This is a genomic window from Raineyella sp. (assembly GCF_034933565.1).
Lineage (GTDB): Bacteria > Actinomycetota > Actinomycetes > Propionibacteriales > Propionibacteriaceae > Raineyella.
The window spans coordinates 112720-169855 of sequence record NZ_JAYFNG010000019.1; the positions used below are offsets into that span (position 1 = coordinate 112720).

The 57136-nt window shown below is 68.4% G+C and carries 56 protein-coding genes, 2 tRNA genes and 1 pseudogene (2 of these 59 running past the window's edge); 42 read left to right on the plus strand and 17 right to left on the minus strand.

Going from position 1 to position 57136, the window contains the following annotated elements; translation table 11 throughout:
* The 3 genes from VB059_RS06595 to VB059_RS06605 form a co-directional block, all read left to right on the plus strand.
* A protein-coding gene (locus VB059_RS06595) for a sensor histidine kinase (RefSeq protein ID WP_323421223.1) crosses the window boundary here: on the plus strand, positions 1–358 show its final stretch. 989 nt of this gene lie to the left of the window's left edge; the window shows 358 of its 1347 coding nt (coding positions 990–1347); its start codon lies beyond the left edge, outside the window; the stop codon is at positions 356–358.
* Complete coding sequence (locus tag VB059_RS06600) at positions 355–975, plus strand: response regulator transcription factor (protein WP_323421224.1); 621 nt, start codon at positions 355–357, stop codon at positions 973–975. The genes VB059_RS06595 and VB059_RS06600 overlap by 4 nt, the downstream gene beginning before the upstream one ends.
* 121 nt (positions 976–1096) lie before the next feature.
* A complete protein-coding gene (locus VB059_RS06605; protein WP_323421225.1) occupies positions 1097–1540 on the plus strand; it encodes a DUF2871 domain-containing protein in 444 nt (147 codons plus the stop codon).
* A 247-nt stretch (positions 1541–1787) separates the two neighbouring features.
* On the opposite strand, the gene VB059_RS06610 is transcribed toward VB059_RS06605, so the two are convergent.
* Positions 1788–2693: a hypothetical protein gene (locus VB059_RS06610; protein WP_323421226.1), complete on the minus strand. Its 906-nt coding sequence runs from the start codon at positions 2691–2693 to the stop codon at positions 1788–1790.
* Positions 2694–2785: 92 nt separating this feature from the next.
* The gene (locus tag VB059_RS06615; protein ID WP_323421227.1) at positions 2786–2968 is read right to left on the minus strand and encodes a hypothetical protein; all 183 of its coding nucleotides are present in this window, start codon (positions 2966–2968) and stop codon (positions 2786–2788) included.
* Between the two features lie 176 nt (positions 2969–3144).
* On the opposite strand from VB059_RS06615, the gene VB059_RS06620 reads away from it, so the two are divergent.
* Both VB059_RS06620 and VB059_RS06625 read left to right on the plus strand, forming a co-directional pair.
* Positions 3145–3705 carry a hypothetical protein gene (locus VB059_RS06620; protein ID WP_323421228.1) on the plus strand — a complete coding sequence of 187 codons (561 nt, stop codon included), beginning with the start codon at positions 3145–3147 and terminating at the stop codon, positions 3703–3705.
* 145 nt (positions 3706–3850) lie between these two features.
* A complete protein-coding gene (locus VB059_RS06625; protein ID WP_323421229.1) occupies positions 3851–4876 on the plus strand; it encodes a hypothetical protein in 1026 nt (341 codons plus the stop codon).
* Between the two features lie 3 nt (positions 4877–4879).
* On the opposite strand, the gene VB059_RS06630 is transcribed toward VB059_RS06625, so the two are convergent.
* The 4 genes from VB059_RS06630 to mobF form a co-directional block, all read right to left on the minus strand.
* Positions 4880–6625 carry an ABC-three component system protein gene (locus VB059_RS06630; RefSeq protein WP_323421230.1) on the minus strand — a complete coding sequence of 582 codons (1746 nt, stop codon included), beginning with the start codon at positions 6623–6625 and terminating at the stop codon, positions 4880–4882.
* The gene (locus tag VB059_RS06635) at positions 6615–6866 is read right to left on the minus strand and encodes an ABC-three component system middle component 6 (RefSeq protein WP_323421231.1); all 252 of its coding nucleotides are present in this window, start codon (positions 6864–6866) and stop codon (positions 6615–6617) included. The genes VB059_RS06630 and VB059_RS06635 overlap by 11 nt, the downstream gene beginning before the upstream one ends.
* A complete protein-coding gene (locus VB059_RS06640) occupies positions 6850–7734 on the minus strand; it encodes an ABC-three component system protein (protein ID WP_323421232.1) in 885 nt (294 codons plus the stop codon). The genes VB059_RS06635 and VB059_RS06640 overlap by 17 nt, the downstream gene beginning before the upstream one ends.
* 296 nt (positions 7735–8030) lie before the next feature.
* A complete protein-coding gene (gene mobF, locus VB059_RS06645; RefSeq protein ID WP_323421292.1) occupies positions 8031–11594 on the minus strand; it encodes a MobF family relaxase in 3564 nt (1187 codons plus the stop codon).
* A 444-nt stretch (positions 11595–12038) separates the two neighbouring features.
* Here mobF and VB059_RS06650 point away from each other — a divergent pair, with 444 nt between their 5' ends.
* The 25 genes and pseudogenes from VB059_RS06650 to VB059_RS14540 form a co-directional block, all read left to right on the plus strand.
* Positions 12039–13694, plus strand: a complete 1656-nt coding sequence (locus tag VB059_RS06650; RefSeq protein WP_323421233.1) for an ABC-F family ATP-binding cassette domain-containing protein — start codon at positions 12039–12041, stop codon at positions 13692–13694.
* Positions 13691–14959, plus strand: coding sequence for an MFS transporter (locus VB059_RS06655; protein ID WP_323421234.1), 1269 nt, complete (start codon positions 13691–13693; stop codon positions 14957–14959). The genes VB059_RS06650 and VB059_RS06655 overlap by 4 nt, the downstream gene beginning before the upstream one ends.
* A gap of 164 nt (positions 14960–15123) precedes the next feature.
* The gene (locus VB059_RS06660) at positions 15124–15948 is read left to right on the plus strand and encodes an AraC family transcriptional regulator (protein WP_323421235.1); all 825 of its coding nucleotides are present in this window, start codon (positions 15124–15126) and stop codon (positions 15946–15948) included.
* 232 nt (positions 15949–16180) lie between these two features.
* The gene (locus tag VB059_RS06665) at positions 16181–17146 is read left to right on the plus strand and encodes a bifunctional DNA primase/polymerase (RefSeq protein ID WP_323421236.1); all 966 of its coding nucleotides are present in this window, start codon (positions 16181–16183) and stop codon (positions 17144–17146) included.
* A 35-nt stretch (positions 17147–17181) separates the two neighbouring features.
* Positions 17182–17811, plus strand: coding sequence for a DUF2637 domain-containing protein (locus VB059_RS06670; protein WP_323421237.1), 630 nt, complete (start codon positions 17182–17184; stop codon positions 17809–17811).
* Positions 17808–18269, plus strand: coding sequence for a hypothetical protein (locus VB059_RS06675; protein WP_323421238.1), 462 nt, complete (start codon positions 17808–17810; stop codon positions 18267–18269). Before VB059_RS06670 ends, VB059_RS06675 begins: the two co-directional genes overlap by 4 nt.
* A gap of 91 nt (positions 18270–18360) precedes the next feature.
* Positions 18361–19209 (plus strand): hypothetical protein, encoded by an 849-nt coding sequence (locus VB059_RS06680; RefSeq protein ID WP_323421239.1) that lies wholly within the window; start codon positions 18361–18363, stop codon positions 19207–19209.
* A complete protein-coding gene (locus VB059_RS06685; RefSeq protein ID WP_323421240.1) occupies positions 19206–20186 on the plus strand; it encodes a ParB/RepB/Spo0J family partition protein in 981 nt (326 codons plus the stop codon). Before VB059_RS06680 ends, VB059_RS06685 begins: the two co-directional genes overlap by 4 nt.
* Before the next feature lie 35 nt (positions 20187–20221).
* A complete protein-coding gene (locus tag VB059_RS06690) occupies positions 20222–20947 on the plus strand; it encodes a hypothetical protein (RefSeq protein ID WP_323421241.1) in 726 nt (241 codons plus the stop codon).
* A 17-nt stretch (positions 20948–20964) separates the two neighbouring features.
* The gene (locus tag VB059_RS14535) at positions 20965–22602 is read left to right on the plus strand and encodes a M23 family metallopeptidase (protein WP_416339512.1); all 1638 of its coding nucleotides are present in this window, start codon (positions 20965–20967) and stop codon (positions 22600–22602) included.
* Positions 22603–22613: 11 nt separating this feature from the next.
* The gene (locus VB059_RS06700) at positions 22614–22880 is read left to right on the plus strand and encodes a DUF6112 family protein (protein WP_323421242.1); all 267 of its coding nucleotides are present in this window, start codon (positions 22614–22616) and stop codon (positions 22878–22880) included.
* 114 nt (positions 22881–22994) lie between these two features.
* Positions 22995–23264: a DUF6112 family protein gene (locus tag VB059_RS06705; RefSeq protein ID WP_017883434.1), complete on the plus strand. Its 270-nt coding sequence runs from the start codon at positions 22995–22997 to the stop codon at positions 23262–23264.
* Positions 23265–23300: 36 nt separating this feature from the next.
* On the plus strand, positions 23301–24644 hold the full coding sequence (locus VB059_RS06710) for a conjugal transfer protein TrbL (RefSeq protein WP_323421243.1): 1344 nt from the start codon (positions 23301–23303) through the stop codon (positions 24642–24644).
* A 6-nt stretch (positions 24645–24650) separates the two neighbouring features.
* Entirely contained in the window at positions 24651–26120 is a 1470-nt protein-coding gene (locus tag VB059_RS06715) for an SCO6880 family protein (protein WP_323421244.1), read from the plus strand.
* Between the two features lie 52 nt (positions 26121–26172).
* A complete protein-coding gene (locus tag VB059_RS06720; RefSeq protein ID WP_323421245.1) occupies positions 26173–26973 on the plus strand; it encodes a hypothetical protein in 801 nt (266 codons plus the stop codon).
* On the plus strand, positions 26970–28472 hold the full coding sequence (locus VB059_RS06725; RefSeq protein WP_323421246.1) for an ATP-binding protein: 1503 nt from the start codon (positions 26970–26972) through the stop codon (positions 28470–28472). The genes VB059_RS06720 and VB059_RS06725 overlap by 4 nt, the downstream gene beginning before the upstream one ends.
* A 100-nt stretch (positions 28473–28572) precedes the next feature.
* Positions 28573–28746: a hypothetical protein gene (locus tag VB059_RS06730; RefSeq protein WP_323421247.1), complete on the plus strand. Its 174-nt coding sequence runs from the start codon at positions 28573–28575 to the stop codon at positions 28744–28746.
* A gap of 88 nt (positions 28747–28834) precedes the next feature.
* Positions 28835–29305 (plus strand): hypothetical protein, encoded by a 471-nt coding sequence (locus tag VB059_RS06735; protein WP_323421294.1) that lies wholly within the window; start codon positions 28835–28837, stop codon positions 29303–29305.
* A complete protein-coding gene (locus tag VB059_RS06740) occupies positions 29302–31092 on the plus strand; it encodes a TraM recognition domain-containing protein (protein WP_323421248.1) in 1791 nt (596 codons plus the stop codon). Before VB059_RS06735 ends, VB059_RS06740 begins: the two co-directional genes overlap by 4 nt.
* A gap of 221 nt (positions 31093–31313) precedes the next feature.
* Positions 31314–31862: a hypothetical protein gene (locus VB059_RS06745; protein WP_323421249.1), complete on the plus strand. Its 549-nt coding sequence runs from the start codon at positions 31314–31316 to the stop codon at positions 31860–31862.
* A 50-nt stretch (positions 31863–31912) separates the two neighbouring features.
* Positions 31913–36922, plus strand: coding sequence for a helicase (locus VB059_RS06750; protein WP_323421250.1), 5010 nt, complete (start codon positions 31913–31915; stop codon positions 36920–36922).
* A gap of 86 nt (positions 36923–37008) precedes the next feature.
* The gene (locus VB059_RS06755) at positions 37009–37497 is read left to right on the plus strand and encodes a single-stranded DNA-binding protein (protein ID WP_323421251.1); all 489 of its coding nucleotides are present in this window, start codon (positions 37009–37011) and stop codon (positions 37495–37497) included.
* 15 nt (positions 37498–37512) lie between these two features.
* Entirely contained in the window at positions 37513–38103 is a 591-nt protein-coding gene (locus VB059_RS06760; protein WP_323421252.1) for a hypothetical protein, read from the plus strand.
* Between the two features lie 259 nt (positions 38104–38362).
* Positions 38363–38779, plus strand: a complete 417-nt coding sequence (locus VB059_RS06765; protein ID WP_323421253.1) for a sulfate permease — start codon at positions 38363–38365, stop codon at positions 38777–38779.
* 164 nt (positions 38780–38943) lie between these two features.
* A pseudogene (locus VB059_RS14540) lies at positions 38944–39999 on the plus strand (recombinase family protein); the annotation flags it as partial.
* Between the two features lie 102 nt (positions 40000–40101).
* Here VB059_RS14540 and VB059_RS06775 read toward each other — a convergent pair.
* The 7 genes from VB059_RS06775 to glp form a co-directional block, all read right to left on the minus strand.
* A complete protein-coding gene (locus VB059_RS06775) occupies positions 40102–40518 on the minus strand; it encodes a hypothetical protein (protein ID WP_323421255.1) in 417 nt (138 codons plus the stop codon).
* A tRNA-Ala gene (locus tag VB059_RS06780) sits at positions 40511–40583 on the minus strand. The genes VB059_RS06775 and VB059_RS06780 overlap by 8 nt, the downstream gene beginning before the upstream one ends.
* Before the next feature lie 78 nt (positions 40584–40661).
* Positions 40662–41636, minus strand: coding sequence for a hypothetical protein (locus VB059_RS06785; protein ID WP_323421256.1), 975 nt, complete (start codon positions 41634–41636; stop codon positions 40662–40664).
* Between the two features lie 25 nt (positions 41637–41661).
* Positions 41662–42363 (minus strand): GNAT family protein, encoded by a 702-nt coding sequence (locus VB059_RS06790; RefSeq protein ID WP_323421257.1) that lies wholly within the window; start codon positions 42361–42363, stop codon positions 41662–41664.
* Positions 42360–42851: a MogA/MoaB family molybdenum cofactor biosynthesis protein gene (locus VB059_RS06795; protein WP_323421258.1), complete on the minus strand. Its 492-nt coding sequence runs from the start codon at positions 42849–42851 to the stop codon at positions 42360–42362. The genes VB059_RS06790 and VB059_RS06795 overlap by 4 nt, the downstream gene beginning before the upstream one ends.
* Complete coding sequence (gene moaC / locus VB059_RS06800; RefSeq protein ID WP_416339513.1) at positions 42848–43345, minus strand: cyclic pyranopterin monophosphate synthase MoaC; 498 nt, start codon at positions 43343–43345, stop codon at positions 42848–42850. The genes VB059_RS06795 and moaC overlap by 4 nt, the downstream gene beginning before the upstream one ends.
* 104 nt (positions 43346–43449) lie before the next feature.
* On the minus strand, positions 43450–44772 hold the full coding sequence (gene glp, locus VB059_RS06805; RefSeq protein WP_323421259.1) for a gephyrin-like molybdotransferase Glp: 1323 nt from the start codon (positions 44770–44772) through the stop codon (positions 43450–43452).
* Positions 44773–44790: 18 nt separating this feature from the next.
* Between glp and VB059_RS06810 the strand changes: the two genes are divergently transcribed.
* The 9 genes from VB059_RS06810 (at position 44791) to trxA (ending at position 52230) form a co-directional block, all read left to right on the plus strand.
* Positions 44791–45474, plus strand: coding sequence for a 5-formyltetrahydrofolate cyclo-ligase (locus VB059_RS06810; RefSeq protein WP_323421260.1), 684 nt, complete (start codon positions 44791–44793; stop codon positions 45472–45474).
* A gap of 191 nt (positions 45475–45665) precedes the next feature.
* A complete protein-coding gene (locus VB059_RS06815; protein WP_323421261.1) occupies positions 45666–45989 on the plus strand; it encodes an FmdB family zinc ribbon protein in 324 nt (107 codons plus the stop codon).
* A gap of 161 nt (positions 45990–46150) precedes the next feature.
* On the plus strand, positions 46151–47038 hold the full coding sequence (ppk2, locus tag VB059_RS06820) for a polyphosphate kinase 2 (RefSeq protein WP_323421262.1): 888 nt from the start codon (positions 46151–46153) through the stop codon (positions 47036–47038).
* A 121-nt stretch (positions 47039–47159) separates the two neighbouring features.
* On the plus strand, positions 47160–47825 hold the full coding sequence (locus VB059_RS06825; protein WP_323421263.1) for an SAF domain-containing protein: 666 nt from the start codon (positions 47160–47162) through the stop codon (positions 47823–47825).
* Between the two features lie 78 nt (positions 47826–47903).
* Entirely contained in the window at positions 47904–48836 is a 933-nt protein-coding gene (locus VB059_RS06830) for a sugar isomerase (RefSeq protein ID WP_323421264.1), read from the plus strand.
* A 17-nt stretch (positions 48837–48853) separates the two neighbouring features.
* Complete coding sequence (locus VB059_RS06835; protein WP_323421265.1) at positions 48854–49570, plus strand: metal-dependent transcriptional regulator; 717 nt, start codon at positions 48854–48856, stop codon at positions 49568–49570.
* A gap of 7 nt (positions 49571–49577) precedes the next feature.
* Positions 49578–50642 (plus strand): hypothetical protein, encoded by a 1065-nt coding sequence (locus VB059_RS06840; RefSeq protein WP_323421266.1) that lies wholly within the window; start codon positions 49578–49580, stop codon positions 50640–50642.
* Positions 50643–50783: 141 nt separating this feature from the next.
* Positions 50784–51572 carry a class I SAM-dependent methyltransferase gene (locus VB059_RS06845; RefSeq protein WP_323421267.1) on the plus strand — a complete coding sequence of 263 codons (789 nt, stop codon included), beginning with the start codon at positions 50784–50786 and terminating at the stop codon, positions 51570–51572.
* Positions 51573–51870: 298 nt separating this feature from the next.
* A complete protein-coding gene (trxA, locus tag VB059_RS06850; RefSeq protein ID WP_323421268.1) occupies positions 51871–52230 on the plus strand; it encodes a thioredoxin in 360 nt (119 codons plus the stop codon).
* A gap of 298 nt (positions 52231–52528) precedes the next feature.
* On the opposite strand, the gene VB059_RS06855 is transcribed toward trxA, so the two are convergent.
* A tRNA-Arg gene (locus tag VB059_RS06855) sits at positions 52529–52604 on the minus strand.
* Between the two features lie 84 nt (positions 52605–52688).
* Between VB059_RS06855 and VB059_RS06860 the strand changes: the two genes are divergently transcribed.
* Both VB059_RS06860 and VB059_RS06865 read left to right on the plus strand, forming a co-directional pair.
* A complete protein-coding gene (locus VB059_RS06860) occupies positions 52689–54161 on the plus strand; it encodes a UTP--glucose-1-phosphate uridylyltransferase (protein ID WP_323421269.1) in 1473 nt (490 codons plus the stop codon).
* The gene (locus tag VB059_RS06865) at positions 54145–54549 is read left to right on the plus strand and encodes a hypothetical protein (protein WP_323421270.1); all 405 of its coding nucleotides are present in this window, start codon (positions 54145–54147) and stop codon (positions 54547–54549) included. Before VB059_RS06860 ends, VB059_RS06865 begins: the two co-directional genes overlap by 17 nt.
* Positions 54550–54823: 274 nt before the next feature.
* Here the strand turns inward: VB059_RS06865 and VB059_RS06870 are convergent, their stop codons facing one another.
* The gene (locus tag VB059_RS06870) at positions 54824–55192 is read right to left on the minus strand and encodes an MscL family protein (RefSeq protein ID WP_323421271.1); all 369 of its coding nucleotides are present in this window, start codon (positions 55190–55192) and stop codon (positions 54824–54826) included.
* A 232-nt stretch (positions 55193–55424) separates the two neighbouring features.
* Between VB059_RS06870 and serC the strand changes: the two genes are divergently transcribed.
* The gene (serC, locus tag VB059_RS06875; RefSeq protein ID WP_323421272.1) at positions 55425–56537 is read left to right on the plus strand and encodes a phosphoserine transaminase; all 1113 of its coding nucleotides are present in this window, start codon (positions 55425–55427) and stop codon (positions 56535–56537) included.
* Here serC and VB059_RS06880 read toward each other — a convergent pair.
* The gene (locus VB059_RS06880; protein ID WP_323421273.1) at positions 56513–56950 is read right to left on the minus strand and encodes a hypothetical protein; all 438 of its coding nucleotides are present in this window, start codon (positions 56948–56950) and stop codon (positions 56513–56515) included. The genes serC and VB059_RS06880 overlap by 25 nt on opposite strands.
* A gap of 112 nt (positions 56951–57062) precedes the next feature.
* On the minus strand, positions 57063–57136 hold the end of the coding sequence (locus VB059_RS06885; protein ID WP_323421274.1) for a pyruvate carboxylase. It continues 3328 nt past the right edge of the window; 74 of the gene's 3402 nt are visible here — the last part of the coding sequence; the start codon falls outside the window, past its right edge — the gene reads right to left on this strand; its stop codon occupies positions 57063–57065.

Below are 57136 nucleotides of genomic sequence, written 5' to 3' on the forward strand. Positions count from 1 at the left end.
GCTGCCGATCCTGCCGACCGAGGTCGAGGTCGCGCTGCTGCGCACCGCCCAGTCGGCCCTCGCGAACGTACGCCTCCACTCCGGCGCGACCCGCGTCGTCGCCAGCCTGATCGACGCCGACGACTCCGTACGACTCGACATCATCGACAACGGCACCGGCTTCGACCTCACCGCCTGGGAGCAGGACACCGAAACCGCCGGCACGAGCTACGGCCTGCGCTTCATGCGGGCACGCCTGCGTGAGCTCGGCGGCGGTCTCGACATCGAGAGCGCTCCCGGCGAAGGCACCGCGGTGTCTGTCCACCTCCCGATCCACACCGACCCGGCCCAGAGCCGGCCGGCCCAGGAGCAGCCATGACGACCAGCGTGCTACTGGTCGATGACCACCCCGTGGTCCGCAGCGGGCTGCGCGCCGTGCTGGCCACCGCAAGCACGGTGGAGGTCATCGGCGAGGCCGCCACCGGCGAGGAGGCGATCACCCTGGCGGCACATCTGCATCCGGACGTGGTGCTGTGCGACCTGCGCCTCGGCGACGGCATCGACGGCATCCGGGCCACCGCTGCACTCCGCGAGCTCGACCCCGCACCGGCCGTGCTCATCCTGACCACCTTCGACCGCGACGCAGAGATCCTCGGCGCGATCGAAGCGGGCGCCGCCGGTTACCTGCTCAAGGACGTCGACCCGGAAGCCATCATCAACGGCATCCTGCGCGCCGCCGCCGGTGATGTGGTGCTCGCCCCCGACCTCGCCTCGAGGGTGCTCAGAGGCATGCACAGCCCGCTGCCGAAGCTCACCGACCGCGAGATCGAGGTGCTCCGGCTCCTGGCGACGGGCTCGACGAACAAGGAGATCGCCCGCGCCCTCTTCGTCACCGAGGCCACCGTGAAGAGTCACCTGGCGCACATCTTCACCAAGCTCGACGTCGACAGCCGCTCCCGCGCGATCCACGTCGCGCAGGAGACCGGGCTGATCTGACCCGGCTGCGCCGCTCCCTGTCCCGCACTCCCCTATTTCCCGCAATCCCGCATTTCCAGCACTCCCCCGTTCCACGAGCCCGCCCATTTTCCCGAGCTCACCCCCGAAAGGAATCACTCACATGAAGAAGCTGCTCAACGCGTCCTTCATCTACATGCTCGTCGGCATCGCCTCCGGCCTGTTCTATCGCGAGTTCACCAAGCTCAACGGATTCCCCGAAGGGAAGTTCACCCAGCTCGGCCTCGCCCACACGCACCTGCTCATCCTCGGCTTCGTCGTGCTGCTGATCGTGCTCGTCCTCGAGAAGGTCTTCACGATCTCGCGCAGCCCGCAGCTGTTCGACTGGTTCTTCTGGCTCTACAACGCCGGAGTGGTGCTCACTGCCGGCATGCTGATCTGGCACGGCAGCCTCACCGTGCTCGGTCAGGAGTCGACCAAGATGATCGCCGGCATCGCAGGCGTCGGCCACATGCTCATCACCGCCGGGCTGATCGTCCTCTTCGTCGCGCTCCGCCGCGCGGTCACCGCCGACACGCCCGCCCCCAGCGAGGCCGTCGCGGCCTGACCAAGGGCTCCGACGCCCGTCACCCCGCAGGCGAAAGCTCGTGGTCCTTGTCGCTTGGCCGAATGTGTCGCAACATCGGTCCCGGCGCAGGGCCACGAGCTTTCGCGTCCACGGCCCACGCCTTGACACCGCCCTGTGGCTCCCCCCTCCCCCCCGGACCAGTGCACGCGGCGGATCACATTGGGCTGCTTGTCGTCGTCGTTCATGTTCGTCGGCTCCATCTGTCGGCAGGACCGGTAGGGACGGCTCAGGCTGCGCCCAGCTGAGCGAAGACCTCGATCAGCGTCGCCCCGAGTCCGAGCAGGGAGAGCAGCAGCGGCGCGGCGACCACGAGCGACGCGTTCAGGCCCGCCCAGAGGGCGTTGTCGTCTCGGCTCACGGCCCACATCGCAAGCCACAGCATGATCACGTAGGTGCAGGTGAACGACAGCGTCACGAGGGCCAAGGCCAATGCGTCCTCTGCCCTGCCGGTGCCGACCTCGGCGATGGCGAAGATCACGGTCAGCGGGATGTCGATCACCAGCAGCACGACACCACGCCAGCACCCTCGGACGGACCCGGCCAGCCCGCGCTCGCGCAGCTCGGCCCAGATCAGCAGGGCGGGGATCGCTGCCGTCACCCAGCCGATCAGCGGTTCCCGGTCCAGCAGCGGCCAGAATTGGATCCCGACGAACGCGAGAACACCGTAGACGATGAGCGCATAGCGCGCCCGGGTGCGCTGCCGCAGCACGAGCACGCCCAGCCAGACCGGGAGCAGCACAAGAAGCAGCTCAGCGAGGATCAGGCCCAGGACGAGCAGCGTGATGAGTGCCAGGCCCTCCGGACCGCCTTGGCGCGCCCAGTTCCGGCCGTCGATCATCAGCAGAGCGCCGAGCCAGACGGCGAGCACAGCCATGAGCCCGCCACCGACGACGGCGAGCCAGCCGGCGATGGTCGCCGCGGGGGTCTTCCTGCTGGTGCGGAGCGTCGGCGAGGTGGCACGTGCACGCTCGTCAGCGGAGTCTCCCCAGCACCAGGCGAGCATGAGCACGACGATCAGCAGGACCGTGAGGGTGCCGGGCCTGATGAACACCGAGACAAGCGTGAAGGCCGCCCCATAGTTGTCCTCCGGCTGCGCGACGAAGCTCGTCAGCGCGGCGATGACGTCGATCACCGCCGCCAGGAAGAGAGAACCGGCGAACCACAGCGGCAGGTGCGAGGTGAAGCCGTGGCGTGCCAGGCTCAGGCTCCGCAGACCGGCCGTCCTCATGCGTTCTGGGCCGGGTGGTCGGAAGACGGCCCCCGGGGGTCCTGGGACTGGGCCAGCGGCAAGAGCGGCATGGTGCTCATCGTCGGCTCACGGCCGTTGGTCTGCTGGACGCTCGCAGCCCATTTCTCCACAGTTATTGGTTGGGGCTGCTGCTGGGGGAACTGGTCGGGGTTCGTCATGGTACGGTTCGGCGCCTCCAGGGCACCTTTCCTTTCGAATCGAATCGAAGCTGAGGTGTGGGCCGGAGACTCAAACTATGGCCGCGACGTGAACCGTCCATCCGGCGACCAACGCACCCGGCGGCATCCGACACTCGCACGTATGCGGGAGAGCTGACGGACGAGAATGGCGGCGGATGGCCGCATACTTCGTCGAATCGACCCGTCTGGAATGCCCCGAGACTTGCCCAATTTCACTTTATTTCCAGTTCAGGGCGTGCGTCAAATTCTTGTCACGAGGCGAATGCGCTCACGGCCAGGACTTCTTCGCCAGCGTCGAGTTGAATGCGCCACGCCATGCGAAGGCGACGGGCAGCTCACCCCGAGCGATCACGACGATCCTCGCCAGGTCATACAAGAAAAGAACCTTGCCCTGCGATCATGCGGGGCAAAGTTCAATTGTCTTCAATCTGGTGGACGCGGCCGGACTCAAACCGAACACCTGGCAGCGGTTCGAGAGGCTCCGTTCCGCGTGGAATCAGGCGAAGCTCGGCGTTGGCGACACGCCGTTGGTGCCATCAGAGTGTGAGCTTGGGGTGGTCAGAACCCCAAGGAGACGAGCTAGAACACCCCTGACGGCGAGGGAACTGGACGCAATCCGAACTGCCCGAGCCAACGGCGAAAGCGTAGTGTCCATCTCGCGCCGGTTCGGCATCCACCGCATGACGGTGTGGACATACACGAAGGACTTGCTCTGACGTCTGCCACGAGGCTTGACGGCGTAGTTAAGGCCGACGCTCCCGTCTTCGGTCACCAAGTGATGCCGTCGCCATACGCCGGTTCGCTCGGAGCATGCTCTCGACGGGGCCGGTGGCCGTCGACGCTCCCTGCGACAATAGACTTGTGAAGTTCCGTCGTCGCAATCTCGAATCCCTCGGCGAACTCGTCGTCGGCAATGTAGGCCGTGACGATCCCGCGAACGAGGACGAAGCCAGGTACTTCCCGTATCGCTCCAGCATGTACATCACTGAGTTCTTCCAGGAGCTGGACACCGACTACCAGCACGATGGCTCAACTCGCCATCGTTGGGTTGCTGACGTTCTGGAGGAGATGCTGGCCGAACCGCACGACGGCCCCGGTCATCCTCCTGCGGTCTTCTGTCGTCTCATCGACCAACTCATGAGTCCAGCCGATCGGCTGAACGAAGGCCCCGACCGTCCTCGTGCGCTGGCACAACTCAACGAGGTACTCGGCCGCGAAGGTTTCGAGGCGTTCTACGGCGAAGACAACCACTGCTACCTCCGCCACGTCGGCACCCAGACCGTCACTGTCCTTGCCGCCAATCCGCACCGCCCCTTCAGCAAGGCCGAACTGGAGCGGCGGCAGCTCTTGACGGCCTACCTCGACCAGTGCAGCGAGGATGATCTCATCGAGGAGGTGCTGCTCCCGCTGTTCAGGCAGCTTGGCTACCACCGCATCACGGCAGCCGGCCACAAGGACAAGGCGCTGGAGTACGGCAAAGACATCTGGATGCGCTACACCTTGCCGACCCAGCACATTCTCTACTTTGGCATCCAGGCGAAGAAAGGCAAGCTCGACGCCTCAGGCGTCACCAAGGCCGGTAATGCCAACATGGCCGAGATCCACAATCAAGCGCTCATGATGCTGGCACACGAGATCTTCGATCCCGAGACCAACCGCCGGGTCTTGGTCGACCACGCCTTCATCGTGGCGGGCGGGGAGATCACCAAGGCCGCCCGCAACTGGCTCGGCAACGCTCTCGACGCCAGCAAGCGCAGTCAGATCATGTTCATGGACCGCGACGACATCTTGAACCTCTACGTCGTTGCGAGCCTCCCGCTGCCCGAGGGAGCCTTGCCGCTGTCGCCCTCGAACCCGTGGGCGACACGCGGCGAGGCACCGTTCTAGGGCCTAGCTGAAGCGGAATCCGAAGAGCCCACCGTCGTCGGTTGCGTCGGTGAGTCGTGGCGACACGATGTACGGCTCAGCATCAAAAGCCCCGTCGCTCTGGGCTTCAACCAGGTCGATGAAGTCTGAGTTGAGCGTCACGATGTACTGGAATCTGTGCTGTTCAGCCAGCCGAGCACCGATGTTGAGGCACGATGCGATCTGACGACCATCGATTGCATCGAACAAGTGGCTGTCGTGGATCAGGATGCGAGGCGCGCGGCTGTTCTTGATCGCAGTAATCAAGCAGGTCGTGTCGAACATGAACGTCTCGACGCTGCGCACACCGGTACTCGCGTCGCCTGAGACTTGCGGAGTGACCTTTAAGATGCCCTTCTCCGTAGGAGCAACCAGAAGAGTGGCTTCGCGGTCGGTGTATATCTCCGAGCCCAACTCATCGAACAGGGCGATCGACGCGTCGAGAGAACTCGACCGTTCGTGCAACTCTGCGCGAACGGACGTTACTAGCTCTGCGGTCTTGAGCTTCACCCTGTCGTTGATCTGGCTAATCGATGCCGCCGCCTCGACGCGGCGTTCTAGGTCGGCGACGTCGGCCTCCAACTTCGCCAAATCTCGCTGAACAGCTAGGAAAGTGTCGAGCGCAACAGTTTCGCTCAGTAGACGCAGAATCCCAGAGCGTTCGGCGTCGCGAGTTCGTCGTTCAGCATCAATGGCCTCTAGGCGCGCGGATGCGGCCTCCAACTCTTGCTGAAGGAAGCTGCGTCGGTTGCGGACGACAGAGTGATGAAACTCAGATACTTCATCAAATCGCCGTCCAACAAGATCGGGTAACACGACGCCGAGTTCGTTGTAGACGCGCGTCAGCTTCGCCTTCAGGGCCGCATCCTCAGCGGGGTCGACTTCGTCTCGCAGAGCGGTCTCTAGTTCGCGGCATCTGCGCTGAAGCGCGAGCCCTTCGTCATTGAGGCGCTGAATGGATGCGGTGAGTCCGTCCGCCTCGCGCTGATGATCAGCGTATTGCTCATCGACTTTGAACTTGCTTAGCGACTCTTGTGCGCGATCTCGCTGTCGGCGGACGTTTGCGAGCTGGGCGCGCAACTTTGGCTCATCGAGGGTGAGGTGCGTGAGGGCGCCTTCTTTGACCGCCTTGCGAATGGCCTTTCCCTGCTTCGTCAGCTGATCAAGTTCTCCCGACTTGGCGAGGATCTCAGGCGACAGACCCAGTAGGTGTCCAATCCGAACGCCTGATTCCCAATCCGCCTCGACCTGGTAGACCTTGGTCGGAGTGCCGAAGAAGGTCCGAACCAGCTGCCCCCAAAGCTGTCCTGGCGTCGGCCGCGCCGTGTCATCTGGGATGCGGAACAGGTGCTCCGCCTGTAGCGCTCGCCATTCCTCCACTGGGATCGGCTGGCGCTCCGTGACGACCGACCATCCGCTGATTTGCACTCGAGTTGTTGGCGAAACCGGCCGAGTGACCGTGACTTCCTCTTCAGCCGCGCCATCGGGGGAAGGCAGGACGAGCTTGACGTAGAAAGAGTGACTTGCAAGTTCAGGGGCCTTGAACTCGGGGGGCAAGTCGCCTCCCATGACGTAACGCATGATCTTGATGAAACTCGTCTTACCGACGCTGTTTCGGCTATCGCCTTGTGCGGACGACTCCGTACGATCCGCGACGAGGATGTTGAGGCCACTGGTGAACTCAAGAGACTTGAACCGGCTGTCTGAGGAGCCGAGGGAGCTAAGAAACACGAGCTCTCCTCAGATGCCCGGAGGGCGTCCACTCCACGAGATTGATCGCAAAGAGAGAGGCCAAAGCGAGTGAGAACCAGTCGAAGGTGATGTGATCGAGGTCACCGCCTTCACGGTCGTGAGCCATGTATTGCTCCCAGAGAGCAGTAACCGACTTCGGCGTTTGAAGGTACTCCAGCACATCAGCGCCGACCGTAATGATCGCCCTTTCGGCCGAGACGCCCTTAGTTGGCAGCAGCATGAGCGCTCCCCAGAGTTGCTGGCGGGGTCTCGAAGATGTGACACGAGTCGAAGAAGTAGGACACCACGGCGTAGGCGGCGTTCGCTCGCTTAGCATCCATCCTGAAGTTAGCCCCGGCCACGGCGACATAGATCCGTTCAAGGATCTCGACGGGCTCTGTCGTCACTTCGCGGGCAGCCAGGTAGATCGCCCTGAAACGTTCGCCGTGCGCGTCCGACAGAGCCGGATCAGATGCGTCCGCGTACCACTTCTCAATGCGAGGAGCCATGAGTCGACCGCTGTTGAACTCCAGCCGTGAACCGAGGGGTAGGTTGTTGAAGTCCATCTTGTTCGCCGGAACTGGAAGGACCGACGCGGCAACGTCCACGCCATCGTCCGACTGCCCGATCGCATCCAAGAGCGGTAGCAGGTCAACCAACTCAAGATTCTCGATGCCCGGAGCGCCTGGGTACAACTCGTCTAGGACTTGCGGCGTAAGGGTGCTCACGACCTCAGTCCAGAGGTTCGCTGGTTGCCAAATCCTCATTGTGAGCGGCCGTTGCGTTCCCTCGTCATGCTGCTGTTGGAGTGAGGTGAACGACTTCAGAGTTTCTGGTCCAACCGGGGCATTAGTAACAAACCGCCACGTCAGGAACGTGGCCCACGAGTCTCGCCCCCGGGTGAAGTCTGATACGAGCTTGGCCTGAAGTTCACGTTCAGCGTTCCGCGCTGGCCGTTGTCCGTAACACGCGTACAGGATCTTTCCCGCGTCCGCCAGGCCATCGCACCCGCCGTCGCCGAGCGTGCCTGATGGTGCCGGGTTCGTGAAGTCGTCGTGGAAGCGCGCAAGGATGCGGGTGACGTAGTCCTCGAACTGAGCCCCAGACACCAGGCAACCTTGCTGGTGTCGGAGGTGGTACCAGTCACGCCAGTTGGAGGTCATCAGCATCGATGTTTGCCTCCTGTCAGCATGCGAGAGCGGCCGGTGCCGCCATGTCAAGATTATCGGTCAGGCTTGGGTTCACTGGGCATCCGTCCACGTGTGCCGCAGCTGCGAAGCCCGACTGATGATGAGGAGTCAACGCACGGCCCAGAGAAGTCGGGTCTTCGGATCTCCGAGGCCCTGGCAGCGAGAGCGTGCCGTCTGGAGTTACGGAACGCTCGCGATTGAGCGTCCGCCTGTGTTCATAGGTGAGGTCCACGGTCGAACCGCTGCGGCAAGCTGCGGGAAGAAGTGCCCTCGTGCCGCTTCCCGAGCATTTCGACCCGGCGAAGAGCGGTAGTGGCTGCGCGATACTCGGCTGCTTGGTCTGCGGTCGTGATCGCCTTGGCGTCGCCGAGCGGTGACGGGCTGGTGATGTCGTAGCGGTATCGGTACAGCGCGACGGTGGCGGCGTGTGCGTCCCACCGCTCTCGCGCTTCGAGTCGTGAACTTGGCTGCCCGAGCCGCGCCACCCACGCGGCTCCCGCTTCTTGGGCGTCGTGCAGGAGTTGGCGCGCGGCGGTCTCGATGAGCGTCTGCCGCTCGGTGAGGGCGGTCTGCATGTCGTCGGCGATCGGTGCGGCAGGCGTCGGGATGAGTCCAGCGACTCGCGCCCTGGCTCGTTTGCCGGACCGAAGTTGCTGGGTGGCTTGGTCGAGCACGGAGGCGAGCTGCGCGGCGGGATCGGCCTGGTCTTCGCCAGGCGTGAGCCTCGGCGCGAGCGCGGTGAGCGCCGCCGCCGCAACATGCCCAGCTGCCTCGTGGCGTGCGAGTGCGCTCTCCAAGTGCTCGTAGTAGGGGCTGGTGAATACGTCGTCGGCCACGTTCTCGGGGAACGGTGCTATGTCGAGCAGCGCCGCCCAGCGGTCGATCTGCGCTTCGCGGGCGAGCACGTCGTACTCGGCGAGCAGCGTGGACAGCGAGGCGTGACGGTCTACCTCGAGCGTCAGGGTTTCGGTCGCGGATAGGTCGGCGTCGCTGCGCGCGAGCACCTTGGCGAGCCGTTCTGTCAGGGTCAGCGGCTTCGGCTGGTCGAGGTGCGGCTCGACCTCGTGCGGGTCGGGCACGATCACATAGGCGTAGTTACGGTGCTTACCTCGCGTCATCGCCACGTAGAACAACTCCCGCGACGCCGTTTCGGGATCGACGAGCGCGTGCGCGGTATCGACGCTGGCTCCTTGGGCGCGGTGAACCGTGGAAGCGTAGCCGAGCTCGACTTCCTCGCGCACGTACTTCGCAGGCAACACGAGAGCCTTGCCATGCGGCTGGTCGCCGCGCCCCAACCGGCGCACGGCCAACGAGCCGTCGTCGTAGCGGTGCGTGACTTGCCAGCGGTCGCCGTTCTTGACCCACGACCTGCCGGTGGCGAGGCGGCGGTCGTTGAGCCGGGTGACGACGAGATCGCCGACGCCTGCGGTGGTGCCGTCGTGCAGACGCAGGCCGTCGGCCTCAACCCGCCCAGCCTCGACCAGATCGGCGCGAGCGCGCTCGTTGAGCTGGGCGACCATCTCGCCGGTGCCCGCGATCATCAGCGTGCGCAAGCCCTCGTCGCGGTCGCTGCGCCAAGCCTCGTAGATCGCATCGAGCATCGTCTCGGCATCACCGCCCGCCACCCTGCCCCGCTCCTGGTACTCGTCGAGAGCGTCCGTGTTCCCGTGTCGCAGGCCGAGGCTGGCGGTCTTCTCCCACTCGTTGGCGAAGCGGCGCACATCGGTGAGTTCGGGCACGCTCTGCCGGTGCCGGACGAGCATCCCGAACGCCCCGCCCGTTTCCACCGCCGAGAGTTGCGCCCAATCGCCGATGAGGACGATCTTGGCTCCGACCTTGGCGGCGTGCTCGGTGATGCGATCGAGCGCGAGCGTTCCGGCGAGGGAGGACTCGTCCACGAGCACGAGCTGCCCGGCTTGAAGGTTCCAGCGTCCATGATGGTGTTCGTAGAGGAACTTCGCGGTGTTCTCCGCTCGCACGCCGAGGGAGTCGCCGAGCACTTCGGCGGCGGCCGCCGACGGTGCGAGGCCGATCACCGAGTCGCGTCCGTGCGCGGCTGTCCATGCCCGGTGCAGGGCGCGTAGCGCGGTGGTCTTGCCGGAACCAGCGGGGCCGACCAGCAGATCGAGGCTCAGACCGGAACGGGCGATGCGGGTAATAGCGACGGCCTGATCGGGGTCGAGCCGGACGCCCCTGATCTTGCGAGAGGTATGCCGCGCGACGAGCCGCGCCGTCAATGCTGGCCCGCCGGTGCGCTGGCTGTGCGCGAGTAGGCGCTGCTCGGCGTCGAGGATGTCTTGACTGGAGTACGCGATCTGATCGACCGGCTGGAACCTGTCGCCCTCGCTCTCGACGTAGTGGGCGGGTAAGGCGCGGTCGTAGTCGGGGGTGAGCCGCAGCGATTCGGCTTCGGCGTGCGCGACGATCTGATCGAGCACCTGGAGACGGTCGTCGGTGGTTGCGAACCGAACGCCCATGATCTGCCGCATCGTCTCGGCGTGCAGGTTCCATCGCCCCCAGGTTGCGCGCCGGTTCGCTACCTCCATCAACACCACGGCGGCGAGATCCTCGATCTGCTCCAGCCCGAGATCGTCCGCACGCAGCCGGGCCTCGGTCGCACCCCGGTCGAGCAGGTGCTGCGCCCAGGTGGGAGCGTCCTCGCCGAGCACGACCTCGGCACGCGCACGCCAGTCGGCGGTCAGCTCCGCCAGGGAGCGCAGTTCCTTCTCGGGTCGCGTCTCCAAGGTTGCCTGCTGCCGGAGCTTCGCAATCGTCGCCGCTGGCGGTTGTCTGCCGTGCGCTGCGACGTACTGCTCGATCAGTCGGTTCTTGACCTGCTCGATGCCCTCTCCGCCGTCGCTACCGCCGGTGGTGCGGCGGGAGAATGCCGCGATCAGCGCCGCAGATACGCCCTCGATCTCCCACCCGGTGTTGCGGTCTTTGCCCCGGTCGACGGGCACCCACGTCACGCCGAGCAGCCGCGCGGTGTGATCGGTGAGAAAGGCGTTGTACGACTCCGAGAGAGCGACAGCGGCCTTGTGCAGTCGGCGGGAGTCGAGGGTGCGCCAGCGCCCATCTACGCCCTGCACCTTGTTCGACACCACGACGTGCGTGTGTAGTTGAGGGTCGGCGGCTCGGGAGTCGTAGTGGTCGAACGCGGTGGCGATCACGCCCACGATCGGCATCTGCGCGATGCCGCCCGCGCCGACGCGGGTTGCAGCGACCCGCTGTTCCAGCAACGCGATGGTGTCGCGCATTGCGGCGTGATGCGCCTGCGCAATCAGGGCTTGCGTGCCCGCGTCGGCCACGCCCCAGATCGCGCTGACCGACTTCGGTGGGGAGAACGTCAGGTCGAACCCTGCAACGGCGGTGCGCGGCTTCTTCGCAACCTCTTCCTCACGGATGCGCTGCACGGCGTCGGCCCGTGTCTCGCCTCGCAAGTCGGGGTCGAGGCGTGCAATGCGCGCCGCAATCCGCTCGCGTGGGGGTTGCAGCGAGGGGAACCTCTTGCCGAGCTTGCCGCCGGTGATCGGGTGGATGCCGTCACCGAGCAGTCGGGCTAGGTGTTCCTCGGTCACCGTGTCGCCCTCGGCCAATGCCGGGGTGCGCCCGTCGTCGAGGCTCATCAGTCCGGTGCCGACCCAGGTTCCGGGCGGGCAGCCGGACTCGGTGTAGTACCGGGTCAGCGGGCTGCTCATCTCGCGGTCGCCGTCGCCGACAACGACCGATTTCAGCAGGTACTCGTAGCCCTTGCCGGACGACATGACCCGGATGGTCATCACCACGACGGCCCCTCCCCGAGACCGTCACGGGAGGGGCGATCTCGGGGGTCAGGTGCGCGCGCAGCGCGCGGCTCGCACTCTTAGTGCCAGACGTGTGGGGAGTCTGGCACGTAAAGCAGATGCCTCCATATCCAACGCGACTCACGCTGTCGGACTCAGCACGTGCTGCGAACCGGCAAACCAGCATGGCGTGCTCCGACCCGCTCGTGCGCACACTTCAGAGGCCGCCAAAGAGGGGGTGACGTCCGGCAAGCAGCGCGTGAGGTATACTGTCTCCATGCATTTGTACTTCCTGTGACGGCTGAAGCGGTTGACCGCGCTCGTTGAGTCTCTCCGAGCCTGCGGAAGCCACTCCTCCTGACCCTTCTCGGGTCGCCGTCATTTCGCGTACCCCATTGGCCGGACTTGCTGGCTCATGGTGCGCCTTTGTGAAGGACTCAAATGCACACCGCTACTCACCGTCTTCCCGCGCGCGGTCGCGCGCAACTCATCGCCTCCGACGTCTCAGTCATGCGAGGCGCCACCCCGGTTCTCAATCATGTGGACCTCACCCTCACCCCTGTTTCGCGCGTCGCGATCGTCGGCGAGAACGGACGAGGCAAATCGACCCTCCTGCATGTGCTCGCGGGCACGCTCGCCCCCGACAGCGGAACGGTGCAGCGCATCGGCACGATCGGCGTAGCGGAGCAGGAGATGGATGCCTCCGACCAGCGCACCGTGGGAGAAGCCGTCGCAGACGCAATCGCCGAACCCCTTGCGGCATTGGCGAGACTGGACGTTGCCAGTCACGCGCTCGCCGATGGCACCGACGCCACCGCAGCGGAGTACGCAGCCGCACTGGAGCATGCCGAAACAGTTGATGCCTGGGATGCCGAGCGGCGCGTGCAGGTCGCCCTCGAAGCACTCGGCGCAGAAACCGACACGACTAGGCCGCTCGCGGAGTTGTCAGTCGGACAACGCTACCGCGTGCGCCTGGCCTGTCTTCTGGGCGCTGACGACGACTTCCTGCTGCTCGATGAGCCCACAAACCATCTCGACCGCAGCGGGCTGGAGTTCCTCACCGCCCAGCTCCGATCCCGCAACGGCGGTGTCGTGGTCGTGAGCCATGACCGGGCACTCCTATCGGACTTCGCCGAGACCATCGTCGATCTCGATCCGACTCCGGACGAGCGGCTGCGCGTGTACGGGAATGGCTACTTGGGCTACAGGGAAGGACGACTAGCCGAGCGGGAGCGCTGGGAACAGGAGTACGACAAGCAGCAGGCCGAGCGTGCGCGGCTGCAAGACAGCCTCAGCGCCGCCCAGAACCGGCTCGTCTCAGGATGGCGCCCGGAGAAGGGCACTAACAAGCACGGGCGCGCCACGAGAGCCGGTGGCCTCGTGCAGAACGTCCACCGACGCCGAGAGGCACTCGAAGCGCACGCGATCACCGTGCCCGAGCCGCCCCAGGTGTTCCGCTTCCCCGAACTGCGCACCCGAACCGGCGCGGCGCTGCTAAGCGTCGAGAACGTCAGCGTCACTGAACGGCTTCGCAGTCCAGTGTCGTTCTCACTGTCGCACCGCGGCAGGCTCGTCGTGACCGGCCCAAACGGAACAGGAAAATCCACCCTGCTCAAAGTTGCTGGCGGAGACCTTGCGCCAGACACCGGCGTGGTGCGCAAACCCCGCACGACGCGCCTGGGGTTTCTTCGCCAGGAGTCCGACCTGCCGCCCGAACGACGAGCGAGCGAGGTCTACGAAACGTACCTCGATGCGCTCGTTGCTGCCGGGATCGTGCCGTCCTCGGATGCGGTTGGGGTGTCGCAGCTCGGCCTCCTGAAACCGCGAGAGCTGAGCAAGCGGGTGGGCGAGTTGTCGATGGGGCAACAACGACGTCTCGATCTGGCGCTGGTACTCGCCGCGCGCCCCCATGTCCTGCTCTTGGACGAACCGACGAACCATCTCTCCATCGCCCTCGTCGACGAACTCACCGAAGCGCTGGGGGCAACCCAAGCGGCCGTCGTCATCTCTTCTCACGACCGGCAACTCCTGCGTGATGTGGCCGACTGGCCGAGCATCGACCTGTCGGCGATGGCCGGAAGCGCGGTGCCGGTATGACCGAGAAGAAGCTGAACCTGCTGCGCTCCATTCGGCCTCTTGCGACGCGCGACTACCGCCTCCTGTTCGCCGCTGTCGGCATCGAGGTCTTCGGCACCGGCGTGTGGACGATCGTGATGGTCTTCCAGGTGATCGCGTTGAACGACAGTCCGCTAGCGCTCTCAGCGGTGGCAACCGGGATGAGCCTGGGCCTGTTCGTGTTCTCCATGCTTGGAGGAGTTATCGCCGACCGTTTCTCCAAGCGCCGCATCATCATCACCGTGCAAGGCGGCACCGCCGCGATCATGTCCGCGGTGGCTGCCCTGTCGCTGACTGGGACTATCGAACTATGGCACGTCGCCGTCGCTTCGTTCGCGATGGGTGCCGGAAGCGCGTTCTTCTACCCGGCTTACAGCTCTTATCTGCCCCAGGTGCTTCCACCTGAGCAGCTTCTCGCCGCGAACGGCCTCGAAGGTGCGCTCCGGCCGACCCTCGGGCAGGGCCTCGGACCTGCACTCGGCGGAATCGTCGTCGGCTTGTTCTTCCCCGCCATCGGAGCGGTGATCGTTGCGGCCTCGTACACGGTCGCGTTCATCATCACCCTGTTCCTCAGCCGCCGTGAACATCTGGACGAACCGGTAGCGCCAGAGGATCGAACCAGCATGTGGGGCGATCTCCGTGCGGGCATTCGCTATGTGGTCGGCACCCGCTGGCTACTGTGGACACTGATCTTCGGTTCCTCGCTCGCGCTCATCATTCAGGGGCCGATCGAAGTGCTCCTGCCGTTCCTGACCCGCGACCGATTCGAGGACGCCGAAGCGACCTTTGGCTTCCTGCTGGCCGCATTCGGCATCGGCGGAGCTGTCGGCTCGTTGGTCGTGTCATCGCTGAGACTCCCGCGCCGCTACCTCACGTTCATGATCGCCTGCTGGGGCGGCGGCACTTTACCCCTCGTGGCAATAGGAATAGCCGACAGTCTGATCGTGATGCTTGCGGCCCTGTTCATCGTCGGAGCCGCCACAGGGGCCGGGGTCGTGATCTGGGGAACCCTGCTGCAACGGCTCGTTCCCCTCGACATGATCGGTCGCGTCGCAAGCCTTGACTTCTTCGTCTCGATCGCCTTCATGCCCGTTTCCATAGCTATTGCAGGCCCACTATCTCTACTCGTCCCAGTGCCGGTGATCTTCGTGGTTGCGGGAGTGCTTCCCCCTCTGCTCGCCGTGATCGCGCTGACCGCGGGACGCATGAGACAGGCTGAGGCGGGACGTCCGCTGGATGCCTTGTAGACCACAAAACAGATAGGGTCGATCTCCGTCATCAGTCCGCATACGTGAGGGCATCAGAACTTCGACGAGCGCGTTCGTCCGAGCCTCAGGCCGGACCATACGCGCCTTTGGTGGCGCGAACTCGAACTATGCATCGCCCTGTGCTGCCGGTGGCGTATGACTGTGTGAAGTTCATCATCGTGCGCGATGGCTCGGCCTGCCTGTTCTCCGAGTTCGGGCAACAGCCGGTCAAGGCCGGTGACGTGGTGATGCTGGGCGCGAACGTGCTCTGCGGGTCAGAACCCGAGGGGCACATCACGGTCACGACGATCTATGCTGACACCGACTTCCTGCTTGACCAACTGCGCTGGCAATACGCGGCATTCCTCGATGACCGGCTCGACGCGCAAGGGTTCGCCGAGACGATCTACACCGAGCCGGCGCAGATCTTGCGCCTCGGCGAAGACCGGGCGGGGATGCTGATGCCGTGGCTCGATGAGATGGTGCGGCTCAGCGTCGACGGGCACCCCGTGCGGCACTACCTGCGGATGCAGGCGCTGTGGTTCCAGATCGCCTACGTGATCGCCCCCTACATCAAGGTCTCGCCTGTGCGCCTCTCAGCATCTCAGCGTGCGCATATCCGGCCCGCCCTCCCTCGTGATCGACGCTTCGCCCCCTTGCGGGCTGAGGTTCGCCACGTCGCGCAGCTGCTGCGCGAGCGACCGGAGCAGCGGTGGTCGCTCGACGACCTCGCTGCTGAGGTTCACCTTTCGCCCTCGCGGTTGAGCAGCGTGTTCATCGAGGCATACGGCAAGACACCGTTGGCGTTCTTGACGATGATTCGGGCGGAGCTTCTGGCAAAATACTTGCGAGAGACCGACCTCACCGTCGCCGCCGCGATACAGCGCGTGGGCTGGCACTCCCGCAGTCACGCGACCCGACTCTTCCGCGAGTACGTGGGCGTCACACCGGGCTACTACAGGCAGATGCGGCGGGCGTTCACCGCCTGAGCGGTGTACTCGATCACCCAACCCTGAGCCGCATTATCGAGACTATCGGCGCTCGCCCGTTCCGGGCCGGTTTTGCCTGGTAGTCCGGTACAGACTCGTCGGGTTCTTCATGAAGCCTGACGGTCACAGTCTCGATTCCTTGTCCGTCTCGTCTTCCTGAACCTCCCGACGCACCTCACGGTCGTACGGCCACCCACTGGCGGGTGGCATCCGGCGGAAGGGAGGCCTGGCGATGGCTGAGGTACGCGACGCTCGCGCGGCGCACGATTTGATCGCGCGTCGGGCCTCGGCGGTCGCTGCGATCTTCTACCGGCTCGGCGAGAGTGTGCCGCTGCCACTCGTCGCGCGCGAGCTGGCCCGTCTCGATGTGCCGGTGTTCCCGTGCGCGCCAGGCGGGAAGCGTCCGATTCCCGAGCGCGGTTTCCACGAGGCGATCACCGACGCCGGGCAAGTGGAGGCGTGGTGGCGGCAGCGGCCTCGCGCGAACCTTGCCATCCCAACCGGCGCAGCCTCGGGTGTGGTCGTCGTCGACGTTGACGTACACAAGGTCGACGGGTACGCCGCGTTCGGACGCGCCGCACGCTCCGGGCTGCTGCCGGAGCCGTTGGCGGTCGTGACCACGCCCACTGGCGGCAGGCATCTGTACTACCCTGCGGACGCTGGGCGCGAGCAGCGGTCATGGCAAGTGGGCCGGGCGGGTATCGACTTTCGGGGTGACGGCGGCTACATCATCGTGCCTCCCTCGCAGCGCGCGATCGACGGTCACCCGACTTCATACCGAGTCGAGGCCGTTGCCGGAGGGCTGGTGGTGCCGCTGGCGGCGCAGCGGCTGCGCGACTTCCTCGACCCGCGCCCGAAGTACGTGCCCGCGCCGGAACCACCGGGCGGCTGGCCGCTGGACGTTGCCCGGCTCGCCTTGCAGGTGGCTCGCAGACCCGAGGGCGAACGCAACCTGGGGTTGTTCAAGGCCGCGTGTCGCATGGCCGAGCACGGCCACTCGCCCCGCGAAGCGCTCGACGCGCTCGGCCCGGCAGCGGGCCAGTCCGGGCTGGGCGAGCACGAGATCACCCGAACAGTCGGCTCGGCGTATCGCCACGTCAGCACCTACGGGCCGCGCCGTCGCGCCCCGGTACGCCAGACGGATTCCGGGTTCGCCCACAATGAGCCGCCGGTCTCGGTGAGTGGTCGGGGGCTGTGATGAGCGTGCAACGAGCGGCATGGGGTTGGGCGGTCGTGACCGCTGCGACCGGCACTGTGCTGATCGGTATCGGCGCGTTCTGGCTCTCGTTCATGGCTCTGGCCGACCTCGCGGCCCGGTCGGGTATCGCACCCGGGCAGGCGTGGATCTGGCCTTTGCTCGTGGACGGCTTGATCGTGGTCTCCACCATCGCGGTTGTCGCGCTCGATGGTCGCCGAGGTGCCTGGTATCCGTGGGCGCTGCTGATCTGCGGGGCACTCGTGTCGGTGGCTGCGAACGCGCTGCACGCGATCGTCGCTGCCGATGCCAGCGTGCCCGCCATGCTCGCCGCGACGGTCGCTGCCGTTCCGCCGCTGGTGCTGCTCGCCAGCACGCACCTCACCGTCGTCCTCACGCGCTCGACCGCCGCGCCGCTGAGCACGCCGCAGGCACCGTCCGAGCTACCCGCTGCGACCGAACCCTTGGCTGCGATCGAGTCCGAAGCAGCGCCGGACGCCGAGCCGGTGCTGGGGAGGCGTGACCGTGCCGCTCGGCTGCGCGAGGCCGGCTGGTCGAACAAGTCCATCGCCGATGAGCTCGGCGTGCACGCCTCGACGGTGGGCCGTTGGTTTACCCCGCCGGTCGAGGAACCGGAAATCACAACAGAGATGGAGACAACATCATGAACATTGACCCGCGAGAGCAGGCACGAGGATACGACGACTGGCGCGTCGAGGATGTGCCCGAACCGGGGATGCCAGAAGACCGCAGCGAGGTTCGGCAGGTGCCCGAGGCGGTTGCCGCCGCCGACGTGACCAAGCGCAAGGACACCACGGTCGAGACCGCCGCGACTGACGAGATGACCGATGCAGCTGAGGCAGCAGAGGTCGAGCAGAAACTCGAGGAACACCGGGCGCGCGGTATCGAGTGGGTGCGGCCCACCGATCTGATCGCCCGCAACACGGCATCGCTGGCCGGGCGGGGCATCGACATGGAAGTCGAGATGTCACGTAAGGCCCGCGAACCACTCGTGGCTGGGCTGCGGAACCTCGGTGACCGGGCAAGGCGGCTGTCGCCGCTGTCGGCGTTCGGGCACGGTGCCCGACACCACGCGCCGACGAGGGCTGCGGTCGGGAAGTCGTGAAGCGGTGAGTAGCGATGACTCGACAACGACCGCCCGACCGCCCCCGACGCGACGGCCAGCCCTGTGCACCTTGCCGCCAGGAGGTGCAATCATGACGACCCGCACGAGCTTCCGTGAACCGGAAGACTTCACCCGCAGCGAGGGCTTGCGTGCCCTGCTGAACCGACTGCACGAGGGCGGCCCCGGCGCGTGGCAGTGCGACCCGGTGGCCGCCGACCTAATGGCCTACGCCGCCGACAAGTACGGGGCGCTGGCCCGCAAGCACGGCCTCGACCCGTGGGAAGCAGCCAGTGCCGCGTTCGATGTGATGCGCACCAAGGCCGCGCGCACCGCGAACGACCCGTGGGGCGTGGTGACGCACGCCGTGCGCATCACCTGCATCGCCGAGGAACGCGGGCAGGGCCTGTTGTGTTCGGTGCATCAAGCCCGGCGTCCGCACATCTCCGCGTTCCACGACGCCGAGCGGCTGTCAGATCGGGAGAACCCGCTGACGGACTACCACTCGGCGTTCCACATCACCGACCCAGACCCAACCGGCGCCGACGAACCGGCAAGCACGACGGCGTGCTGCTCGGCAGGCTCAGCGGTCGAAGACGCCATCGCACTGTTCACGCTGCTGGGCTGGCCCCCGCATGTCGCCCGCGCCGGGGTCGAGCACATCTGCCAAGCGCTCGCCCGAGCAGGCAGCCGCCAGAGCGCCTACGAAGCGCTGCGCCGCGACAAGCACGCCCGCGCCCTGCTCGACGTGAACAGCACCGCGTGGACAGCGCTGCTGAAAGCTCTACTCGGGCATCCCAGCCCCGCCTACGCCGCGACCGCTGCCGGGCGCGGCATCCTGCTCCGGCTGCTGATCGGCGAGAGCCTGCGCGCGCTGCTGCGCGACGACGATCTCGTGCTGATGATCTCGCTCGCTGCCCCGAAACGCGGAGGCCGGTCATGAGCAGGCACACCGGGCACATCGAACTCGACCGCACCGTCGAGTCCATCATCGTCGGCAACCGGCACCGCACCGACCTGGGCGACCTGACCGCGCTGGCCGAGTCCATCGCCCGCGACGGCCTCCTGCAACCGCTGACGGTCACCATCGACGGGGTACTGGTGTGCGGCGCGAGACGGCTGGCCGCGATCAAGCTGCTCGGCTGGCGCACGGTGAACGTGTGGGTGCGCTCGGGCATCACGGGCAGGCTCGGCCACCTGCTGGCCGAGCAAGACGACAACATGCTCCACAAAGACCTCACCCCGGTCGAGGCGGCTGCGCTCTACCGCGAGCTGAAGACCCTCATGGCCGAGGACGCTTCACGCAGGCAAGCCGCGACACGGTTCAGCGCGGAGAACCAGCCCGGAAAGGACGGTGCGGGAAAGTTTCCCGCACCGTCCTTTCCGGTGGGCCGCGCCAGCGAGCAAGCCGCCGCGATGATTCCCGGCGGCGCGTCGTACAAGACGCTCGACAAGATCGACTACCTGCGGCAAGTCACCGACGACCCCGACCTGCCCGCCACGGTGCGCGGCGACGCCGCTGCCGAACTCGAACGCATCGACGCCGGTGCCCCGGTGCATCCCGGCTTCGAGCGCATCCGCGCCGCCGTCACCGAAGCCGCAAGCGAGACCACCGATCTGGAAGCGCTCGCACAAGAAGCCGTCGCCCGCGCGCAGGCGGCGCAGACCAACCCCGCACCGGTCACCTCCACGGGTGAGACCGAGCCTGCACGGTGGCCGGTGCGCGCGTTCGTCGCCACCTGGAGCGAGCTTGCCGACTGGTGGACGCACTACGACGCCGAAGTACTGGCGAACGAACTCAACGATGAGCAGATCGCCTCGTTCCTGGCGACCGCTGACGGCACCAGCGCGTTCGCAGACGAGCTGCGCACGGCGCGACAGGTGCTGAGCAATCCGCGTAGGCACCTCCGAGCGCTCTGACCCTGATCGGGTGCGCGGTGGCGCACCTGGGGGTCATGAAGACGACTCCCGATGACCCCGCCCGCGCCCGCCGCCGACTGATCTCCTTTGTCTGCGCCGGGGTCGCGTTCCTCGTCCTGGCCGCGATCGGTGTCTACGGGCTGGTGACCGGCCCGAACGACGCCGACCCGTCACCCGATGGGCCACCGACGCCGATTCGCATTGACCCCGATCAGCCGACTCCGCGCCTGCCCTACATCACCCCGTCGACCGACCCGGACGAGTTCGCGCGCGATGCCGCGCACGCGCTGTTCACCTGGGATACCACCAGCGGGTTCCTGCCGCTGGACTACACCGCCGTGCTGCTGGACGTGGGCGACCCGACCGGGAACGAGCAGGCGGGCCTGGCCTCTGACATCGCCGCCTACCTGCCGTCGCGTGACGCCTGGGTCGATCTGCGCCAGTACAGCACGACCCAGCACTTGACCATCACCGACGCCTACGTTCCCGAGCAGTGGGCGCAAGCGGTCGAGCAAGCTCGGCCCGGACAACTCCCGGTCGGTGCGACCGCGATCACGATCGAGGGCACCCGGCACCGCGAGGGCATCTGGAACGAGGAACCCGTGACATCCGAGCACCCGGTGGCGTTCACGATCTTCCTCGCCTGCCCACCCGACGACCCGCCGAGCGGCAGCCAGAGCGAGACCAGCGCGCCCGATGCGGGTGCGGTGCCGTCCTGCTACCTGCTGCGCCTGTCGATTCTCGACCAGCCGCTGCGCTGAGACGAAAGGCCATGACGATGAAGAAAGCAGTCATCGCCCTCGCCCTGCTGCTTCTGCTCGGCCCATTCATGGGCCTGCTGGCGATCGGCGTGCTGATGAACCCCGCCGCGAACGCCGAGTGCACCATCGACGGCTCCGGCATCACCGTGGGGAACATCCCTGACTCGTTGACCGCGACCACCGCGAACGGCGAGACCATCACACTCAATCGGCAGCAACTCACGCACGCGGCCACCATCATCGAGATCGGTTCCGGCATCGACGGGGTGGGGCGCGACGGCATCCAGATCGCGCTCATGGCCGCACTGACCGAATCCAGCCTGCGGATGCTGTCGAACACCTCTGCGTACCCCGAGAGCGCCGACTACCCAAACGACGGCAACGGCGGCGATCATGACTCGCTCGGCCTGTTCCAGATGCGCCCGCAGTCGGGGTGGGGAACGGTTGCCGAACTCATGGACTCCACGTATCAAGCGCGGGCGTTCTACGGCGGGCCGGACGGCCCCAACTACCCAAGTCCGCGTGGCCTGCTCGACATTCCCGGTTGGCAGCAGATGGGCAAGGGTGAGGCCGCGCAAAGCGTTGAAGTGTCGGCCTACCCGGATAGGTACAACAACTACGAGCCGGTCGCGCTCACCATCCTGGGCACGCTCACCGGCTCCGGTGGCCCGACCACGATCAGCGCCGGGGCGCAGCCGGTCACGGTCGCATCCGAGATTGCGGAGACCGCGCGGGTCGTGTTCCCGCTGCCGGAGGGAACCTGGGTCGCCACCGACCCGTTCGGGCCGCGTGTCCACCCGATCACCGGCGAAGACAGCTTCCACACCGGCGCGGACTTCGCCGCCCCGGACGGCACGCCCATCCTCGCCGCCGCGTCGGGCACGGTGACCGTCGCGGAGTTCTCCGGTGGCTACGGGGGCCTGGTCGTCATCGAGCACCGCATTGACGGGCGCACGGTCGCTACCGCCTATGCGCACAGCTGGCAGCACGGCATCCACGTCTCGGTGGGCGATCAAGTACGCGCCGGGCAGCACATAGCCGACGTCGGGAGCAGCGGCATGTCGACGGGGCCGCATCTGCATTTCGAGGTTCGTGACGGCGGCACCAATGGCGAGTTCATCGACCCTGCCGCATGGCTGAATCAGCACGACGCCGCCGACCTCCCCGAAGCCGAGGTCGGGCCTCCGAACGGCTGCAGGAGCAGCACCGGAACCGCCGGTGACCCGGCCCCGTTCGACGGTGATGACCCGAACCGGATGGTTGACGACCCGACCTCGAACGGGCAGATCACCGCGCGGATGCTGCACCTGTACGAGCAGACTCTCGCGCAGTTCCCCGACATCGGGTGGGGCTGCTACTCGCCCCGCCCCGGCACCACTTCGGAGCATCCTCTCGGCAGGGCGTGCGATCTGACGTTCGGCAACGCGATCGGCCAGTACCCGACCGCCGAGCAACTCGACTACGGCTGGCAGGTCACCGAGTGGATGCAGACCCACGCCGAAGCGCTCGGCGTCGAGTACCTGATCTGGCAGGGCAAGATCTGGTCGCTCTCGCGCGATGCGGAGGGCTGGCGTCCGTACAACGGCGGCGGGATGCACGACCCCGACAACGTGACGGGTGGGCACTACGACCACCTGCACGTCACGGTGAAGTAGCGGGGTGCGTCATGGACGTGTTTCCCGACTTCGACGGACTGGCCGGTATCAGCGATCTACGAGAGGTCGTCGGAGCGCTACTGATGTTCGCCCTCATCATCGCCGTGCTGATGCTGATCGTCTCGGCGATCATCTGGGCGGTCTCATCGAGCACCGGCAACTATTCCGCCGCCGCCAAAGGCCGCGTCGGAGTGCTGGTCTCCCTCGGCGGCGCAATCCTCGCCGGTGCCGGTGTCGCCTGGATGAACTGGCTGCTCGGCGTCGGCCAGCAACTCTGACCCGCCCTGGCTTCTGAGCGCCCGCCCCTCCGGGGGTGGGCGCTTTTTCGTGTGCGTGGCAGCGGCGAGCACCTGACGGCAGAACCATCCGTCCTCTCGAAAAGGAGAACTGCCGTGATCGACATCGACCCTAACTCCAGCGGCTTGCCGGGCATCGAGCAGCTGCGCATCATCGTCGGCGCAGTCATGACCGTGGGCCTGATTCTCAGTGTTCTGGCGCTGATCGTCAGCGCGATCATCTGGGCCTACGGCTCGAACTCCAGCAATCCGCATCTGGCCGGTCGGGGCAAGATCGGCGTGTTGATCTCGTGCGGTGCCGCCGTCGTCTGTGGCGCGAGCGTGACCCTCATCAACTTCTTCTGGGGCGTCGGCCAAGCCGTCTGACCCGCCCATCTACTCCGAACCACTAGGAGGCTCGTGATGGGCGTGTGCGATATCCCCGTCATCTCTACCGTCTGCGACGTTGCCGGTGAAGCCGCCGCGACGCTGATCTCGGCACCATTCGACTGGCTCGCCAGCGCGATGGGTGCGGCCGCCGGCTGGCTCTTCGAGGCCGTGTGGACGGTCTTCGACTCGACCACGCTGGTCGACGTCACCAGCGGCGAGTACGTGGGCGTCTACAACCTGATCTTCGGCATCGCCGTGTTCGTCATGTTGCTGTTCTTCTGTCTGCAACTCATCACCGGCATGATTCGCCGAGAACCCGCAGCCCTCTCCCGCGCAGCCCTGGGCCTGGCCAAGAGCGTGCTCGGTTCCTTTGTGGTCATCACGCTCACGGCTCTGCTGCTGGAGATCGTCGATCAACTCTCGGTCGGCATCATCCAAGCCGCAGGCGAAACCACCGCCACGATGGGCGACAAGATCGCCCTGCTGGTCGCCGGGCTGACCGCGCTGAACGTGGGTGCTCCCGGCGTCGGGGCGATTCTGACCATCTTCCTCGCAGCCCTGGCCATTGCCGCCGCCGCGATCGTGTGGCTGTCGCTGCTCATCCGCAAGGCGCTCCTGCTGGTCGCGGTGGTTCTGGCCCCGTTCGCGTTCTCCGGTGCCTCGTGGGATGCCACGCGCGGCTGGATTTCCAAATGGGCGATGTTCGTGGTCGCCTTGGTGCTCTCCAAGCTCGTGCTGGTCGTCATTCTGCTGGTCGCGGTGACCCAGGTGTCGGCCCCGATCGACGCCGACCTGTCGAACATCGCCGACCCGCTCGCCGGGGTCGTGCTGATGGCACTGGCCGGGTTCGCCCCGTACATGACGTACCGGTTCCTGTCGTTCATCGGCTTCGACCTCTACAACTCAATGGGCAGCGAGCAAGAGGCCAAGAGCGCACTCAACCGCCCCGTGCCGACACCGGGCAAGCCGCAGGGCGGCGACCCGAAGCAAGTCCTCGACGGGAAAGGCGACGGCGGCGACAAGAAAGCCAGCAGCGGAAGCGGCGGTGCCGGTGGTGGCCCCAAGGCGAAGCCCACGCCACCGCCGTCCTCAGCTGGCGGTGCTGGCGCAGGCAGTGGTTCTGCCGGAGCCGCAGGTGGCGGTGCGGCGGCGGCAGGCCCGATCGCTGCCGGGGTCGTGGCCGGTGCCGCCGTGGTCAAAGCAGCAGCAACCGCCGGGCCGAAAGCAGGGCAGGCGCTCGCCGATCAAGCCGACCACGCCGCGAGCGGTGCCGAGCAGTCGGGGTCGGCCCCGGTCACCCCGCACGCGCCGCCGCCCTCGCAACCACTGCCGAAGACCCCCAGCAGTTCCCCGCCACCGAAGCCGACCAAGGAGTGACCCGCCATGCCCAGCACTGAAACGGCCCACGAGCGCGGCGGCGAGCTGGTGCCCGTGAAGTTCTCCCGTCTCACCAGACGCGGCATCCTGCTCGGCCTGTCGCTGAGCCAGCTGATTACCCTCGGTGTCGGCGGGGCGAGTCTCGTGGCCGCGTTCTACGGCGGTGGCGGTGTCCTGTTCCTCATCACCGCGCCCGTCTGGGTGCTCGCTGCTGCGATCACCTGGATTCCGGTTGCGGGCCGCCCGCTCGTGGAGTGGTTGCCGGTGGCCTGCTGGTGGCTGTGGCGCAAGACCGGTGGGCAACTGGCCTACCGGCGCAGAATCGTCACCCCGCGCCCGGCGGGAACGCTCGCGCTGCCCGGCGACATGGCCCGGCTGCGGGAGTACACCGACCCCGAGACCGGGGCTGGGATGGTGCACGACCCGACCGCCGGAACCCTCACCGTCGTCACCATGATCACCCATCCCGCGTTCGTGCTGCTCGACCCCGGCGAGCAGGAACGCCGCGTGACCGCGTGGGGCCGGGTGCTGGCGACCGTGTGCCGCTCCGGGCGCATCGCCACCCTGCAAGTGCTCGAGCGCACCCTGCCGGACTCCGGGCAGGGCTTGGCCGAGTGGTGGGCCGCGCACGGCACCGCTGACGGCTCGTGGGCGGCGACGACCTATCAGGAGCTGATCGACCGGGCCGGGCCTGCCGGGGAACGTCACGCGACCACGCTCAGCCTGAGCCTGGACATGCGCGCCGCCGCCCGCCAGATTCGCACCGCTGGCGGTGGCATCAAGGGCGCGGCGAACGTGCTGCGTCAGGAGATGGGCACCCTGTTGGCGGCGCTGCGCTCGGCAGACCTGACGAGCAAGGGCTGGCTCAGCACGGGGCAGATCGCGGTCATCCTGCGCTCGGCGTATGACCCGGCTATCGCCGCGACGCTGGAACGCCACGGCGACCTCGGGCACGACCTCGCCACCGCCGGGCCGGTCGCGGTCACCGAGTCGTGGGGGCATCTGCGCAGCGACTCGGCCTATCACACCGTCGTCTGGATTTCGGAGTGGCCGCGCTCGATGGTGCATCCGGGGTTCCTCTCACCCGTGTTGCTGTCCAGTGGTATCCACCGTGCGTTCTCGTTGATCTGTACCCCGTTGCGCACCGATCAGGCCGCGCGCGACATTCGCCGCAAGAAAACGGAGTACATCAGTGACGCGGCCCAGCGCGCCCGCATCGGGCAGATCGAAGACGCTTCGCAAACCGCTGAGTACCACGACGTGCTCCAGCAGGAGGCAGACCTCACCGCCGGGCACGGGGTGCTGCGCTACACGGGTCTGATCTCCGTGTCGGCCGACTCGCTCGAGGAACTGGAAGCGGCCGTCGCCGCTATCGAGCAGGCCGCCGTCCAAGCCTCGTGCGAGACGCGTGTGTTGGTCGGCCAGCAGGCGCAAGCGTTCACCGCCGCCGCGCTGCCGCTGTGCCGCAAGGTCTGAGCCGTCCGGCGCACCTCGAAGCCACCCGCACCGATTCATCTGGAGGCCCGACATGCCTACGTTCAACGACCCGACCGCCGACGCGGAGGAAGCCCGCCAAGCGTTGCGCGGTCTCGCGCACGCCACCATCCGCATCGACGACCCAGACCGGCTCTACGGCATCGTCGGGGAACTGCTCGGCTCGGCACGCTCGTTCGAACAGTCGCTGATCCAGATGGCCGGGGCCAGCCTCACCTATCAAGGCCGCGCCGCGCATGACGACGGCGACCGCAATCTCGGCGCGGCCGACGCCTGGGCCGCCGCCGACGCGCTCCGGCAGGCCGCTCAGCACGCCAGCGCCTTGGAGTCTTCGCTGGATCAGGCGTCCGGGCACCTGGGCCGCATCGCCTGGCAGCGACCGCAACGGCAATGGGTGACGGTGGTGTTCTTGCAGGGCGACGAAGCCGAGCAGGTGCTCGACCTCGTAGATCGGGGCGACCTCGATGACGCGCTGAGCCAGCTGCGCGGCTACGACTACGGGGACGAGACCACCAACGCCGCGCTCGCCAACGGACACGTCTACGACGAACCGCCCACCGACCTGAACTCCCAACGAGTCGATGACGACGACTACGCCCTGATCTACAGTCTCGCCCTCGGGCACGCCGGGCTGTACCGCGCTTACATCCCTCCCGCCGACGCGACGACAGCGGGTGACGGCCCGCAGCACACCGGGCCTGCGCAGGACGCGGCCAATGCCGAGGCCGCGCGGCGGGCGCTCGATGAGCGCCGGAACCGGGTGCGCGGCGACGGTTCATGGTTCACCCCTGACCGGATCGCGGAGGTCAAGCGCAACCGAGGGCTGGAGCGATGAGCCCCCGCGATGATGAGAAACTGCACGCCTCGGTGCTGGTCGCCCCAGCGAAAGAGCGACGACGCTACCGCAAGCAGCGACGCCAGGCCGCGAACCAGCTGCACCGCGAGCAGCGTCAGCAGTGGATGGACGAGGCCAAGGCCAAAGCGGAGGCCGAGAAAGCCGAGCGCGCGGCACGCCAGTATCTGCCCGCCGCAGGCGAGCCCGGCGCGTCGATGCTGCGCACGCCGGGCCGTTTCCGTCTGCCCCGGCATCAAGACACGAGCGCCACCTTGTCGGGCGCGTATCCGTTCGTCGCCGAGGGCGGCCTCGGCAGTAGCGGAGTGTTCGTCGGCCAGGATCTCTACAGCGGCGGCTCGTTCGTGTACGACCCGTGGGTGCTCTACGCCAACGGCGTCATCACCGCACCGAACCTCATCATCGCCGGGATCGTCGGCTCCGGTAAGTCCTCACTGGTGAAGTCGCTCTACACCCGCAGCCTCCCGTTCGGGCGGCGCGTGTACGTGCCGGGCGACCCGAAAGGGGACCATACGGCGGTCGCCGAGGCGGTCGGCGGCAGGGCTATCGCGCTCGGGCACGGCATGGCGAACCGGCTCAACCCTTTGGACGAGGGCTATCGACCCTCCAACTTCACCGACGCGGAGTGGGAGAGCACCGTCGCTGCACGCCGCCGCGACCTCATCGGCGCGCTGGCAGAGGTCGTGCTTACGCGCCCGCTGACCCCGCTTGAGCACACCGCGATCGACACCGCGCTGACCGCGACCGTGCGGGAGAACGCGGTACCGATTCTGCCGATGGTCGTCGAGCGCATCCTCACCCCGTCCCACGACGCCGACGGACGGCTGGCGGAGGACGGCCGCATCGTCGGCCACGCTCTGAGGCGGTTGGTCGCGGGCGATTTGGCGGGGTTGTTCGACGGCCCCTCGACGGTACAGTTCGATCCGACGCTGCCGATGATGAGCCTCGACCTGAGCCGCGTGACCGAGAACAGCACGCTCATCAGCGCGTTGATGACGTGCTGCTCGGCGTGGATGGAGTCGGCGCTGCTCGACCCGGCAGGCGGTCAGCGGTGGGTGATCTATGACGAGGCGTGGCGTCTGATGTCGCAGCCGTCGTTGCTCAGACGGATGGACGCGCACTGGCGGCTCGCCCGGCATTACGGCATCGCCAACGCCTTGATCTTCCACAAGCTGACCGATCTGGAGAACGTCGGCGACTCCGGTAGCGCCATGCGGTCGCTCGCCAACAGCCTGCTGGCGAACGCCGAGACGCGCGTGATCTACCGGCAAGAATCCGACCAGCTGGGCGTCACCGCCAAGGCCCTCGGCCTGACGACCACCGAGCGCAAGCTGCTGCCCTCGCTCGGCGTCGGGCAGGGACTGTGGAGCATCAAAGAACGCAGCTTCATCGTTCAGGCGCAACTACACCCCGCCGAGTTGGAACTCTTCGAAACAGGGTTCCGGGCAAGGGGTCTGGCTCCCGGCACCAGAGGTTCGTGACCGCACGGTGCGTCTGCCGGTGCACCTGACGGGTATGACACAGCATTCAGCATCCGCGTTCACTCTTCGCCCGACTCCGCCTTACGACATCGAAGGGCGCATGTTCGAGCCTGGCGAGACCGTCGGTGTCGCCGTCCTGCTCCGTAGCACCGAAGCCAACCAGTACGGCGAGGTACAAGCGACCATCACTGCCGCCGACTTCCCGGCTCGGTGGGAAGCCCTGGTGTTCGTCGGATACGACAGCGGAACGCTCAACAACATCGACCCCCGCTGAGGCGCTGACCCCCTGTTCCGGGTGACGGTGCGTACCTGGCGGTATGAGAAAACCGCCTGCTCACGCCTCTGCTCCCGCGCCGGTGTCGATGCCGCTGATCCGCCTGACCGTGCACGACGACGGCACGATGAGCGCCACCGTCAATGGGGAACCCCTCACTCCTCCGTTCGGCGAGGGCGTATGGCGGCGCAGCTCGTTCGCGCAGATTGTCGATCAGGTCACCGCCGACCGGATGATCCCGGCACGGGTCGAGGTCACCGAAGCCGATGGCTCCACATTCACCGACATCATCACCGCCACCGCCCGCAAGAACTCCCCGGCATCGGCACCGCCCGAACCCGCCCCGGCCGACGTGCCCCGGCTGCTGGAAGTCACCGGGGAGGGCTTCGTGCCCGGCGAGGACGTTGCCGTGTGCCGCATCATCCGGCACACCGACGCCGCCCCGACCGGCACCGCCCGCGCCCTCATCGACCTGGCCCACGATCAACTCGACCCTGGCGATGAGGTCGTACTCATCGGCTGGGTGTCGGGCACCTTGGTCGTGCGGAGCCTGTCATGAGCAGCCCGGCACCGGGCAGGCAGACCGGCTCGTTCGGTGACGAGCTGACCAACGCCGCCATGATCGGGCTGATCGGCGTGTTCGCGCTCGCGCTGCTGTTGCGCGCGGCCGGGTCGGTCGCCGCGTTCCTCACCGGCACCGCCCAACCCGGAGCCGGCCCCGCCGCCGGAGTCGGCGTGCTGTTCAACCCTGGCGACCCGGCGACCGCGCTGGACGCCGAGGGCCTGAACGTCGTCGCCTACTGGATCGTCGCGGTCGTCCTGATCGGCCTGCTGGGGGCGGCGATCACCTGGGTCTGGACACTCCTGCGCCGCCAGTCACACAAGAGCGCGCAAGACCCGCACCGACTGCCCGGAACGGCAACAAAACAGGACGTCGCTCAGGCCGCCTCCACCAAGGCGCTGCTCGCGCGGGCGGGCAATCTCCGTCCCTCGCTGGAGCACCCCGCACCGTCCGACGTTGGCTACCGGATCGGTACCTCGCATGGGCTTGACGTGTGGGCGAGCGTGGAAGACTCCCTGCTGGTCATCGGCCCGCCGCGAAGCGGGAAATCTCTCCAGATCGTCGTGCCGTCGATCTTGGATGCCCCCGGCGGCGTGGTCGCAACCTCGACACGCCCGGACAACCTCACCGCGAGCCTGCGCGCAAGACAGCGCATCGGCCCGACGGCGGTGTTCGACCCGCAGCATCTGGCCGAGGGCATCCCGGCCGGGCTGCGCTGGTCGCCGATCAGGGGGTGCGAAGATCCGCTGACGGCGATGATCCGCGCGACCGGCCTCGCCTCGGCCACCGGCCTGTCCTCTGGCGGTGTGGAGGGCGGCGGGTTCTGGGAGGGCAAGACGCGCTCGGCGTTGCAAGCCCTGCTGCACGCGGCCGCGATCGACCACCGGCCACCATCGGAGTTGTTCCGGTGGACGCTCGACCCGACGGCCGCCGCCGACGCGGTGGCGATCTTGACGAACAGCCCGCTGGCGGCGGGCGGCTGGGCCGAGTCGCTGGAGGCGATGATCGACGCCGACCCGAGGACGCGCGACTCGATCTGGCAGGGCGTGTCACTGTCGCTGAGCGCCCTGGCCGACCCGCGCGTGCTCGATGCGGTCTCGCCGGGCGAGGGCGAGGAGTTCGACCCGGAGAAGTTTATCCTCTCGCGCGGCACCCTCTATCTGCTCGCCACCGGCGCGGGCGCGGGTGCGAGTGCCGCGCTCGTGGCGGCGTTCGTGGAAGACCTCGTCGAGGCTGCCCGTCGCGTGGCGGCACGCTCACCCGGCGCGCGTCTCGACCCGCCCCTGCTGCTCGCCTTGGATGAGATCGCCAACCTCAGCCCGCTGCCGAGCCTGCCGACGCTCATGTCGGAGGGAGGCGGAACGGGCATCACCGCGATGCCGGTGCTCCAGAGCCTCGCCCAGGCGCGGGATCGGTGGAGCGAGAATCAGGCCAACGCGATCTGGGATGCGGCGATCACCAAAGTCATCCTCGGCGGCGCATCCAACTCCCGTGATCTGCAAGACCTCTCCGCCCTGATCGGGGAGCGCGACGAGTTCACCGACAGTGTGACCTTGGGCGACCACGGCACCCGGTCGAATCAACGCTCGGTCAGGCGCATAGCGATCATGCCGCCCGAGCGCATCCGCACCCTCCCGTTCGGCACGGCGGTCACGCTGCTGCGCTCGGCCCCGCCGATCATCACCGATCTGCGCCCGTGGACGAAGCGCGACGACGGCGAGCGGCTGAAGGCCGATCGGGTCGAGATCGAGGCGCTGCTGGAACGAGGCGCGAATGGCTCCTGAGCCACACCTATCTCACCGACCGCTGATCCGTAGCCGCGAGCTGCGGTCGGCGGTGGCAGCAACGACGGCACAGGTGTGGAGGTGATGACCGATGGCCCGCAGGAGCCGGAAAGCGCCGCCCGGTCAGCTCGAGTTCGACCTGTGGGGGCTGGACGAGCAGACCGCCGACGAGCAGATCACCGACGCGGCCGAAACCGCGACCGGGGTGGAGGGAGCAGACCATGAACAAGTACGGGGCGCAGGCGATGCGGCACTGGAAGACCCACGCGCCCGAGCGGTTCCAGAGCCTGGACGACCCGGCTCGGTTCTTCACCGAGCTGGGCCAGCAGGCGCAGGGCCAGATCACCGAGCTGGCGCGGCAGATCGAGGCGAACCGCCCGTTGCTGCTGGCCAAGACGTCCTCTTCGAGGGAGACTTATCTCAAGGACATGGCACACCGGATGACGGCGCTACGGATAGCGGAGGAGGTCGTGATGCAGCAACTCGCTTGGGTCAGCGACCCGAGCCTGCCGCTGGACGAGGCCCGGCAGGAGTGGAACCAGACCACGCCGAACGACGAGAACCTCATCATGTGGGCCGAGCGGATGCAGGACGCCCCCGACCTGATGCCCTCGACGGTCGATCTGGAGCAGAAAGCGAAAGACTGGGCCGTGCCGACTTGGTTCTTGGAGGGCCTGGTCGAGGCGGAGATCCCGAGGCGGTATCTGGAAGAGCACCAGAGCCTGCTGGCCGAAGCGGCGACGATCCGCTTCCTGCGCGAAGTCCACTAACCCCCGAGACCGGCCCGGAGCCCGCGTCTGCCGCGCCAGTGGCGCGGTTCGTGCCCGCCACGCACGACGACCTCGCCCCGTCGGGCGCGAAAGCGCGCTTCCGGGCGAACATCGCCGCCATCGAAACCGCCCGGCTGCTGGTCGCGCAAGAGCGCCCGGCGACCATTGATGAGCAGCAGACGCTCGCGCGCTGGTCGAGCTGGGGCGCGGTGCCGGAGGTATTCGACGAGTCCAAGCAGGACTGGAGTACGGAGCGGGTGCAGCTGCGGAGCCTGCTGACCCCGGACGAGTGGGATGCCGCTGCGCGCACGACGATCAACGCGCACTACACCGACCCGTTGATCGTGCGGCAGATGTGGCGGGCGATGACCGCGCTCGGCTTCGACGGCGGCAGGGTGCTGGAACCCGGCTCCGGGCTGGGCACGTTCCTCGGCATGGCACCCGAACGGGCGCGCATGACCGGGGTGGAACTCGACCCGGTGACCGCGGCGATCAGCCGCGCCCTGTACCCGCACGCCGAGGTGCGCGGCGAGTCGTTCGCTGACACCCGACTGCCCGAAGCCTCGTTCGATGCGGCGATCGGGAACGTGCCGTTCTCCGACGTGACCTTGCACGACCCGGTGCATAACCCGACCCGGCTCTCGATGCACAACCACTTCATCCTCAAGAGCTTGCGGCTGACCCGGCCCGGTGGGATGGTCGCGGTGCTCACGTCGCAGTACACGATGGACGCGCAGAACCCCGGCGCGCGCCGGGAAATGGCGATGCTCGCCGATCTTGTGGGCGCGGTCAGGCTCCCCGCCGGGGCGCACCGGCGCACGGCGGGCACCGACGTGGTGACCGATCTGCTCATCCTGCGCCGACGCGATGACGGGCAGTCCCCGGCAGATGATCTGTGGGAGACGGTCACCCCGATCAGCCTGGACGGGCAGGCCGCGAAGATCAATGCCTACTTCGATCACTATCCCGAGCATGTGCTCGGCACCCTGAGCATCCGGCAGGGCATGTACGGCAGGCCAGCGGTCACGGTCGACGGCGACCTCGACCGGCTCGAAACCGACCTGGGCGATGTGCTCGACCAGATCACGTTCACAGCCCGCCGCCGAGACCTGGCGTTCACCGCGCCCACGGCGGAGCATCAGGCGCGGCAGGCCGCGCGCGTGCCGTCGCCGCCGCAGTTGTGGGATGGCAGCATCGTCGCCACCGACACCGGGTTCGGCACCGTCGTCCAAGGCTCCGTCGAACCGTTGGAGGTGCCGAAGTCGGCGGGGCCGGAACTGCGCGCCCTGCTGGGGTTGCGCGACGCGGCGCACCGGCTGCTCGACCTGGAGGCCGCGACCGTCGATGACACCGACGAGATCAACGCGGCACGCGAGGGCCTGTACCGCGACTACCGCCGTTACGTCGGCAGGTACAAGGCGCTGAACCGTTACACGCTGCACCGCACCGGACGCACCAACGATGCCGGGGAAGACACCTATGCGCGCAAGGTGCCGACCGCGATCAGGCTGCTGCGCTCCGACCCGTTCGGGGCGCTCGTGCTCGCCCTGGAGCAGTTCGACGACACCGACCAGACGGCAACCCCGGCGGCGATCATGACGCGCCGCGTCGTCTCCCCGCGCACCGAACCCCAAGGCGTGGACACCCCTGCCGATGCGATAGCGGTCAGCCTCGACCGCACCGGCAGGATTGACCTGCCGCTGATCGCCGACATGCTCGGCATGGACGAGACCGAAGCCCGGCAGTCGTTGACCGGGCTGGTGTTCACCGACCCGCTCACCGACGAACTCATCCACGCCCCCGCGTATCTCTCCGGCGACGTGCGCGTGAAGCTGGAGCACGCCACCGAGCGCGCCGCCGACGACCCGGCGTTTCAGGCGAACGTAGACGCGCTCACCGAGGTCGTACCCGAAGCGCTCGGCGTGGAAGAGATCAGCGCCCGCATGGGCGCGGTGTGGATTAGCGCCGACGTGCACGCGCAGTTCTTGAACGAGCTGCTGCGCACCCGCGACGTGAACGTGGAGAACCCGCTGCCGGGCATGTGGGAAGTGCGGGGAGGCCGCCAAGGGCTGCTGGCCACCAGCGAGTGGGGCACAGAGCGTCGCCCCGCACCCGACATCGCCCAGGCGATCATGGAGCAGAAGACCCTGCTCGTCTACGACGAGATCGAGGACGTCGACGGCAAGAAGCGTCGGGTGCTCAACCCCTTGGAGACCACCGCCGCGCAGGAGAAAGCCGACGCCCTACAAGAGCGGTTCGCCGAGTGGGTGTTTGAAGACCCGGAGCGTGCCCGCACGCTCGTGGCCGAGTACAACCGGCGCTTCAACTCCATCGTGCTGCGCGACTACACCGACGCGGGCGAGTACCTGAGCCTGCCGGGGCTGGCAGAGAACTTCACCCCGCGCCCGCACCAGCGCTCCGCCGTCGCGCGCATGATCGCCGAACCCTCTGCCGGGTTGTTCCACGAGGTCGGGGCGGGCAAGACGGCGGAAATGATCATGGGCGTCATGGAGATGCGCCGCATGGGGCTGATCGACAAGCCCGTGCTCGTGATTCCGAATCACATGCTCGAACAGTTCTCCCGCGAATGGCTGCAAATCTATCCGCAGGCCCGGATTCTCGCCGCGTCCAGCAAAGACCTCACCGCCGACAAGCGCCGCCTGTTCGTCGCACGGGCCTCGGCGAACGAGTGGGATGGCGTGCTCATGACGCAGGGCGCGTTCGAGAAGATTCCGCTGCGCACCGAGACCCAGCAGGCGTACATCCAAGCCCAGGTCGACGACATGCGGGAAGTGCTCGCCACCGCGACGGGCGAGAACGCGATGAGCGTCAAGCGCATCCAGCGCAAGCTGCTCCAGCTGGAGAACAAGGTCAAAGCACGCATCGACACCAGCCGGGATGCCGGGGTGTGCTTCGAGGACACCGGCATCGACTACGTAGTCGTGGACGAAATGCACATGTACAAGAACCTCGCCACCGACTCGAACATCCAAGACGCCGCGATCGAGGGTTCCAACCGCGCCTCCGATCTGCACATGAAGCTCGAATACCTGCGCTCCCAAGGCCGCGAACGGGTCGTCACCGGGGCGACCGCGACGCCGATCTCGAACAGCGTGACCGAGGCGTTCGTGATGCAGAAGTACCTGCGCCCGGACTTGCTCGACGCCGCCGGTATCGGCGCATTCGATGCGTGGGCGGCGACGTTCGGGCAGACGGTTACGCAGATGGAGATGGCCCCGACCGGCAACAACACGTTCCGCATGAAGACTCGGTTCGCCAAGTTCCAGAACGTGCCCGAGATGTTGAAACTCTGGTCGATCTTCGCCGATGTGAAGACCGCCGAGGATCTGCAACTACCCACCCCCGAGATCGCCGAGCGTGACGATGGCAGGCGGGCACCGGCCACGGTCGCTGTTCAGCCCACGGTCGAGCTGGAGCAGTTCATCGAGACCCTTGGTAGACGCGCCGAAAAGGTCGCCTCCCGGTCGGTGTCGCCGAGCGAAGACAACATGCTCACGATCAGCACCGATGGGCGCAAGGCCGCGCTCGACATTCGTATGATCGTGCCGCGCGACCCCTCTGGGCCGACCAAGGTCGATCTTGCCGCCGACAGCATCCACCGGGTCTGGGAGCAGACGAAAGACAACACCTACCTCGACCCGATCACCGGGCAGGAGTCGTCGGTGCGGGGTGCGTTGCAGCTGGTGTTCTCCGACATCGGAACCCCGAACCCGACCCAGTGGAACGCCTACGACGAACTGCGGGCGCAACTCGTCGCGCGCGGGATGCCGCCCGAGTCCATCCGGTACATGCACGAAGCCAAGACCGACGTGGACAAAGCCAGGTTATTCGCTGCCGCGCGTGCCGGGCACGTCGCGGTGCTGATGGGTTCCACGCAGAAGATGGGCGTCGGCACGAACGTCCAGAACCGGGCCGTCGCGCTGTATCACCTGGACTGTCCGTGGCGACCCAGCGACATCGCCCAGCGCGAGGGCCGCATCCTGCGCCAAGGCAACCAGAACGCCGAGATCGGCATCGTCCGGTTCGTCACCGAACGGTCATTCGACTCCTATATGTGGCAGGGTGTCGAGCGCAAAGCCACGTTCATCGCGCAACTCATGCGCGGCAACCTCGACTCCCGCGAGATCGAGGAAATCGACTCATCCGCCCTGTCAGCCGCCGAAGCCAAGGCCATCTCCAGCGGCAACCCGCTCCTGCTGGAGCACTCCACCGTGCACACCGAGGTCAGCAGGCTCCGCCGCCTCGAACGCGCCTATCACCGCAACGAGTCGATGCTCTTCCACGCCCGCGACCGCGCCAGCGACCATGCGCGAAGTGCCGCAGCCGACATCGAAGCCCTCGAAGCGGTGCTGCCGCGCGTCACCGATACCTCCGGCGACAAGTTCCACATCGAACTACGCGGCAGCACCTACACCTCCCGAGCCGAGGCCGCTCACGCGCTCGCGGCCTGGGCGCACGACTCCGACCTGAAGTGGGCACCGCGCTACGCCTCCCGCGACTACGGCGTCATCGGCCAGATCAGCGGCTTCGACGTGATCGTCTCGACTAGCCCGGCACTCGGGGCCGACCCCGTGGTGAACATCCGGCTCGACGGGGTGCCGCGCAGCGGGTTCATCATGACCCGCCAGTCGTTCCTCGACGGCGGCGTCGGACTCATCCAACGCATCGAGAACCGCGCATCCGGCATCCCCTCGCTACTCGAGCAAGCCCGCAGCGACCTCGCCAGCGCCGAGACCGAACGCGACGACGCCGAGCAGCGCATCGGCCAGCCGTTCCGCCACGCCCAGGCCCTCGCCGACGCGGAGAAAGACCTCGCCCGAATCGAGACCCAGCTGGCCGCGATGCAAGAAGACATCGACCACGCAGCACAACCCGAACCCGCGCCGGAGAACCCACCAAGCGGGCTGAACGTCGAGACCGTGCGAGCACACCGGCCCGCACTCGGCGTCCGCCCGAACCCGGAACGTACCCCCGTATCCAGCGGGGCTGGTTCGTCGGCTCAGCCGTGGGCGCGGGAGACGCCCGCGCGAGGGTTCTAAGGCTCGCGGGCCGCTTCGTGCACCTTGCCGCCACACACAAGCAGCGCCGCCTACTGGCGGGGCACCGCGAGGTAGGAGGCAAGCTGATGGACGAGCAGAACGAGCAGAGGCAGGAACGGGCGAAGCTCCGACCGCGCCAGGCCCTGGTGGGGTACATCGACTCCGAGCCGAGACTCACCTACGGTCAGAGCGGTGTGCCACGGCTGTACGCCCGCGTGGGCGTCGAGCACTTCCGTCGTGACGGCGAGGATTCATTCGTCAAGACCGGCACCACGTTCCACGACATGGTGCTCTTCCGCAAGACCGCTGAGGAAGCGAGCCAGAAGTTCCAGCAGGACGACCGCTTCGTCGCGCAGGGATACGTGCGGGAGTTCACCGATCAGAACGGCAACGAGCGCGAAGAGTTCGTGGCCACGAAGATCGGCCACGACATGATGTGGACGCCCTACACCGTCGACCGTGCGCCGCAGCAGGAGGCACCGCAGCGTGAGGCTCCGGGTCTCGACCGCAGCCAGGCGTTCGAACGTGACGACCGGCCCGCGCAGCAGCGCGAGCCTGCCGTCATGTCTCACTGAAGCAAGGGCGACGCCATGAACGACGACGAGGACTTCGTACCCGAGCAGGACGAGCCGGAACCCGAGATCGACCACGGCACCACAAACCGGGTCGGGGCGGCAGGGCCGATGCTCGACGAACCGCCCGGCCCGATCAACTGGAACCTGCTGACCGCCGACGACGCCGAGGCCGCATGGTTGGAACTGAACCAGTGGGTGAACTGGCTTCGCACGACCTACGGGCTGCCGTCGTCGGTGGTGCCCCCTATGTGGCACCGTCACCCCGAGCTGCACTGGGAACTCTCGGCGCTTCACACCCATTGGCTGTGCGCGTTCGACCCGCAGCAGAACGGCAGCGCGCCGATCGGCTGGCACCGAGACTTCGCGGACGCCCGGCAGCGGCTGCGCGACTGGGTAGCAGCGTGCGGAACCCGCCTCGACCGCGACCGGCCCACGCGCCAGACCGTCTGGCCCGGCGAGGACGAGGCCGAACCGATCGAAGACACCCCGATCATCGACCGCGACGAGGACTTCGTGGCCTACGTCATCGCCGACGTCGAGCGCCGCCGCCAACTCGAACACGACTTCTACGCCAACCTCAACCCCGAGACCGGCGAGATCACCTGAGCATCGCACCGCTTGCGGGGCCGAAACCCTACTCCCAGGTTCCGGCCCCGCGTCCGTGTGCAGCCAGCCGGCGACGGTGCGCGTCGTCGTCAGGCAATGGTGCACTTCCCACAACGGTTGAGAGGCGCTAAAATCGAGGTAGGCGACATCAATGTTCAGCTAGTCGTCACCAGCCCCAGGCAGGTGGCAGACGAACCGGGGAAGCCGCCCCGGTAAGTCCATCCCATAGGAAGCGTCGCCGCTTCGGGAGGACTTGGCCATGATCTGGCTCATCTTCATCGCAGTCGTCATCCTTTTCAGGGTGCTGCGGCCTTGGATACCCTCGACCATCCTGCTCGATCGGTTCCGCACCCAGCGCGACCCGAAGTGGGGCCTGTGGGCCATGCTCGTCGGGGTCGCCTACTTCGGTGCCGCCTACGGCTGCACCGTTCTGATCGACAACGGAAGCCCGGAGTGGCTCCACCTCTTCGTTCTGATCGGGATCTGCGAGGGCTTCCGCTTCCTCTTCCACGGCTTCGGCATCTACCTCCGGCTCAGCGCAGCCCGCCGCAAGGAGCGCCGCGCCGCCCGTGACGCTGAGGGCCAGGCAAGTTCACCTGGCGGGTATGAGGCACTACCGGGTGACGAGCACGGGCCGACGCATCTCGGCCGAACCTCGGGTGCGCTCCAAGCCTGACAACAAGCAACTGATCGCGCTGGTTCTGCACATCGCGGATGGACTTCACGCCCAGGAGCTTGATGAGCAGCAGCGTCGCATCGGTGATCGACACAGCACCGAAAACACGACGGACGCCCACTCGTCGGGCGAGCAAGGAGGCCACCATGACTCTGACAATGCCGATGGATGACACGGATACGTCACCGCTTCTGACAGCGGTGACGTATCAACGTGTCTCGACCAAGGAGCAGGCGACCAAGGGGGGTCGTGACGAGGGGTTCTCCATCCCTGCCCAACGCCAGGCGAACGCGCGCAAGGCCGAAGACCTCGGCGCACGCATCGTCGCCGAGTTCGTGGATGCAGGAGAGTCCGCCCGCTCAGCTGACCGGCCAGACCTGCAACGGATGCTGGAGTACATCGCCACGCATCAAGTCACCTACTGCATCGTCCACAAGGTCGACCGTCTCGCCCGCAACCGACTGGACGATGTGGAGATTCACCGTCGTCTGGTCGAAGCCGGGGTGACCTTGGTGTCTGCGACGGAGAACATCGACGAGACGCCCTCGGGGATGTTGCTGCACGGCATCATGTCGTCCATCGCGGAGTTCTACTCCAAGAACCTCGCATCCGAGGTCAGCAAGGGCTTGAACCAAAAGTTCGAGACCGGCGGCACCCCGATGCGAGCACCGATCGGCTACCTCAACGTCCGCAAGCGCGACGAGCAAGGCCGCGAGTACCGCACCGTCGAGATCGACGCCGAGCGCGCCCCGCTGGTGCGGTGGGTGTTCGAGCAGTACGCAACCGGCGAGCACACCGTCGTCAGTCTGCTCGCCGAGACCACCGCGCGCGGACTCACCACCGTACCCACGCCGAAGCGTCCGTCCGGGCCGGTCGGCCGTTCCACGTTCTTCTCGATGCTGCGCAACCCGTACTACATCGGCATCGTGCGCTACAAGGGAGCCGAGCAGTCGGGCACTCACGAGCCACTGGTCGACGTTGAGACCTGGCAGCAAGTCCAACGGCTACTCGACTCCCGCAAGATCGCGGACGAGCGCCGCCGCACGCACGACCACTACCTGAAAGGCTCCCTGTTCTGCGGCCAGTGCGGGTCACGGATGCAACTGGACTACCCAGCCAACAAGCAAGGCGTGCGTTACGCCTACTACGTGTGCTCCGGTCGGGCCTCCAAACGGAAGAACTGCACCCGGCGGGCTGTGCCAGTCGGCATCGCCGAGCAGCTGGTCGCGGACTGCTACCGAGACATCTCGATCACCGAAGAGCAGTACGCCGCGCTCGCGGCACAGGTCGAGGCAGCGTTCGATGAACGGCTCGCCTCCCGCTCACAGGAACTGGCCGAGCTGACAGAGAACCGCAAACGACTCCAGAACGAGAGCGACAAGCTGCTCGCCGCGCACTTCGCCGACGCCATCGACCTGGAAACCCTCAAACGGCACCAAGACCGCATCCGGGCAGGGCTTGGTGACATCGACCGCCGCCTCGCCAGCGAACACGATCAGCACGAGGGTTCGCGCAAGCACCTCAGCACCGCGCTCAGCCTGCTCGTTGACTGCGCGACCCTGTACGCGCGCACCGACGATCAAGGCAAGCGACTGGCTAACCAAGCGCTCACCAACGGCATCGAGATCAGCGAAGACGAGAAGGCGACGATCAAGCTCGCTGAGCCGTTCGCCGCCCTCGCACCAACACCGGCTTCCACCGATGTCAGGTGTTCTAGTACGTCTGAAATTGTGGAGCATAGGGGATTCGAACCCCTGACCTTCTCATTGCGAACGAGACGCGCTACCAACTGCGCCAATGCCCCTTGTCTGGCCGAGCACCGCAGTGCCCTGACAGGAATGGAACTCTAGCACCCGATCGCCCAGTCCCCAAACCGGCGCGGTCACTCGCCGGCGGCGCGTAGCTTCGGCCGCCGGGACGCCCGGTCGGCACCGCGCTGCGGACGTCGGGGCGCGGTCGTTCCTCGCCCGTCCTGCGGGTCGGCGGTGACCGGGAGGTCGCCCTGGGCGCGGTCCATCGCCGCGTTGAGGTCGGTGCTGGACAGGTCGATGGTGCGGACGCTGCGGGCGGTGATCGGCCGCTGGACGTACGTCGGGGCGGTCACCGGAAGCGGCTCCCACAGCGACGGCGCCACGTCGCGACTCGGCAGGTCGTCGAACAGCGGCTGACGCATCGACACCACGTCGCGCGACGTACGTGCCGCGTCCGAGCCGGTCTCCTCCATCCGTTCGGCCGCCGCACGGAGCTCCTCGCGGCTGATCGCGAGCGTACGTTCCTGGTTGCCGGTCCGCAGCGCGCTGATCCGATGGTCGAGCTCACGGTCGACGAGCACCACGCTCACCCGCAGCGCGGCGAGCCCCAGCAGCAACAACCCCGCGGCGCCGAGGCAGAGCCACCAGGACCAGCCCAGCAGCAGGCAGCCGAGGACGACGAGCAGGTCGACCAGCGCCACCCCGAGGAGCGCGCGGCGACGGATGCTCACCGCGACGATGTCGATCTGGCGGAGCCGGGCCAGTTCGGCCCGACGGGTGAACCGGGTGGAGATCTCGGCACGGGCGAACTGCTCCCCGTCGGCACCCACCAACGGCACCGAGGGATGCTCGACCGGGTGCTCGGCGAGCGCCGTGGCCGGGCCCGACGCCCCGGCGGTCGAGGCTCCGGAGATCGAGGCCCCCACAGAGGCACCCGTCACCGGGCCTGCATCACGCGACCGGAGGATGCGGACCGCGCCGCCGATCTGCTCGGCGGGGTCGCGCACCTCCTCGTCCACGGGCCGCGGGACGGAGAGGAATTGGGGCACGCCGAAAGCCAGCCACGCCACGGCCACCACAGCGATGATCACTCCCGTCAGTCCCACACCCCGAACCGTACGGGTTGAGCCGTTACCGGTCCGTGACCCCCGGCGGAGTGTCGGGGGAATGGTCGGTCAGCGCGGCGATCCGGCCGGTCGCGGCCAGCCGTCCGACCAGTCCGCCGGGCCCGATCTCCTCGGCGTTCAGGGCATAGACGAGGTGGTCGCGCCAGGCGCCGTCGATGTGCAGGTAGCCGGGACGCAGCCCCTCACCGCGGAAGCCGAGCTTCTCCACGACCCGGCGGCTGTTGAGGTTCTCCGGGCGGATGACGATCTCCATCCGGTGCAGCCCGAGCACGCCCAGGCAGTGGTCGGTCGCCATCGCCACGGCGAGCGGGATGATGCCCCGGCCGGCCCAGCGCTCGTCGACCCAGTAGCCCAGCTGGGCCCACTGGGCCGACCCGCGGGTGATGCCGGAGACGGTGAGCTGACCGGCGAGCAGATCGCGGCCGTGCGGGTGCCCCTCGTCGACCGGGTCGTACCAGACGATCCACGGCAACGTACGGCCGTGCCGGGCCTGCCGCTGCAGGTCGCGCGCCATCGCGGCGAAGCTGCCCGGGCTGCGACCACCGGTGTTCGGCGGGACGGTCGCCTCCCAGGGGCGCAGCCAGGCGTCGTTGCGGTCGTGCACCTCGGTCCAGGCGCGAGCGTCGCGACGCCGGATCGGGCGCAGTGACACCCGGCCCCGACGCAGCGACACGGGCCAGTCGACCTCGCCCGGACCGGTCGTCACGCCCGGCCCTCGGGGTGGTCGCCGCCCCGGATCTGGTCGAGGGCGTGCAGCAGCACGTCGCCGAGCACGGCCATCCCGTCGGCGACACCGCCGCGGGAGCCCGGCAGGTTGACCACCAACGTACGACCCGCCAGGCCGGCCAGGCCGCGACTGAGCACCGCGGTCGGCACGCCGTTGCCGACCCCGCAGTCGACGATGGCGGCGGCCAGCGCAGGGATCTGACGGTCCAGCAGCGGGGCCGTCTCCTCCGGGGTGGTGTCGTCGGGGGCCAGCCCGGTGCCGCCGGTCGTCACGATCAGGTCCGGCGCCCCGGCAAGGGCCTCGCGCAGCGCCGCGCCGACGGGCGCCCCGTCCGGCACAACGATCGGATCGCCACACTCCAGTCCGAGGGTCCGCAGGTCGGCCACCGCGGCCGGGCCCGAGTGGTCCTCGTACGTCCCGGTGGCGGCGCGGGTCGAACAGGTGATCACCACCGCGCGCCGGATCATGCCACGCTCCAGTCGCCGCTGCGGCCGCCGGCCTTCGCGACCACGCGGACGTCGGTGATGGTGGCGTGCTTGTCGACCGCCTTGGTCATGTCGATCACCGTCAGGGCGCCGACACTGACCGCGGTCAGGGCCTCCATCTCCACACCGGTGCGCGAGGTGGTGCGCACCGAGACCTCGAGCCGGACCCCCTCGTCGACCACCGCCAGGTCGACGTTCACCGCGCTGAGCGGCAGCGGGTGGCACAGCGGGATCAGGTCGGCGGTGTGCTTGGCCGCCTGGATCGCGGCGATCCGGGCCACCGCGAGCGCGTCGCCCTTGGGCAGGGTGTCGTCGCGCAGGGCCGCGACCGCGGCGGCGTTGAGCCGCACCAGGCCACGTGCGGTCGCGGTACGCGTGGTGACCGGCTTGCCGGAAATGTCCACCATCCGCGCCGCACCGCGTTCGTCGAGGTGGGTCAGGCCCACGCCGGGCTCGGTCATGCCAGCCTCACTCATCTCCGGGCCTCCCGGCTCCGGCTCACTCATCTCCGGGCCTCCCGGCTCCGGCTCACTCGTCCGTGGGTTGCCCATCTGCGGGCCGCCCGGCTGCTGACCCGTGGTCATTCGTCCTCGATCATCAGGATCTCGACCGGGTTGCCGGCCTCGATCACGTCGACGTCGGCCGGGACGATCACCAGCGCGTTGGCCCGGGCCAGGTCGCCCAGCTTGTGTGACCCTCCCCCGCCCATCGGCGTGACGTGCCGGCGACCGTCACGGGTGCTGGTGACCAGTCCGCGCTGGAACTGCGTCTTGCCCTTCGGGGACCGGATGATGGTCCGGGTCAGCGCGTGGCCGACCGGGCGGACCAGCGGCTGGACGCCCATCATCTTGCGCAGCACCGGCCGGACGAACACCTCGAAGGACACGAACGCGCTCACCGGATTGCCCGGCAGCATGATCACCGGGGTCTCGTCCTCGCCGATCAGCGCGAAGCCCTGCGGCTTGCCGGGCTGCATCGTGACCCGGCAGAAGTCGGTCGGCCCGAGTCGGGGCATCACCGCCTTGATCACGTCCCGGTCCCCCTCGCTCACCCCGCCGGTGGTGAGGATCAGGTCGGCGCGGACCAGCTGGTCGGAGACGGACTGCGCCACCACGTCGGGGTCGTCGCTGACGATGCCGACCCGGAAGACCTGGGCGCCCTCCTGGCGGGCGAGCGCGGCGAGCATGAAGGAATTGGAGTCGTAGATCTGGCCCTCGGCCAGCTGGTAGCCCGGCTGGACGAGCTCGGACCCGGTCGAGATCACCACCACCCGCGGGCGCGGGCGGACCAGCACCTGGTCGATCCCGATCCCGGCCAGCATGCCGATCTGGCGCGGTCCGAGCCGGTCGCCGATCGAGGCGATGTGGTCGCCGACGGCGATGTCCTCACCGATGTGACGGATGTTGGCGCCGATCTCGGGGGCATGCAGGAAGGTGGCCCGCTCCGCCCCGCGGTCGGTGTGCTCGTACGGCACCACCGCGTCCGCGCCCGGCGGCACCGGGGCGCCGGTCATGATCTTGACGACGGCGCCGGGGACGAGCTCGTCACCGGCCGGGTCGCCGGCCGTGACCGAACGGTCGACAGGGAGGACGATCGGATGGGTACGGGAGGCGCCCTCGAGGTCCTCGGCCCGGACGGCGTAGCCGTCCATCGCGGAGTTGTCGAACCGCGGCAGGTCGAGATCGGCGATGATCTCCTCACACAGGCTCAGACCGGCCGCGTCGAGCAGTGTCTGGCCGAAGGCGGGCAGCTCACGGACCATCGACAACAGATAGCCTCGGTGGTCCTCCACCGTGCGCAGTCCGTCCACGTTCGGCTCCGGACGCCGGGGCAACCCCGGCCTCGGCGCCGCCTCGACGGCCGCCTCGTCGACGGCCTCCTTCTTCCGACGGAACAGTCCCATGCTCCGTAGGATAGGCGAGTGGCTCTCCCTCCCCCCTCCACCCCCGACGGTCTGACCCGGGCCGACCTCGATGCCCTGGGCAGGGCCAAGGACGTCCTCCGTGACGCAGTGGTGACCCGGCGCGGGATGCGGACCGGGGCGGAGCGCGAATTGGACGACGCAGCCCGCTTCGGCCACCTGCGTGATCTGCTCGGTGCGGATGCCGGGCCCGACCTGGTCGTCGCGGCCTACCTGTCGGTGGATCCGGAGCCCTCGACCCTCGGCATCGTGGAGTGGCTGCACAGCCGGCACGTACGGGTCCTGCTCCCGCTGGTCGGCCGCACCGCGGACGGCGCCCGTCGGCCGGGGCCGGACTGGGCGGTCTATCGCGGCACGGATCGGCTCCGGCTGGCGCTGCGGGGCATTCCCGAGCCGACGACACCCGCTCTCGGCCCGGGAGCGCTCGCCGAGGCGGAGCTGGTCCTGTGCCCCGGGCTCGCCGGCACCCGGCGCGGCGACCGGCTCGGCACCGGCGGCGGCTGGTACGACCGGGCGCTGGAGCACGCCGGCCCGCAGGCCGTCACCTGCCTGTTCCTCAACGAGGACGAGGTGATGCCGGCCCTGCCGGTGCAGCCGTGGGACCGGGAGATGGACCTGGTCATCGTCCCCTCCGGGCCGGTCAACTGCGTGGCGATCCGCGAGGCGGAGGCCGGGCCCGACTGATCGGCCCGGCAACGTACGACCCGGCTGATCCACCCGGCTGCGGATGCCTGTCGCGCGGCCGGCTCGGCAAGCCGTGTGCCGCTGGTCAGTACCGTCGGGCCGGAGCGGGAATACCGCGGACCACAATGACGCTACCCCCGGAGGTATCCTTCTGGATCGTCCCCCGTCCCTCACCTGAACGAGAAGTGCCCATGCCCCGTTACCAGTACCAGTGCACCAGCTGCGGCCACGACCTGGAGGTCCGTCAGTCCTTCAGCGAGCCGGCCCTGACGGTCTGCCCCCAGTGCGAGGGCAAGCTCCGCAAGGTGTTCAACGCCGTGGGCGTCGTGTTCAAGGGTTCCGGGTTCTACAAGACCGACAGCCGCAGCGGGTCGAGCGCCTCGATCCCCGCCGGCTCGGCCACCTCCTCGTCCTCGACGGCCGGCGGCACCGAGAGCTCCTCGTCCGCCGCGCCCTCCACCACCACGGCGTCCACCGCCCCGGCGACCGTCGGCGCCTCCGCCTCCTCCGACTGACCGATCCGCCGACCGCCCCCATCGATCGGCTGACTGACCACCCCGCTGATCGGCCCGCCGACCGGCGACCTCGTCGACGGGCCACCGACTCGTGGGGACCGGAGCCGTACGCATCGGTCGACAGGGCCTGGGACGGGCGGTCGTACCCCTAGGCTGTTCGCATGCAGAACATCAGGGAGTTCATCGATACCCTGCATGCCCAGGGCTACACCGTCCGCGACGACCAGGGGTCCGATCCCGACCTGATCGATCCGGGCGGTTCGGCCGTCGAGACCTGGCGTGAGGACTACCCGTACGACGCGCGGATGACCCGCGAGGAGTACGACGTCGAGAAGTACCTGCTGCAGATCGAGCTGTTGAAGTTCCAGTACTGGACCCAGGACAACAACCTCAAGCACATCATCGTCTTCGAGGGGCGGGACGCGGCCGGCAAGGGCGGCACGATCAAGCGTTTCCAGGAGCACCTCAACCCGCGGTACGCGCGCGTGGTCGCCCTGGCCAAGCCGTCGGACCGTGAGCTCGGCCAGTGGTACTTCCAGCGCTACGTCCGACACTTCCCCACCACCGGGGAGATCGTGATGTTCGACCGCTCCTGGTACAACCGGGCCAACGTCGAGCGGGTGATGGGGTTCTGCACACCCGACGAGTACGAGACGTTCATGGAGCAGGCCCCGCAGCTCGAGCGGATGCTGATCCAGTCCGGCACATCGCTGACCAAGCTGTGGTTCTCGGTCACCCAGCACGAGCAGCGCACCCGGTTCGCCATCCGCCAGCTCGACCCGGTCCGGCAGTGGAAGCTCTCCCCGATGGACATCGCCTCGCTGGACAAGTGGGACGACTACACGGTGGCGAAGGAGCAGACCTTCCTGCGCACCGACACCGACTGGGCGCCGTGGACCACGATCAAGTCCAACGACAAGAAGCGTGCCCGGATCAACGCGATCCGGTTCTTCCTCAACCAGTTCGACTACGCCGGCAAGGACACCGACGTGGTGTTCCCGCCCGATCCGAACATCGTCCGCCGCGGCCGGGAGGCGGTCGGCGACTGACCACGCCGAGCGGCACTGCCGACGCCACTGTCAGCACCCCTGTGCGCGGCGCCGCGGACGCCGCTCCGGGCACGCCTGTGGACAACGGCCGATCAGTGGCCCGGACGGACCACACCCGCACATGCCGATCACACCCGGGGGATCGCCGTCCCTGCTCGCCTGGTTCCGCGCCGCACGCCGCTTCGTGTCCTGGCACCGCCGCTCGGTCGCGGCCGCGCTGACCTTCCTCGCCGTGCTGGCCGGGCTGGGCGCCCTGTCCGATCCCGCCGGGACGGGGACCGAGGTGGTGACCGTCGTCGGGGACGTCACCGGCGGCCGGACGCTCACCCGCGACCAACTCACCACCCGGTCGGTCCCGACGGACCTGGTGCCCCGCGGCGCCGTCGTCGCGATCCATCTCGCCGAGGGGCGTACGCCTGCCGGTCCGCTGTCGGCCGGGACGATCCTCACCGAGGCCGCCCTGGTCGGGCCGGGGCTGACCGGTCTGGCCGCCGGGCATGTCGCGGTGCCGGCCCGCCTCGCCGACGCCGGGATCGTCCAGGTGCTGCGGGTGGGCGATGCGATCGATGTGATGGCCACTGACACCGGCACCGGTGAGGTCCGGCGGGTCGCGACCAGGGCCCGGGTGGCGACCATCCCGGCCCAGGCCGACGGCGGGCCGCTGTCCAGCGGCACGGCCCAGGACGTGCTGGTGCTGCTCGACGTCACCGCTGTGGAAGCCGCGGAGGTGACCCGGGCGGCGGCCACCTCCCGGCTCAGCGTGGTCCTACCGGGCGGTTCGGGGTGATGTCTCCCCCTCGGCCCGGCCTGCCCGTAGGGTGTGGCCTGGGGATGGCCGAGGTGTCGACCCGAGCGGGAGGTGCTCATGAGTTTCTATGTCGCCGACGAGATCGCGTCCCAGCCCGACTGCTGGCAGCAGGCGATCGGGCTGGTGGACACCGTGGCCGACATCCTGCCACGCCCGGGGGAACGAGTCGCATACGTCGGCTGCGGCACGGCCTGGAACATCTCCGAGTCGATCGCCCGGCTGCGGGAGGACGCCGGGCAGGGGCAGAGCGACGCCTTCGTCGCGAGCGAGTTCCCCGCCCGGCGGACCTTCGACCGGGTCGTCGTGCTGTCCCGCTCCGGCGACACCCTCGACGTCGTGGCGATGCTGCACGAGCTGGCCGGCCGGGTGCCGACGCTGGCCTTCGTGGGCAAGGAGCGTTCGACCATCGGCTCGCTGTGCGACAGTCAGGTCGCGCTGCCGTTCGCGGACGAGGCGGGTTACGCCCAGACCCGCTTCGCCACCAGCGTCCTGGCCCTGCACCGGGCCTGGCTCGGCGAGGACATGGGGCCGGTGATCGAGCAGGCCCGTGACGCGCTCCGGGAGAAGCTGGACGAACGCCACGTCGCCGCCGAGCAGGTCACCTACCTCGGCACCGGGTGGACCATCGGGCTGGCCCGGGAGGCGGCGCTCAAGTTCCGGGAGAGCTCGGCCAGTTGGGCCGAGGCCTACCCGATGCTGGAGTATCGCCGCGGGCCGATCACCGTCGCCCAGCCGGGGCGCATGGTCTGGGTGTTCGGCGAGGCCCCCGAGGGGCTGGGCGAGCAGATCCTGGACACCGGCGCGACGCTGGTGGAGTCCAGCCGCGATCCCCAGGCCGAGCTCGTCGTCACCCAGCGGCTGGCACTGGGCCGGGCGATGAAGCTCGGCCTCAACCCCGATCGTCCCCGCTACCTGCGCAAGCTTCCGCCCGGGCTGGTGGACCCGGTCCTCGCCGCGGCCGTGGCCGCGCACCGCGAAAGACTGGGCTGACCGCCTAGGATGTCCCTGTGAGCGACCTCATCGACACCACGGAGATGTACCTGCGGACCATCTTCGAATTGGGCGAGGAGGGGATCGTCCCGATGCGTGCCCGCATCGCCGAGCGGCTGCACCAGAGCGGTCCGACGGTCTCCCAGACCGTGGCCCGGATGGAACGCGACGGTCTGCTCACCGTCCGCAACGACCGCCACCTCGAGCTCAGCCCGGAGGGCCGCGAGCGGGCGATGCGGGTGATGCGCAAGCACCGCCTCGCCGAGCGCCTGCTCTCCGACGTCATCGGTCTGGACTGGGAGCTCGTCCACGACGAGGCCTGCCGCTGGGAGCATGTCATCTCCGACGAGGTGGAGCGCAAGCTCGTCACCATCCTGCACGTCCCGGTCGACTCCCCGTACGGCAACCCGATCCCGGGCCTGGACGAGCTGGGTGTCACTCCGGAGGAGCACGCGAAGGCCCCGGCGATGAACCTGGTCGACCTGCTCGCGCGCCGTGGCAAGGCCACCGACCGACGGCTGCGGGCGAGGGTCGTCCGGTTCAGCGAACAGCTGCAGACCGATCCGCAGACGCTGCAGACCCTCCATGAGGCCGGGATCGCCCCCGGGACGACGGTGCAGGTGTTCACCGTCGGGGGCGGCGTGGTGGCCCTGGTCCCCGACGACACCCCGGGGTGTGAGCTCGCCCGCGACGCCGCCGCGTTCGTCTTCGTCACTCCGCTCGGGGACGCGTGACCCGACGATGAGGGCAGTTCCGTCTCCCCTGCCGTTGCCCGAGGCGGTCGTCGCCCTGGTCGGCCACCACTGGTACGACGCGGCCGCCTCGATGCTGGCCGTCCGGACCGCCGACCCGTCCCCGGACGACGACCCCGAGCTGCTGGAGCGCGCCCAGCAACTCGCCACGGCGGCCAAGCGGGTGCTGGACCTCGACGCCGAGGACTTCGGCCCGATCGCTGCCGGCTTCCACCAGCCGTGGGCCGCCTCACTGGCCTCCGCCCGGTTCCCGCTCGAGCCGCGTGAACCCAACCGTGGTGCTCTCGGGTCGCTGGTCCCGCTGTACGAGCTGATGCTCGAGGTGGTCCAGCTGCGGTCCGCGCGTCATGAGTCGCTCCAGGTCGTCGTCACCGCCCACCTGATCGGCGAGTACCTCGGCCACCTCGCCTGGGAAGGCACCCTCGGCCATGCCGGTGACCCGGCCCGGATGCGTGCCTCCACCGACGGCCTGTGGGGCACCGACGACCCGGCCTGCCCGCACACCTCCGCCCAGCGGGCCACCGCGAAGCGCTCCCTCAACGCCTGCGACGGCGACGTGGCCGGCTACACCGCCTACCTCGACCGGTTCCACTCCCGGCTCGGCGACGCCCTGTCGGTCTGCGCGATGAACCACGCCACCATCGAGGCCGGCCAGCGACCCGACATCGGTGAGACCTGCCCGACGCCCTGCGGCTTCGCCCTGCGCCCCTCGCTCGAGCACCGCCGCCACCTCGACGCCCGGGTGCGGCTGGCCAGGATCTACCAGGACTCCCGCATCGTCGCGCTGCGTCACCACGCCCCCGTCGGGCACTTCTTCGGCGTGCCGTCGGTGGCCGAGATCTCCGAGGCCTGGCTGCACACCTGGGACAAGCTCACCCAGCAGTGGCCCGACGGCAGCAACCCGCTGCTGGCGCCGGACGCGCCACGTCTCAACGTGCCCGACGAGGCGCTGCCCGGCCTGTCGGCCCTGGTCTCGGCGGTCGGCGGGCGTCCGATCGGGCCCGGCCACGTGATCGAGGACATCGGCGCGGACGTCATCGCTCTGTTCCGGTGAGCCCCGTCCCGGCGAGCACCTTCGGGTGAGCCCCGTCCCGACGAGCGTCGCTCGAGTAAGCCCAGTCCGGCGAATGAGCGCCGTTCGGGTGAGCGGCCCCGCGCTGTCCGGCGGCTTCCGCCCCGTGGCAGAGTGGAGCGCATGAGACTGTTCTCGCGGCGGGCGGACGAGGTCGACTGGCACAGCTACCTGAACCAGTTCCACCGCGAGCATGTGGGAGCCATCGAGGAGCTGCTGCAGCGCATCGAGTCGGGCGGTCGCAGCCCGTACAGCTGGCTCGCCCGGGCAGTGTCCGAGTCCTCGACGATGGTGCTCGACCTGGCCTGCGGGACCGGAGGGGTGGGCCGCGAACTGGCCCGTCCGGGCCGTACGGTCATCGGCGTCGACATGTCGGCCCACGAACTCGCCGAGGCACAGCGCCGCTCCCCGCACGGCACCTTCCTGCGAGCCGATGCCCGCCGCCTCCCGCTGCGCGACGGCAGCATGCAGGCCGTCGTGACGAGCTTCGGCTTCGCCGTCGTACGACCGATGCCGGTGCTGGCGCGCGAGGTCGAGCGGGTGCTCGCGCCCGGCGGGGTGGTCGCCATCATGTCGCCCTCGTGGCAGTCGGTGCAGCTACACGACATCCCGTTGGTCTCCAAGGTGGCATCGATCCTGCACTCCACTCCGCACTTCCCGTCCGGCCGGTCCCAGCCGGGCGTGCCCGGGCTGTTCGCCGCCCACGGGATCCGCAAGGTCGAGGACGCCAAGGAGCGCTACACCTACACGGTCCGCACCCGGGAGGACGCCGAGCGCCTACTGGAGGCCCTCTACCTGCCCGGGGTCGCCGCCAGCCGGATCAGCCGGGCCATCGACACCCTGACCGAGATCGCCGACCACCGGCCGGTGCGCATCACCGTCCCGATGCGCCGCTTCGTCGGGATCAAATGACACGCCACCCTTCGGACGCCGAGCTGGGTCCCAGGGCCCGACCCGGCTAGTCTGGACGCGTTCCCGCCCGTCGAGGGGCACCGTCACGTCCTGATGCGTCGCACGCATGTCACGACGCGCACACCGTGACCAGGTACGTCACGACACGCGTCGCACCGTGACCAGGTACGTCACGACGGCACACCGACCGGCGGCGGGAATACCGGGGGCACCGCGACCGTTGCACTGCCGTACGGCGCAGCTGCCGTCGCCACAGCAGCGCCCACGCGCAACCGCCGAACGAAACGAGAGAGCACCCATGGCCACCACGAACCTGACCAACGACGACTTCATGAAGACCGTCGACGAGAACGAGATCGTCCTCGTCGATTTCTGGGCCGACTGGTGCGGCCCGTGCAAGCGCTTCGCCCCGGTGTACGAGAAGGTCTCGGAGGAGAACACCGACATCGTCTTCGGCAAGGTCGACACCGAGGCCGAGCAGGAGCTCGCGATGAACTTCCAGATCACCGCCATCCCGACCCTGATGGCGTTCCGCCAGGGGATCCTCCTGTTCAACCAGGCCGGCGCGATGAACGGTTCCTCGCTGAAGTCCCTGATCTCCCAGATCAAGGAGCTCGACATGGATGAGGTCAAGGCCCAGGCCAAGCCGATGGCCTGAGTCCGCGAGGGCGACCGCCCTTTCGGCAACAGACTCCTCGGGGGCTGTCCACCGCACGGTGGGCGGCCCCCGATCTGTCAGTTGCCGCTCGCGGGAGGGCGAATCGAGCCGGACGAGCGCTTGCGGGGTGTCTTCCTGGACATGGGTCTCCTTCTCGGCGGCGCTGGCCGGGGCCGTGCCAGTGGCGTGCCGGATCGTTGCTGTTGTCTGCGGTTCCTTGCCCTCAGGTGCGGACACGTCCAGACACGACAACGGGCCGCTGACGGGGCGTGATGCCCAGTCAGCGCCCCATGTCGCGTGGCGGCCCCGAGAGGATTCGAACCTCCGACGCACGGTTTAGGAAACCGTCGCTCTATCCCCTGAGCTACGAGGCCATGACCGTCCCAAGGGTAGCCGACGCACCCGGGCCCACCCGCACCCGCCACCCGCTGGTCCCCGGCGTCCCTAGACTGGGCGCCATGATGACCGAAGGCTTGGCACAGGCAGAGCGGAAGATGCGCACCGCCGGAGTGGCCGAGAACGCGATCACCGTGTTCAGGCACTACTACGCACAGCTCGCGGACGGCCTCACCGGCACGATCCCGGAGGCGTCGATCAGCCCGGTCACCGACCTGCCCCGACTCGCCGATCTGCGCCACGCCACCGGCCGCACCACGTCGACCGGCACCACGTCGACCGGCGCGGAGTCGGCTCTCGCCCGGACCGTGGTGATCAAGCTCAACGGCGGTCTGGGCACGTCGATGGGCATGCAGCGGGCGAAGTCGCTGCTCCCGGTCCGCGAGGGCCGTACGTTCCTCGACCTCACCGTCGCCCAGGTGCTCGCGGCCCGGGCCGAGCACGGCGTCCGCCTGCCGCTGGTGATGATGGACTCGTTCGCCACCAGCGCCGACACGATGGCCGAGCTGGCCTCCTCCCCCGCGGTGCGCACCGCCGGACTGCCGCTGGAGTTCGTCCAGAACCAGGAGCCCAAGCTGCGCGCCGACGATCTGACGCCGGTCGAGTGGCCGGCCGCCCCCGACCTGGAGTGGTGCCCGCCGGGCCACGGCGATCTCTACACCGCCCTCGCCGGTTCCGGGGCGCTGCGTACGCTCCTCGATGCCGGCTTCCGCTACGCCGCGGTGTCGAACGTCGACAACCTCGGCGCCACCCCGTCCGCGGTGCTGGCCGACTGGTTCGCCGGCACCGGCGCACCGTTCGCGATGGAGGTCTGCGAACGGACCGCGGCCGACCGCAAGGGCGGCCACCTCGCCGTCCGCACTGCCGACGGCCGCCTCGTCCTGCGGGAGAAGGCCCAGACCGGCGCCGAGGACGAGGCCGCCTTCGGCGACATCACCCGGCATCGCTACTTCAACACCAACAACCTCTGGCTCGACCTGGCGCAGCTGGCCGAGGCACTCGAGGCCCGGGACGGCGTGCTCGGGCTGCCGCTGATCTGCAACCGCAAGCACGTCGACCCGACCGACGCATCCTCCCCCGAGGTGTTCCAGCTGGAGACCGCGATGGGCAGTGCGATCGAGGTCTTCGAGGGGTCGGCCGCGATCGTCGTCCCGCGCAGCCGGTTCCTGCCGGTGAAGACGACCAGCGACCTGCTCGTGCTGCGCTCCGACGTGTACCGGGTCGACGGCGACGGCACCCTCGACCGGGTCAGCCCGGCCACCCCGCTGGTCACCCTCGCCGCCGGCCCGTACAAGCTGATCGCCGACTTCGAGCAGCATTTCCCGCACGGGGCGCCCAGCCTGCGCGAGGCCGGCTCCCTGACGGTCGAGGGCGACTGGACGTTCGGCCCCCAGGTCGTGGTCCGCGGCGACGTGGTCCTGCCGGCGACCGACAAGCCGATGACGGTGCCGGGCGGCACTGTCCTGGACGGCACCGTGGTGAACGGCACTGCGCTGACCGGTGGGGCCGGAGCACTCGATGACACGCGCCGCTGACCCGGACGGCCGATCCGGCGGCCAGCCCTGGCACCGGGCACTGGGCTATGCGCTGTGCGGGCAGGATCTCGCCTCGCTGCCGGACCGCCCGGCTCCCGACCCGTCCGCCCTGGCGGCCGAGCTCGCGGCCGCCGGCTGGGACCGGGACGCCCTGCGTCGCCACGTCGCACAGATCCGGGCGGCCGGCTCGCGCTGGCCGCACCCGGTCCCGGCGGCGCTGACCGCCGGGCTGTCCGCCGCCCAGTTCACCGCCACGGTGCGCGCCCTCAGCGCCGAGTGGGAGCTGGCCCCGGCACATCGGCAGGTCCGCTCCGCCGGTGGCGCGGCCCCGGCGCCCGGCGACGACCGGCTGCTCCGCGAGCTGCCGCCCCACTTCGGCAAGCTCTGAGTCGTACCGGCCCGAGCCGTACGAACGAGCACTGAGTCGTACGAGAGCCCGGTCGTAAGCGCCAGAGCCGTACGGGAACGCAGTCGTCCGGAACCTCAGCCCTCCGGAACCCCAGTCGTCCGATCCGAGCGCCGGGCCAGGGCCGGGGAAGCCGAAAGTCCCCGCCACCGAAGTGGCGGGGACTTTCACCGTCCGGGCGGCCGGGCGGAACGGCCGCCCGGAGCGACTGGCCGCAAGCGGCGGACCGGGGCTCGTGGGACGGTCGGGTCAGAGGTCAGTTGCGGGTGCGTCCTTCGGCGAGGAGGTCGCGGATCTCGGCGAGGATCTCGTCGGTGCTCTGCACCGCCGGCTCGTCCTTCTTGTGGCGGTTCTTGTAGATCTCGTAGGGCTTGACGATGGCGAAGTAGACCACGAAGGCGGTCAGCACGAAGGTCACGATGGCCGACAGGAACGGGCCGATGGTGATCCCACCGATGATGACCTGGGAGAAGGCCTCGCCCTTCAACGGCAGGGCCCTGCCGATGAGGTCGAGGATCAGGTCGGTGAAGGCCTTCACGACGGCCGCGAAGAGCGAGCCCATGATGAAAGCGACGGCAAGCTCGATGAGATTGCCGCGCATGAGGAATTCCTTGAACCCCTTCATACGTACCACTCCTTTCCGGGGCGTGGGGGCTCGGCGAGCCGGCGGCCACGCCGGCCCCCACCCTAACGAAGCGCGGTGCCGCAGCGCCGCCATCGGTTCCTGTGCCTTCGGTGTGTCCCTTCGGCCCGTCCCCGCCGGCGGGTCCGCACCGCGTCGCACACAGCCCGCCCGGGGACGTCCCAGCCAGTGCCCTTCGGCGCCGTGGCCGGGGTCGGATGGCAGGATAAGGGGGGTGACCGTGCAGATCCCCACAGACATCAAGCCGCTCGACGGACGTTTCGGGTGCGGGCCGTCCCGCATCCGGCCCGAGGCCCTCGCCTCGCTGGCGGGTCCCGGTGCGACCGTGATGGGGACGTCCCACCGTCAGGCACCGGTCAAGGACCTCGTCCGGCGGATCCGGGCCGGCCTGGCGGAGCTCTACCGTGCCCCGGAGGGCTATGAGGTGGCGCTCGGCAACGGCGGTTCCACCCTGTTCTGGGACGCCGCGGTGTGTTCGCTGATCGAGCACCGCTCGGCCCACGGCTCGTTCGGGGAGTTCTCGGCGAAGTTCGCCTCCGCTGCCGCCCGGGCGCCGTTCCTCGACGCCCCGGTGATCGCCGACGCACCGGTCGGCAGCGCGGCGCTGCCGACCGCCACCCCCGGCGTCGACACGTACGCCTGGGCCCAGAACGAGACCTCGACCGGCGCCGCCGCCCCGGTCCGGCGCGTCGACACCGCGCCGGGCACGCTCACCCTGATCGACGCGACCTCGGCCGCGGGCGGCATCGACGCGGACCTCACCGGGACCGACGCCTACTACTTCGCCCCGCAGAAGAACTTCGGCTCCGACGGCGGCCTGTGGGTGGCGTTCCTCTCCCCTGCGGCGATCGAGCGGATCGACCGGATCGCGGCGTCGGGCCGATGGATCCCCGACATCCTGTCGCTGCAGATCGCCCTGACCAACTCCCGCAAGGACCAGACCCTGAACACCCCGGCGGTGAGCACCCTGTGGCTGCTCGCCGAGCAGGTCGACTGGCTCAATGCCCAGGGCGGGATGGCCTTCGCGACGGCCCGTACGCGGGCCAGCGCCGCTCACCTGTACGGCTGGGCGGAGGCCCACCCGCTGGCCACCCCGTTCGTCGAGGAGGCCTACCGGTCGCCGGTGGTGGGCACCATCGACTTCGACGACTCGGTGGACGCCGCAGCGCTGGCCGCAACGCTGCGGGCCAACGGCATCATCGACGTCGAGCCCTACCGCAAGCTCGGCCGCAACCAGCTGCGGATCGGCATGTTCACCAATGTCCCGACCGCCGACGTGGAGGCGCTGACCGCCTGCATCGACTACGTCCTGGAGCGCTCGGCCTGATCCCCGGGGTCGGCGGGCCCGACGTCGGCGCGACGCGCATGCGCCTCGGCGGCCAGGGCCCGCTGCACCTCGATCTCACCGGTGTCCTCGAACCGCATGCGCGCGCCGTGCGTCGGCTTCGGACCGGTGATGACCGTGTCCGGCGGGATCGCACCGTACGGTCCTGCCGCGGCCGGTCGCGCCCCGTGCCGGCCGGCCCGGGCACCGTGGCCCCCCGGTGACACCAGGACGACCACACCCGCGGCCAGCGCGACGACCACCGCCGCCAGCAGCGCGATCCAGGTGCCGGTCCGGTCGGTCCCCGACGCCGGCGCGGCCCAGGCCCACTGCGAGGCGCCACTCAACGCGAGCGTGGCGGCGGTGACGGCAGTGACGCGTACGACGGCGATCCGCACGTTGTCTCCCTTCTGCACGACTCAGCGGGTGAGCAGCGAGCCGATGATGATGATGAGGAGCAACGCCACGGCGACCGCACTGACGAGATGGTGACCGGTCCGAAGCTTCACACACCAAGCCTACCGGGGCTCAGAGCGGCCGGACCACCAGCACGAGGTCACCACCCTGCACCTGGTGCGGCCCGTGCAGAGCGACCCGCTCGA

Coding starts and splice junctions, on each gene's coding strand:
- VB059_RS06600 (WP_323421224.1), top strand. CDS start 355: ATGACGACCAGCGTGCTACTGGTCGATGACCACCCCGTGGTCCGCAGC.
- VB059_RS06605 (WP_323421225.1), top strand. CDS start 1,097: ATGAAGAAGCTGCTCAACGCGTCCTTCATCTACATGCTCGTCGGCATC.
- VB059_RS06615 (WP_323421227.1), bottom strand. CDS start 2,968: ATGACGAACCCCGACCAGTTCCCCCAGCAGCAGCCCCAACCAATAACT.
- VB059_RS06620 (WP_323421228.1), top strand. CDS start 3,145: ATGGCCGCATACTTCGTCGAATCGACCCGTCTGGAATGCCCCGAGACT.
- VB059_RS06635 (WP_323421231.1), bottom strand. CDS start 6,866: ATGCTGCTGCCAACTAAGGGCGTCTCGGCCGAAAGGGCGATCATTACG.
- mobF (WP_323421292.1), bottom strand. CDS start 11,594: ATGACCATCCGGGTCATGTCGTCCGGCAAGGGCTACGAGTACCTGCTG.
- VB059_RS06650 (WP_323421233.1), top strand. CDS start 12,039: ATGCACACCGCTACTCACCGTCTTCCCGCGCGCGGTCGCGCGCAACTC.
- VB059_RS06655 (WP_323421234.1), top strand. CDS start 13,691: ATGACCGAGAAGAAGCTGAACCTGCTGCGCTCCATTCGGCCTCTTGCG.
- VB059_RS06665 (WP_323421236.1), top strand. CDS start 16,181: ATGGCTGAGGTACGCGACGCTCGCGCGGCGCACGATTTGATCGCGCGT.
- VB059_RS06675 (WP_323421238.1), top strand. CDS start 17,808: ATGAACATTGACCCGCGAGAGCAGGCACGAGGATACGACGACTGGCGC.
- VB059_RS06680 (WP_323421239.1), top strand. CDS start 18,361: ATGACGACCCGCACGAGCTTCCGTGAACCGGAAGACTTCACCCGCAGC.
- VB059_RS06685 (WP_323421240.1), top strand. CDS start 19,206: ATGAGCAGGCACACCGGGCACATCGAACTCGACCGCACCGTCGAGTCC.
- VB059_RS06690 (WP_323421241.1), top strand. CDS start 20,222: ATGAAGACGACTCCCGATGACCCCGCCCGCGCCCGCCGCCGACTGATC.
- VB059_RS14535 (WP_416339512.1), top strand. CDS start 20,965: ATGAAGAAAGCAGTCATCGCCCTCGCCCTGCTGCTTCTGCTCGGCCCA.
- VB059_RS06700 (WP_323421242.1), top strand. CDS start 22,614: ATGGACGTGTTTCCCGACTTCGACGGACTGGCCGGTATCAGCGATCTA.
- VB059_RS06710 (WP_323421243.1), top strand. CDS start 23,301: ATGGGCGTGTGCGATATCCCCGTCATCTCTACCGTCTGCGACGTTGCC.
- VB059_RS06715 (WP_323421244.1), top strand. CDS start 24,651: ATGCCCAGCACTGAAACGGCCCACGAGCGCGGCGGCGAGCTGGTGCCC.
- VB059_RS06720 (WP_323421245.1), top strand. CDS start 26,173: ATGCCTACGTTCAACGACCCGACCGCCGACGCGGAGGAAGCCCGCCAA.
- VB059_RS06725 (WP_323421246.1), top strand. CDS start 26,970: ATGAGCCCCCGCGATGATGAGAAACTGCACGCCTCGGTGCTGGTCGCC.
- VB059_RS06730 (WP_323421247.1), top strand. CDS start 28,573: ATGTTCGAGCCTGGCGAGACCGTCGGTGTCGCCGTCCTGCTCCGTAGC.
- VB059_RS06735 (WP_323421294.1), top strand. CDS start 28,835: ATGCCGCTGATCCGCCTGACCGTGCACGACGACGGCACGATGAGCGCC.
- VB059_RS06740 (WP_323421248.1), top strand. CDS start 29,302: ATGAGCAGCCCGGCACCGGGCAGGCAGACCGGCTCGTTCGGTGACGAG.
- VB059_RS06745 (WP_323421249.1), top strand. CDS start 31,314: ATGAACAAGTACGGGGCGCAGGCGATGCGGCACTGGAAGACCCACGCG.
- VB059_RS06755 (WP_323421251.1), top strand. CDS start 37,009: ATGGACGAGCAGAACGAGCAGAGGCAGGAACGGGCGAAGCTCCGACCG.
- VB059_RS06760 (WP_323421252.1), top strand. CDS start 37,513: ATGAACGACGACGAGGACTTCGTACCCGAGCAGGACGAGCCGGAACCC.
- VB059_RS06765 (WP_323421253.1), top strand. CDS start 38,363: ATGATCTGGCTCATCTTCATCGCAGTCGTCATCCTTTTCAGGGTGCTG.
- VB059_RS06775 (WP_323421255.1), bottom strand. CDS start 40,518: ATGCTCCACAATTTCAGACGTACTAGAACACCTGACATCGGTGGAAGC.
- VB059_RS06795 (WP_323421258.1), bottom strand. CDS start 42,851: ATGATCCGGCGCGCGGTGGTGATCACCTGTTCGACCCGCGCCGCCACC.
- moaC (WP_416339513.1), bottom strand. CDS start 43,345: ATGAGTGAGGCTGGCATGACCGAGCCCGGCGTGGGCCTGACCCACCTC.
- glp (WP_323421259.1), bottom strand. CDS start 44,772: ATGGGACTGTTCCGTCGGAAGAAGGAGGCCGTCGACGAGGCGGCCGTC.
- VB059_RS06815 (WP_323421261.1), top strand. CDS start 45,666: ATGCCCCGTTACCAGTACCAGTGCACCAGCTGCGGCCACGACCTGGAG.
- ppk2 (WP_323421262.1), top strand. CDS start 46,151: ATGCAGAACATCAGGGAGTTCATCGATACCCTGCATGCCCAGGGCTAC.
- VB059_RS06825 (WP_323421263.1), top strand. CDS start 47,160: ATGCCGATCACACCCGGGGGATCGCCGTCCCTGCTCGCCTGGTTCCGC.
- VB059_RS06830 (WP_323421264.1), top strand. CDS start 47,904: ATGAGTTTCTATGTCGCCGACGAGATCGCGTCCCAGCCCGACTGCTGG.
- VB059_RS06840 (WP_323421266.1), top strand. CDS start 49,578: ATGAGGGCAGTTCCGTCTCCCCTGCCGTTGCCCGAGGCGGTCGTCGCC.
- VB059_RS06845 (WP_323421267.1), top strand. CDS start 50,784: ATGAGACTGTTCTCGCGGCGGGCGGACGAGGTCGACTGGCACAGCTAC.
- trxA (WP_323421268.1), top strand. CDS start 51,871: ATGGCCACCACGAACCTGACCAACGACGACTTCATGAAGACCGTCGAC.
- VB059_RS06860 (WP_323421269.1), top strand. CDS start 52,689: ATGATGACCGAAGGCTTGGCACAGGCAGAGCGGAAGATGCGCACCGCC.
- VB059_RS06865 (WP_323421270.1), top strand. CDS start 54,145: ATGACACGCGCCGCTGACCCGGACGGCCGATCCGGCGGCCAGCCCTGG.
- VB059_RS06870 (WP_323421271.1), bottom strand. CDS start 55,192: ATGAAGGGGTTCAAGGAATTCCTCATGCGCGGCAATCTCATCGAGCTT.